The sequence below is a fragment of the Microbacterium sp. EST19A genome (genome assembly GCF_019969685.1).
Classification (GTDB): domain Bacteria; phylum Actinomycetota; class Actinomycetes; order Actinomycetales; family Microbacteriaceae; genus Microbacterium.
In genome coordinates this window covers 1,459,196-1,515,812 of sequence record NZ_JAHXYZ010000001.1, presented here as the reverse complement: position 1 = coordinate 1,515,812, position 56,617 = coordinate 1,459,196, and the positions used below count along the sequence as shown (strand labels likewise).

Annotated in this window: 55 protein-coding genes (2 of these 55 cut by a window edge); 28 read left to right on the top strand and 27 right to left on the bottom strand. The window is 69.4% G+C overall.

Going from position 1 to position 56,617, the window contains the following annotated elements:
- The 7 genes from LC452_RS07440 to LC452_RS07410 form a co-directional block, all read left to right on the top strand.
- Positions 1-1,094: the 3' portion of an ABC transporter permease gene (locus LC452_RS07440; protein ID WP_223623739.1), read on the top strand. The gene continues 529 nt to the left of window position 1, outside the view; the window shows 1,094 of its 1,623 coding nt (coding positions 530-1,623); its start codon lies off the left edge, out of view; it ends in the stop codon at positions 1,092-1,094.
- 3 nt (positions 1,095-1,097) lie between these two features.
- Positions 1,098-1,556, top strand: coding sequence for a GbsR/MarR family transcriptional regulator (locus tag LC452_RS07435; RefSeq protein WP_223623737.1), 459 nt, complete (start codon positions 1,098-1,100; stop codon positions 1,554-1,556).
- Positions 1,557-1,619: 63 nt separating this feature from the next.
- Entirely contained in the window at positions 1,620-2,009 is a 390-nt protein-coding gene (locus LC452_RS07430; protein ID WP_223623735.1) for a GntR family transcriptional regulator, read from the top strand.
- Positions 2,006-2,920: an ABC transporter ATP-binding protein gene (locus LC452_RS07425; RefSeq protein ID WP_223623733.1), complete on the top strand. Its 915-nt coding sequence runs from the start codon at positions 2,006-2,008 to the stop codon at positions 2,918-2,920. Before LC452_RS07430 ends, LC452_RS07425 begins: the two co-directional genes overlap by 4 nt.
- On the top strand, positions 2,920-3,606 hold the full coding sequence (locus LC452_RS07420) for a hypothetical protein (protein WP_223623731.1): 687 nt from the start codon (positions 2,920-2,922) through the stop codon (positions 3,604-3,606). Before LC452_RS07425 ends, LC452_RS07420 begins: the two co-directional genes overlap by 1 nt.
- Positions 3,607-3,835: 229 nt before the next feature.
- Positions 3,836-6,403 carry a PKD domain-containing protein gene (locus LC452_RS07415; protein ID WP_223623729.1) on the top strand — a complete coding sequence of 856 codons (2,568 nt, stop codon included), beginning with the start codon at positions 3,836-3,838 and terminating at the stop codon, positions 6,401-6,403.
- A gap of 81 nt (positions 6,404-6,484) precedes the next feature.
- Positions 6,485-7,570, top strand: coding sequence for an aromatic acid exporter family protein (locus tag LC452_RS07410; RefSeq protein ID WP_223623727.1), 1,086 nt, complete (start codon positions 6,485-6,487; stop codon positions 7,568-7,570).
- A 92-nt stretch (positions 7,571-7,662) separates the two neighbouring features.
- On the opposite strand, the gene LC452_RS07405 is transcribed toward LC452_RS07410, so the two are convergent.
- Positions 7,663-8,253 (bottom strand): transcriptional regulator, encoded by a 591-nt coding sequence (locus tag LC452_RS07405; RefSeq protein WP_223623725.1) that lies wholly within the window; start codon positions 8,251-8,253, stop codon positions 7,663-7,665.
- 74 nt (positions 8,254-8,327) lie between these two features.
- On the opposite strand from LC452_RS07405, the gene LC452_RS07400 reads away from it, so the two are divergent.
- Both LC452_RS07400 and LC452_RS07395 read left to right on the top strand, forming a co-directional pair.
- The gene (locus LC452_RS07400) at positions 8,328-9,626 is read left to right on the top strand and encodes an MFS transporter (RefSeq protein WP_223623723.1); all 1,299 of its coding nucleotides are present in this window, start codon (positions 8,328-8,330) and stop codon (positions 9,624-9,626) included.
- Between the two features lie 74 nt (positions 9,627-9,700).
- Positions 9,701-10,159 (top strand): GyrI-like domain-containing protein, encoded by a 459-nt coding sequence (locus LC452_RS07395; protein ID WP_223623720.1) that lies wholly within the window; start codon positions 9,701-9,703, stop codon positions 10,157-10,159.
- 24 nt (positions 10,160-10,183) lie between these two features.
- On the opposite strand, the gene LC452_RS07390 is transcribed toward LC452_RS07395, so the two are convergent.
- Positions 10,184-10,402 carry an SCO4848 family membrane protein gene (locus tag LC452_RS07390; RefSeq protein ID WP_223623718.1) on the bottom strand — a complete coding sequence of 73 codons (219 nt, stop codon included), beginning with the start codon at positions 10,400-10,402 and terminating at the stop codon, positions 10,184-10,186.
- Positions 10,403-10,459: 57 nt separating this feature from the next.
- Between LC452_RS07390 and LC452_RS07385 the strand changes: the two genes are divergently transcribed.
- The 6 genes from LC452_RS07385 to LC452_RS07360 all read left to right on the top strand — a co-directional run bounded on the left by LC452_RS07385 (position 10,460) and on the right by LC452_RS07360 (position 17,372).
- Complete coding sequence (locus LC452_RS07385) at positions 10,460-11,116, top strand: RNA polymerase sigma factor (RefSeq protein WP_223623716.1); 657 nt, start codon at positions 10,460-10,462, stop codon at positions 11,114-11,116.
- Positions 11,113-11,568, top strand: coding sequence for a hypothetical protein (locus tag LC452_RS07380; protein WP_223623714.1), 456 nt, complete (start codon positions 11,113-11,115; stop codon positions 11,566-11,568). Before LC452_RS07385 ends, LC452_RS07380 begins: the two co-directional genes overlap by 4 nt.
- A gap of 58 nt (positions 11,569-11,626) precedes the next feature.
- Positions 11,627-13,186, top strand: a complete 1,560-nt coding sequence (locus tag LC452_RS07375; protein ID WP_223623712.1) for a S8/S53 family peptidase — start codon at positions 11,627-11,629, stop codon at positions 13,184-13,186.
- Between the two features lie 105 nt (positions 13,187-13,291).
- Positions 13,292-15,823 (top strand): CHAT domain-containing protein, encoded by a 2,532-nt coding sequence (locus LC452_RS07370; RefSeq protein WP_223623710.1) that lies wholly within the window; start codon positions 13,292-13,294, stop codon positions 15,821-15,823.
- Between the two features lie 68 nt (positions 15,824-15,891).
- Positions 15,892-16,755 (top strand): NmrA family transcriptional regulator, encoded by an 864-nt coding sequence (locus LC452_RS07365; protein WP_223623708.1) that lies wholly within the window; start codon positions 15,892-15,894, stop codon positions 16,753-16,755.
- Positions 16,756-16,796: 41 nt separating this feature from the next.
- A complete protein-coding gene (locus tag LC452_RS07360; protein WP_223623706.1) occupies positions 16,797-17,372 on the top strand; it encodes an isochorismatase family protein in 576 nt (191 codons plus the stop codon).
- On the opposite strand, the gene LC452_RS07355 is transcribed toward LC452_RS07360, so the two are convergent.
- Both LC452_RS07355 and LC452_RS07350 read right to left on the bottom strand, forming a co-directional pair.
- A complete protein-coding gene (locus LC452_RS07355) occupies positions 17,362-19,389 on the bottom strand; it encodes an AAA family ATPase (protein ID WP_223623704.1) in 2,028 nt (675 codons plus the stop codon). The two genes, LC452_RS07360 and LC452_RS07355, sit on opposite strands and share 11 nt — an antisense overlap.
- Positions 19,390-19,864: 475 nt before the next feature.
- Positions 19,865-21,076, bottom strand: a complete 1,212-nt coding sequence (locus LC452_RS07350) for an FAD-dependent monooxygenase (protein ID WP_223623703.1) — start codon at positions 21,074-21,076, stop codon at positions 19,865-19,867.
- 68 nt (positions 21,077-21,144) lie between these two features.
- Between LC452_RS07350 and LC452_RS22050 the strand changes: the two genes are divergently transcribed.
- Both LC452_RS22050 and LC452_RS07340 read left to right on the top strand, forming a co-directional pair.
- Positions 21,145-22,056: a TetR/AcrR family transcriptional regulator C-terminal domain-containing protein gene (locus LC452_RS22050; RefSeq protein ID WP_223623701.1), complete on the top strand. Its 912-nt coding sequence runs from the start codon at positions 21,145-21,147 to the stop codon at positions 22,054-22,056.
- A gap of 139 nt (positions 22,057-22,195) precedes the next feature.
- Complete coding sequence (locus LC452_RS07340) at positions 22,196-22,924, top strand: CAP domain-containing protein (RefSeq protein ID WP_223623699.1); 729 nt, start codon at positions 22,196-22,198, stop codon at positions 22,922-22,924.
- Between the two features lie 81 nt (positions 22,925-23,005).
- On the opposite strand, the gene LC452_RS07335 is transcribed toward LC452_RS07340, so the two are convergent.
- The 5 genes from LC452_RS07335 to LC452_RS07315 are packed head-to-tail and all read right to left on the bottom strand — an operon-like array spanning position 23,006 to position 27,508.
- The gene (locus tag LC452_RS07335; RefSeq protein WP_223623697.1) at positions 23,006-23,782 is read right to left on the bottom strand and encodes a DeoR/GlpR family DNA-binding transcription regulator; all 777 of its coding nucleotides are present in this window, start codon (positions 23,780-23,782) and stop codon (positions 23,006-23,008) included.
- Complete coding sequence (locus LC452_RS07330; RefSeq protein ID WP_223623695.1) at positions 23,779-24,636, bottom strand: class II fructose-bisphosphate aldolase; 858 nt, start codon at positions 24,634-24,636, stop codon at positions 23,779-23,781. The genes LC452_RS07335 and LC452_RS07330 overlap by 4 nt, the downstream gene beginning before the upstream one ends.
- An 11-nt stretch (positions 24,637-24,647) precedes the next feature.
- The gene (locus LC452_RS07325) at positions 24,648-25,592 is read right to left on the bottom strand and encodes a 1-phosphofructokinase family hexose kinase (protein ID WP_223623693.1); all 945 of its coding nucleotides are present in this window, start codon (positions 25,590-25,592) and stop codon (positions 24,648-24,650) included.
- Entirely contained in the window at positions 25,589-26,596 is a 1,008-nt protein-coding gene (locus LC452_RS07320) for an ROK family protein (protein WP_223623691.1), read from the bottom strand. The genes LC452_RS07325 and LC452_RS07320 overlap by 4 nt, the downstream gene beginning before the upstream one ends.
- A 12-nt stretch (positions 26,597-26,608) precedes the next feature.
- Positions 26,609-27,508, bottom strand: coding sequence for an SIS domain-containing protein (locus tag LC452_RS07315; RefSeq protein WP_223623689.1), 900 nt, complete (start codon positions 27,506-27,508; stop codon positions 26,609-26,611).
- Between the two features lie 295 nt (positions 27,509-27,803).
- Between LC452_RS07315 and LC452_RS07310 the strand changes: the two genes are divergently transcribed.
- The 3 genes from LC452_RS07310 to LC452_RS07300 are packed head-to-tail and all read left to right on the top strand — an operon-like array spanning position 27,804 to position 30,974.
- A complete protein-coding gene (locus tag LC452_RS07310; RefSeq protein WP_223623687.1) occupies positions 27,804-29,048 on the top strand; it encodes an extracellular solute-binding protein in 1,245 nt (414 codons plus the stop codon).
- A 31-nt stretch (positions 29,049-29,079) separates the two neighbouring features.
- Positions 29,080-30,045 carry a carbohydrate ABC transporter permease gene (locus tag LC452_RS07305; RefSeq protein ID WP_223623685.1) on the top strand — a complete coding sequence of 322 codons (966 nt, stop codon included), beginning with the start codon at positions 29,080-29,082 and terminating at the stop codon, positions 30,043-30,045.
- 2 nt (positions 30,046-30,047) lie between these two features.
- Positions 30,048-30,974, top strand: a complete 927-nt coding sequence (locus LC452_RS07300; RefSeq protein WP_223623683.1) for a carbohydrate ABC transporter permease — start codon at positions 30,048-30,050, stop codon at positions 30,972-30,974.
- Positions 30,975-31,022: 48 nt separating this feature from the next.
- On the opposite strand, the gene LC452_RS07295 is transcribed toward LC452_RS07300, so the two are convergent.
- Positions 31,023-31,850 carry an AraC family transcriptional regulator gene (locus tag LC452_RS07295; RefSeq protein WP_223623681.1) on the bottom strand — a complete coding sequence of 276 codons (828 nt, stop codon included), beginning with the start codon at positions 31,848-31,850 and terminating at the stop codon, positions 31,023-31,025.
- A gap of 94 nt (positions 31,851-31,944) precedes the next feature.
- Here LC452_RS07295 and LC452_RS07290 point away from each other — a divergent pair, with 94 nt between their 5' ends.
- Positions 31,945-32,793, top strand: a complete 849-nt coding sequence (locus LC452_RS07290) for a phytanoyl-CoA dioxygenase family protein (RefSeq protein WP_223623679.1) — start codon at positions 31,945-31,947, stop codon at positions 32,791-32,793.
- A 144-nt stretch (positions 32,794-32,937) separates the two neighbouring features.
- Here LC452_RS07290 and LC452_RS07285 read toward each other — a convergent pair whose 3' ends face one another.
- Both LC452_RS07285 and LC452_RS07280 read right to left on the bottom strand, forming a co-directional pair.
- Positions 32,938-34,104 (bottom strand): ROK family protein, encoded by a 1,167-nt coding sequence (locus tag LC452_RS07285; RefSeq protein WP_223623677.1) that lies wholly within the window; start codon positions 34,102-34,104, stop codon positions 32,938-32,940.
- Between the two features lie 158 nt (positions 34,105-34,262).
- Complete coding sequence (locus tag LC452_RS07280; protein WP_223623675.1) at positions 34,263-34,562, bottom strand: chorismate mutase; 300 nt, start codon at positions 34,560-34,562, stop codon at positions 34,263-34,265.
- A gap of 62 nt (positions 34,563-34,624) precedes the next feature.
- On the opposite strand from LC452_RS07280, the gene LC452_RS07275 reads away from it, so the two are divergent.
- On the top strand, positions 34,625-35,800 hold the full coding sequence (locus LC452_RS07275; protein WP_223623673.1) for an AI-2E family transporter: 1,176 nt from the start codon (positions 34,625-34,627) through the stop codon (positions 35,798-35,800).
- A gap of 86 nt (positions 35,801-35,886) precedes the next feature.
- On the opposite strand, the gene LC452_RS07270 is transcribed toward LC452_RS07275, so the two are convergent.
- From LC452_RS07270 to LC452_RS07230, 9 genes are all read right to left on the bottom strand, one after another.
- Positions 35,887-36,810 (bottom strand): ABC transporter substrate-binding protein, encoded by a 924-nt coding sequence (locus tag LC452_RS07270; protein WP_223623672.1) that lies wholly within the window; start codon positions 36,808-36,810, stop codon positions 35,887-35,889.
- A 69-nt stretch (positions 36,811-36,879) separates the two neighbouring features.
- A complete protein-coding gene (locus LC452_RS07265; protein WP_223623671.1) occupies positions 36,880-37,620 on the bottom strand; it encodes an ABC transporter permease in 741 nt (246 codons plus the stop codon).
- Positions 37,617-38,297: an ABC transporter permease gene (locus tag LC452_RS07260; RefSeq protein ID WP_223623670.1), complete on the bottom strand. Its 681-nt coding sequence runs from the start codon at positions 38,295-38,297 to the stop codon at positions 37,617-37,619. Before LC452_RS07260 ends, LC452_RS07265 begins: the two co-directional genes overlap by 4 nt.
- Entirely contained in the window at positions 38,294-39,154 is an 861-nt protein-coding gene (locus LC452_RS07255; protein ID WP_223623669.1) for an ABC transporter ATP-binding protein, read from the bottom strand. Before LC452_RS07255 ends, LC452_RS07260 begins: the two co-directional genes overlap by 4 nt.
- 65 nt (positions 39,155-39,219) lie before the next feature.
- Positions 39,220-39,522, bottom strand: coding sequence for a DUF427 domain-containing protein (locus LC452_RS07250; RefSeq protein WP_136056095.1), 303 nt, complete (start codon positions 39,520-39,522; stop codon positions 39,220-39,222).
- Between the two features lie 149 nt (positions 39,523-39,671).
- Positions 39,672-41,108 (bottom strand): NAD(P)/FAD-dependent oxidoreductase, encoded by a 1,437-nt coding sequence (locus LC452_RS07245; RefSeq protein ID WP_223623668.1) that lies wholly within the window; start codon positions 41,106-41,108, stop codon positions 39,672-39,674.
- A gap of 201 nt (positions 41,109-41,309) precedes the next feature.
- The gene (locus tag LC452_RS07240) at positions 41,310-41,891 is read right to left on the bottom strand and encodes a biotin transporter BioY (protein ID WP_223623666.1); all 582 of its coding nucleotides are present in this window, start codon (positions 41,889-41,891) and stop codon (positions 41,310-41,312) included.
- Positions 41,892-41,965: 74 nt separating this feature from the next.
- Positions 41,966-42,997, bottom strand: coding sequence for an alcohol dehydrogenase catalytic domain-containing protein (locus LC452_RS07235; protein WP_223623664.1), 1,032 nt, complete (start codon positions 42,995-42,997; stop codon positions 41,966-41,968).
- Positions 42,994-44,397, bottom strand: a complete 1,404-nt coding sequence (locus LC452_RS07230) for an MFS transporter (protein WP_374197761.1) — start codon at positions 44,395-44,397, stop codon at positions 42,994-42,996. Before LC452_RS07230 ends, LC452_RS07235 begins: the two co-directional genes overlap by 4 nt.
- Positions 44,398-44,460: 63 nt before the next feature.
- On the opposite strand from LC452_RS07230, the gene soxR reads away from it, so the two are divergent.
- Positions 44,461-44,937 (top strand): redox-sensitive transcriptional activator SoxR, encoded by a 477-nt coding sequence (gene soxR, locus LC452_RS07225; protein WP_223623662.1) that lies wholly within the window; start codon positions 44,461-44,463, stop codon positions 44,935-44,937.
- 5 nt (positions 44,938-44,942) lie between these two features.
- Here soxR and LC452_RS07220 read toward each other — a convergent pair whose 3' ends face one another.
- The 4 genes from LC452_RS07220 to LC452_RS07205 form a co-directional block, all read right to left on the bottom strand.
- On the bottom strand, positions 44,943-46,055 hold the full coding sequence (locus LC452_RS07220; RefSeq protein ID WP_223623660.1) for a beta-propeller fold lactonase family protein: 1,113 nt from the start codon (positions 46,053-46,055) through the stop codon (positions 44,943-44,945).
- Between the two features lie 13 nt (positions 46,056-46,068).
- Positions 46,069-47,355, bottom strand: a complete 1,287-nt coding sequence (locus LC452_RS07215; protein ID WP_223623658.1) for an adenylosuccinate synthase — start codon at positions 47,353-47,355, stop codon at positions 46,069-46,071.
- Between the two features lie 68 nt (positions 47,356-47,423).
- Positions 47,424-48,026, bottom strand: coding sequence for a hypothetical protein (locus LC452_RS07210; protein ID WP_223623656.1), 603 nt, complete (start codon positions 48,024-48,026; stop codon positions 47,424-47,426).
- A gap of 206 nt (positions 48,027-48,232) precedes the next feature.
- Positions 48,233-48,610 carry a hypothetical protein gene (locus LC452_RS07205; RefSeq protein WP_223623655.1) on the bottom strand — a complete coding sequence of 126 codons (378 nt, stop codon included), beginning with the start codon at positions 48,608-48,610 and terminating at the stop codon, positions 48,233-48,235.
- Positions 48,611-48,761: 151 nt separating this feature from the next.
- Between LC452_RS07205 and LC452_RS07200 the strand changes: the two genes are divergently transcribed.
- Complete coding sequence (locus LC452_RS07200) at positions 48,762-49,715, top strand: DMT family transporter (RefSeq protein ID WP_223623653.1); 954 nt, start codon at positions 48,762-48,764, stop codon at positions 49,713-49,715.
- A gap of 157 nt (positions 49,716-49,872) precedes the next feature.
- Here the strand turns inward: LC452_RS07200 and LC452_RS07195 are convergent, their stop codons facing one another.
- Together LC452_RS07195 and LC452_RS07190 are read right to left on the bottom strand one after the other, a co-directional pair.
- Entirely contained in the window at positions 49,873-51,300 is a 1,428-nt protein-coding gene (locus LC452_RS07195; RefSeq protein WP_223623651.1) for a mechanosensitive ion channel domain-containing protein, read from the bottom strand.
- Positions 51,300-53,459 carry an adenylate/guanylate cyclase domain-containing protein gene (locus tag LC452_RS07190; RefSeq protein WP_223623649.1) on the bottom strand — a complete coding sequence of 720 codons (2,160 nt, stop codon included), beginning with the start codon at positions 53,457-53,459 and terminating at the stop codon, positions 51,300-51,302. Before LC452_RS07190 ends, LC452_RS07195 begins: the two co-directional genes overlap by 1 nt.
- Before the next feature lie 105 nt (positions 53,460-53,564).
- Here LC452_RS07190 and LC452_RS07185 point away from each other — a divergent pair, with 105 nt between their 5' ends.
- The 4 genes from LC452_RS07185 to LC452_RS07170 all read left to right on the top strand — a co-directional run.
- Positions 53,565-54,266, top strand: a complete 702-nt coding sequence (locus LC452_RS07185; protein WP_223623647.1) for a Pr6Pr family membrane protein — start codon at positions 53,565-53,567, stop codon at positions 54,264-54,266.
- Between the two features lie 281 nt (positions 54,267-54,547).
- Entirely contained in the window at positions 54,548-55,513 is a 966-nt protein-coding gene (locus tag LC452_RS07180; protein WP_223624708.1) for a MoxR family ATPase, read from the top strand.
- Between the two features lie 7 nt (positions 55,514-55,520).
- Positions 55,521-56,408 carry a DUF58 domain-containing protein gene (locus LC452_RS07175; protein ID WP_223623645.1) on the top strand — a complete coding sequence of 296 codons (888 nt, stop codon included), beginning with the start codon at positions 55,521-55,523 and terminating at the stop codon, positions 56,406-56,408.
- A protein-coding gene (locus tag LC452_RS07170) for a hypothetical protein (RefSeq protein ID WP_223623643.1) crosses the window boundary here: on the top strand, positions 56,395-56,617 show its start. Its footprint extends 269 nt past the window's final position; only the first 223 of its 492 coding nucleotides appear in the window; its start codon is at positions 56,395-56,397; the stop codon falls past the right edge of the window. The genes LC452_RS07175 and LC452_RS07170 overlap by 14 nt, the downstream gene beginning before the upstream one ends.

Below are 56,617 nucleotides of genomic sequence, written 5' to 3'. Positions count from 1 at the left end.
CGCAGCTGATGCGCACCTCGCGCGGCGCGAACTCCCTGACCGTGTGGGTGCTCGTCGCGACCTTCCTGATCCGCGGCATCGGCAACGCGGCCGGCACGCCCGACGACGACCTCTCCGGCATGACGAGCGCCTGGTTCGCGTGGATCTCGCCCTTCGCCTGGGCCGAGCAGACCCGCCCGTACGACGCGGACCTCGTGGGACCGGTGTTCCTCGGCCTCGGTCTCGGACTCGTGCTCGCTGCGGCATCCGTCGCTCTGCAGTCGCAGCGCGACATCGACGCGAGCTTCGTCGCCGAGCGGCCCGGCCGCGTGTCGGCGCGGCCTGCCCTCGCTTCGCCGCACGCCCTGGTCTGGCGGCTCACCTCGGGTTCGATCGTCGGATGGGCGGTCGGCGGCGCGGTCACCGGCATCCTCGCCACCACGCTGAGCGGTCTCGTCGACCAGATCTCCGGCGATAACCCGGCCGTCGCCGACATCCTCAAGAAGATCGGCGGCGCGACGGGCGGACTGGACGAGGTCGTCATCACGGTGTTCTTCACGCTGCTCGGCATCCTCGCGGCGTGCTGCGCGGTGCAGACGGTCGTACGCGCGCGGCAGGAGGAGGCGCGCGGCACCGCCGAGGCCGTGCTCGCGACGCCCGTCGGCCGCGTGCGCTGGCTCGCCGACTACGTGATCGTCGGGACCGTCGCGGTGCTGATCGTCGTCGCCGCAGCCGTGCTGGCCGGGTGGGCGGGGATCCGGTCGACGGATGCCGACGGCTCGCTGTACCGGATCGTCGCGGTCGCCGGTCTCGGACAGGTCGTCGCGGCCTCGGTGTTCACCGTGCTCACCGCGCTGGTGTTCGTGCTCGTGCCGCGCGCCACGATCGGACTGGCCTGGACCCTCGTGCTCGTCGCGACCATGCTCGGGATGTTCGGCCCCCTGTTCGGACTGCCCGAGTGGACAGCGAACATCTCGCCGTTCGCGGTGACCCCGGTGGTCGACGGCGACGGCGTCGACGTACGCGGACTGTGGTGGCTGGTGCTGGCCGTGGGCGCCGGCCTCGCGGGATCCCTCTCGCTCATGGGGCGCCGCGAACTCGCGACGGGCGGCTGAGACATGGGTGACCACCACCGCGCCGTCGAGCCCGCCGAGCAGGCGGCGGCGATGCTGACCGCCGCCGGGATGTCGCGCATGCCGGCGCGCGTGATGATGGCGCTGGTCGCCGCCCCCGACGGCGGCTACACGGCGGCCGAGATCGGCGACAGACTCGGCGTGTCGGCCGCGGCGGTGTCCGGGGCCGTCCGCTATCTGCAGCAGCTGCACTTCATCCAACGCCGCTCCTCGCCGGGCGATCGGCGCGACCGGTACGAGTTCGTGCACGACACCTTCGCGAGTTCGATGGCCGGGAACGTGCCCGTCTACACGAGCCTCGCCGGATACATCGACGACATCGCCGCCGAGCACGGCGACGATGCCGGTGCTCAGGCGCGGGCGCTCGAGCTCGCCGAGTTCTTCCGGTACCTCGCCGCGCGGATGCCGCAGATCGTCGAGGAGTGGCGCGCACAGAGGGGTTGACACTCTCCGAGGTTCTATGGTTAGTTACTCATGTAGGTAACCCATGAACCACCTGGAGGACTCGTGATCGAAGAAGGCAAGCCGCTCTTCCTCCAGATCGCCGAGCAGATCGAGGACTCGATCGTCGACGGCTCGCTCGCCGAGGAGGCACAGGCACCCTCGACGAACGAGCTCGCCTCGTTCTACCGGATCAACCCCGCCACCGCAGCCAAGGGAGTCGCCATGCTCACCGACAAGGGAGTGCTCTACAAGCGCCGAGGCATCGGCATGTTCGTCGCCGAAGGCGCCAGGGACATGCTCCTCGGCGAGCGCCGTTCGGCCTTCGCGGATCGCTACATCGATCCGCTCCTCGCCGAAGCCCGCACGCTGGGCCTCGGCCCCGAAGACCTCGCGGACCTGCTCCGGCAGCGCGCCGCGCAGACCACCATCGCAGAAGGGAAGACCCCCGCATGACCGCCGTCATCGAGGTGCAGAACCTCAGCAAGCGCTACAAGGAGAAGCGAGCGCTCGACAACGTGTCGCTCAGCATCGAGGGGAACGCCATCTACGGCCTGCTCGGCCGCAACGGCGCCGGCAAGACCACCCTCATGTCGATCCTCACCGCGCAGAACTTCGAATCGTCCGGAACCGTCAAGGTCTTCGGCGAGCACCCGTACGAGAACGCGCACGTGCTCAGCCGGATCTGCTTCGTCCGCGAGAGCCAGAAGTACCCCGACGACGCCTACCCGAAGCACGCGTTCAAGGCCGCGCGCCTGTTCTTCCCGAACTGGGACCAGACGCTCGCCGACGAACTCGTCGCCGAGTTCCAGCTGCCGATGAAGCAGACGATCAAGAAGCTCTCCCGCGGGCAGCTCTCCGCGGTCGGTGTGATCATCGGCCTCGCCTCCCGCGCGGAGATCACCTTCTTCGACGAGCCGTACCTCGGACTCGACGCCGTCGCCCGGCAGATCTTCTACGACCGCCTCGTCGAGGACTACGCCGAGCACCCGCGCACCATCATCCTGTCGTCTCATCTGATCGACGAGGTCTCCAACCTCATCGAGAAGGTCATCGTGATCGACAACGGTCAGATCCTCCTGAACGAGGACACGGATGCCGTACGCGAACGGGCCGTCACCGTCGTGGGCGACGCGGCCAAGGTCGACGCCTGGGTCGAGGGTCGCGAGGTCCTGCACCGTGAGGCTCTGGGACGCGTCGCATCCGTCACCGTGCTCGGCGCCCTGTCGGCGGCGGAGCGCGCCGAGGTCACGGCATCCGGTCTCGATCTGGCGCCGGTCTCGCTGCAGCAGCTCGTCGTCCGGCTCACCCAGAAGGCGGAGCACTCCGCCACGAGAGCGTCCGCCACGAAAGAGGAGGTCCGCTGATGCGACGCACCGTCAACGTCATCCGCCTGCAGCTGATCAACAAGGGCACCTTCGTCTGGTACCCGCTGATGATCCTCGGTGCGGCGACCGTGATCTCGATCCTCATCTACGCGATGATCCCGGTCGACACCCCGAAGTACGGCGGCGGCGGCCAGGCACCGCTCTGGTACTTCTTCGCCATCGGCCTGTCCGCGATGACGCTCACCTTCCCGTTCTCGCAGGCGATGAGCATCACCCGTCGCGAGTTCTTCTTCGGCACCATGCTCACCGCGATCATCGGCAGCGCCCTCATGGGCGTGCTGTTCCTGATCGGCGGCGGCATCGAGGTCGCGACGAACGGCTACGGGGTGAACGGGTACGTGTTCTACCTGCCGTGGCTGTGGGATGCCGGACCCCTCGGCGCCTTCGTCGTCTACTTCACCCTCGCCCTGTTCTTCTTCGTGATCGGGTTCACCGGCGCGACGATCTACAAGAGCTGGGGGCAGCTGGTGCTGCTGATCGTGGGCATCGGGCTCACGCTGCTGCTGGTCGGACTCGTGTTCCTGGCGACGCGGCTCGAGCTCTGGGGCAACGTCGGCGCGGCGATCAACGACCTCGGCGCCCTGGGTCTCGCGCTCTGGGGCCTGCTGATCACCGCGGTGCTCACGGGAGTCTCGTTCCTGGCCTTCCGGAGGGCGATCCCCTGATCCGCCGTTGATCCTTCGATGCCGGTCGTCCTTCCGGGCGACCGGCATCGTCGTGCGCCGGCGCCATCGACGACGGCACTCCGCCCCTGCCTTCACACGTGGCCGTCGATGTGTGAACGCGCCCCCGCTAGCATTCAAGCCGTAATGCGGCTCCGTTCTGGGGAGTTCGGGCCGCGGGGGACGACCGTGCATATCTGCGTGCACTGTGCTGATTTCTGGGGAGAACGACATGCATGTCACTGGGGAACGCCGCTGGGGAGCGGTGGACAGTCGCGGAATGCGCCGGCTGCGGAGGGCGACGCTCTGGGGAGCGGTCGCCACCGCGGTCGCTCTGGCCTTCGGCGGGATCGCGGTGCCGGTGGCATCCGCCGACACCGCCCCGGCGGCCGGCGCTCCCGAGACCTACGCGGCCGACGGGCTGCCGACTGTGCAGATCGACGGCGTGGTCTACGCACAGGAGGTCGTCGGCAACACGGTCTACGTCGGCGGAAGCTTCGCCCAGGCGCGCCCGGCCGGTTCGCCCGCCGGCTCGAACGAGACGCCGCGCGCGAACCTGCTCGCCTACGACCTGACGACGGGTGCGCTGATCAGCTCCTGGAATCCAGGCACGAACGGCACTGTCCTCGACATCAAGAAGTCGGCCGACGGCTCCCGCATCTACGTCGCGGGCATGTTCTCGCAGGCCGCCGGTGCGTGGCGCTACCGCGTCGCGGCGTTCGACACCGCCACCGGCGCACTCATCACCTCGTGGGCGCCGGAGGCGAACGGTCGCATCGACGGCATCGCCGTGACAGATTCCACGGTCTACCTCGCCGGCGAGTTCACCACGATCAACGGCACGCAACGCACCAAGGTCGCCGCGGTGTCCACGTCCACGGGCGCTCTGACCGGTTTCGCGGCCGATGTGCAGGGCGGCTACGGCGCGAAGGCGGTCGTCGTCTCGCCAGACAAGAGCAAAGTCGTGATCTCCGGTTCCTTCACCTCGGTCAACGGCTCGACCAATCCCGGCCGCGGGATCACCGCCCTGAACGCCGGCACCGGGGCGATCATGCCGTGGGCGATGAACAGCGTCATCCGCAACGGCGACGTCAAAGCCGTGATCTTCGGCCTGTCTTCCGACGGCGAGAGCGTCTACGGGACGGGGACCACGTATCAGACACACCCTGCGGGCACCCTCGAGGGCTCCTTCCGCGCGAACTGGAGCGATGGCAGCCTGCAGTGGATCGAGGACTGCGGCGGCGACACGTACGACGTCGCGCCCGTCGGCGACGCGATCTACGTGGTCGGCCATCCGTATGACTGCACCTCGGTCGGCGGGTTCCCGTATACGGGGCCGTTCAAGAACTCCCTCGCGTTCTCCAAGGCTCCGACCGCGAAACGCACCTTCGGCGGCGCTGCCGCGGCTCCCTCGCTCCTGCACTGGTTCCCCGACTGGGTGCCCGGCACCTATACGGGTCAGTCGCAGGGCCCGTGGCAGATCACCGCGGCCGGTGACTACCTGCTGGTCGGCGGCGAATTCCTCAAGGTGAACGGCGCGGCTCAGCAGGGCATCGTCCGGTTCGCGAAGAAGAGTGCCGCACCCAACAAGCAGGGGCCGCAGGTTCAGGGAGGCGCGTGGACGCTCACCACCGCGCCCACCAAGGACGGCAATCTCCTCTCCTGGAGCGCCAACTCCGACCGCGACAACCAGAGCTTGCACTACCAGGTCTTCCGGCAGGACAAGGGGATGACCACTCCCCTCTACGAGACCGACCAGCTCTCGAGCTTCTGGAACCGACCGGCGATGTCCTACCGCGACACCACGGCGGTGCCGGGCACCACCTACAACTACCGGGTCAAGGCGATCGATGCCTTCGGCAACAGCACGCAGGGCGACTGGACACCGGTCCGGACCGACCCCAAGGGCACCCCGCCGAATCAGGCGCCGACCGCGGCCTTCACTCCGACGCTCAACGGGCTCGCCGTCGCGGTCGACGGCTCCGCCTCGACCGACCCCGACGGAACGATCTCGTCGTACGCGTGGACCTTCGGCGACGGCAGCACCGCCACCGGCGCGAAGGCATCGCGCACTTACGCGACCGCCGGGACCTATACGGTCACGCTCACCGTGACGGACAACCGAGGAAGCGCGACGTCCGTCAGCAAGCAGGTCACCGTCGCGGCGCCGCCGACCGCCGGGCCCCTGGTGTCCGACACCTTCGCCCGTACGGTCGCAGCAGGCGGGTGGGGGTCCTCCGACATCGGCGGCGCCTGGACGCTCGGCGGCGGATCCACCGCGTTCTCCGTCGCGAACGGCAAGGGAAGCGTGGCGCTCACGCCGTCATCGACGCGGACCGCCCGACTGGGTCTGTCCACGACCGACGCCGCGATCCGCGTCTCGGTCGCCGCCGATCAGGTCGCGACCGGCGGCGCGGCGACCGCGACCGTCATCGGTCGTCAGGTCGGCGCGTCCACCTACTCGGCCCGGGTGCGGTTCGAAGTCGGCGGCGCTGTGCGGCTGTACCTCCTGCGCGATGAGGTCGCCCTGGGCTCGTACCTGATGCCCGGCGTCACGTACACGCCGGGCACCGTCCTCAACGTGGCGGTCTCCGTCACCGGCGCCAGCCCGACCACACTCGCGGCCAAGGTCTGGAGGTCCACCGACAGCGAGCCGGTGACATGGCAGGCCACCGCGACCGATACGACGGCCGCGATGCAGACGGCGGGGACGGTCGGGCTGACCAACACCGTGTCCGGGGCCTCGACCCTGCCGTCGATCACCTTCATCTGGGACGATCTCACCGTCGCCACACCCTGACGGCGCGGCACCGTTACCCGCCGCGGCCTCCGGAAGCAACCCGTTGGCCGCGGCGGATGCGCGCGACTACCGTCGCTGCACGTGAAGACCTCCCCCATCGGCACGCGCCGTTCGGGCATCGCCCGCAGCCTGGGCGAGGCCGTGCACCCGGCGCGACTGCTGCTCGTCGCGAAGACGACCCTGGCCGTCGGCCTCGCCTGGACCATCGCCCCGCACATGCCCGGTGTGACCGACGAGTACCCGTACTACGCACCCCTCGGCGCCCTGGTGAGCATGTACCCGACCCTCATGGGATCGGTGAGGTCGGGCCTGCAGACGCTGATCGGCCTCGTGACGGGGATCGGCCTCGCCACCCTGGTGGTGCTCACCGTCGGACCGACCTGGTGGACCGTCCCGCTCGTCATCGGCGTCGGAGTCCTGCTGTCGGGCACGGGCTGGTTCGGCGCCGGTCGCGAGTACGTGCCGATCGCGGCGCTGTTCGTCCTCGTCGTCGGAGGACAGGATGCCGACGACTACTCCCTCGGCTATCTCACGCAGATGGCGGTCGGCGTCGTAATCGGGCTGCTGGTCAACGTGCTGATCGCTCCGGCACCGCTCACCGGGGCCGCGGCCGCGCGCGTCGATGCGTTCCGCGCACAGCTCGGTGCGCACCTCCACGACATCGGCTCCGCGGTGTCGGAGTCGTGGCCGCCCGAGCACGAGCAGTGGGCGGATGATGCGGCATCGCTCGCCGACACGGCGGCGTCCCTGCGGGCCGCACTCGCCGAGGCCGACGAGAGCCGGCGCGGCAACCTGCGGGCATGGGGCCGCCGAGGCGAGACCGCGCACATCCACGGGCAGCTCGCCACGCTCGATCGCGTCGCCCACCTCATCCGCGATATCTCGGATGCCACGGCGGACACGATCTGGGAGCGCCCGGCCGCGCTGCCCCTCGACGCCGCCCTGCCCGAGCCGCTGTCAGAGGCGTGCCACGCGGTCGCCGACGTGATCGCGCAGGAGGACCCGTCATCGAGCGAGGGCCACCGGCAGCGGAGCGAGGCCGCGGGCGCAATCCGACGGCTGCTCGAGCTCGTCGACGACCGCACGCTCGATGTGCACCGATCGATGGGCCCGGGAGTGCTCACGGCCATGCACCTGCGCCGGATCCTCATCCTGAGTGGGGAGTGATCGGCGGGATCGTCGCAGAACAGCAGGGACTTCGCAGGGATCTGCCTGAAACCCTGCGAAGTTCGCGTCGTTCTGCGAGGTCGGTGCGCGGGTCAGATCGTGTCGTCGGCCGCGACGAGGTCGAGCTGCCAGAACCGGCCGGCCGGGTCGGCATCGTCATGCGCCTTCTCGGCTGCTTCGAGAACCTCGTTGAGCGCGGTCATGGCCGCGTCGAACTCGCTCTCCGTCAGCCGGATGGTGCGCTGCGTGAACGCGGCGTGCACATCGGCGGTGCGGCCGCTGACGTACTCGGGCGTCCAGGCGAGCACTCGGCGGACGAGATCCGCGTGGTCTTCGGCGAGCGCTCCGACGACGGCCGCCCCGAGAGTCTCGTCAGCGACGGGGTTCTCGGGTCCGCCGAGGTTGAGCGCGCCTTTCCTGGCCGTCCAGACCCGGTCACGGCGATCGCGCGCCTTCTCCGGGGCCTCCTCGATGAGGCCCGCATCCGCGAGCGTGCGCAGGTGGAAGCTGACACTGTTCGCAGGCACGCTCAACTCGGCGGCGACGTCGGCGGCGCGCAGGAATCCGCGTCGCGCGATCAGCCGCAGGATCTGGCGGCGCAACGGGTGGGAGTAGGCCTTGAGCATGGCCGACGTCATCCACACGGTGTCTTCGTTCGAACGACTCGCCTTCTTGTCCTCCATGCCCCGATCCTACCTGCACCGAAAGTTGCGCAATAAGACTTGCGCAACTGTTCTTGCGCATCTATGCTCGACCCATGACCATCGCGACCGCCCCGCACCGCCTCTGGCGGAATCGCCGTTACCTCACGTGGCTGGTGAGCGACACGAGCAAGGGCCTCGCGGCATCCCTCTTCGCCTTCGCCATCCCGCTGCTCGCGCTCATCGTCACGAACGACCCCGCTCAGGCGGGCATCATCGGCGGCGCGGGCATGGTCGCGCGTCTGCTCATGACCCTCGTCGGCGGCATCCTCGCCGATCGCCACCGCCGCATCCTGCTCATGCTGCTCGGCTCGCTCCTCGGCATCCTGCTCGCCGGGGCCTTCACGCTGCTCGCTCTCGCCGACGCGCTCACGTTCGGATCGCTGCTCGTGATCGACGTGCTGCTCGCCGCCCGCAGCGGGCTCTTCGACGTCGCCGGCGAGAGCGCGATCAAGGAGATCGTGCCGGATGAGGCGATGGGCCGCGCGCAGGCCGCGAACCAGGGAAGGGATGCCGCGCTGCAACTGGCCGGCGGCCCCATCGGCGGACTCCTGCTCGGGGTCGGCGGATGGCTCGTCGGCGTCGCGATGACCGTCTGCCACCTGGTCGCCGCCGTGACGGCCTGGATGCTGGGGCGCGAAGCGCGCCGCGCCGGAATCGTCGACGCCGGGGCGGAAGCCGACGACGCGGCGACCGCACCGGCAGCCGCACCCAACGCCTGGGCCGAGCTGCGCGAGGGCTTCACCTGGCTGATGTCGCGCCCCGACCTCGGCGGCGTGCTGCTCATCATCACGACCATCAACCTCGGATTCAACGCCGCCATCACGACCGTGATCTACGCGCTGCAGCAAGACGGCTACCCCGAGGTGCTGATCGGCGCGATGACCGCGGGAGTCGGGGCCGTGATGCTCGTCGGCGCCCTCTTCGCACCTCTGCTGGTGCCGCGGTTCGCCGCCGGGCGGCTGGCCGTCATCGGGCTGTCCATCGCCGCGATCGGGGCGATCGTCGTCTCGATGGTGACCGAGCCCTGGGCCATCGTCGCGGTGCTCGGCGTCGCCGTGCTGATGATCCCCGCGCTCAACGCCGCGATGATGGGCTACTTCATGGTCGCGACGCCCACCCAGCTGCTCGGTCGCGCGAACAGCGCCGCGGGCGTGCTCGGCATGGGTGCCCTGCCCCTCGCGCCGCTCATCGCCGGCTTCGGGCTCACCTGGATCGGCCGCGAGTGGACCCTCCTCGTCTGCGCCGGGCTCTGCGTCCTCGCCGTCGCCCTCGCTCTCGGCAACCGGGCGCTCCGCGCGCTGCCCGTGGAGTCGCGCTGGGCGGAGCACGCGAAGCAGTACGAATCGGTCTGACGCGTGTCGGGCCCGGCCCGTATGATCGGCGGCACACCTCGCGACCCACCGACCCCGACCCGCAGGAGACCACCGTGGCCGAACCGACCATCACCGAGAAGCCCCTCCCGTCCGTGCGTCTCGGCGCGCTGAGCGAATCCGTCGCCTCGCAGCCCGAGGTCGCCCCGGTCGTCGGCCCGCTGTTCGACCGGGTCGCCGAGACGCTCATCGCCTCGGGAGCCGAGCTCGGCGTGCCCGTCGCCGTGTACGAGATGGACGAGTCCGGGGTGCGCATCACCGTCGGCTTCGTCTACGACGGACCGCAGGTCGACGGTATCGACATCGTGGAGTTGCCGGCCGCGGCATCCGCTCTCACCGCCGTGCACCACGGCGTCATGGCGACGATCGACCAGAGCTGGGATGCCGTCTTCACGGCCATCGGCGATCGTGGGCTGCGCGCCGAAGGCCCGTGCCGCGAGGTGTATCTGACGTCGGAGTCGGACGACCAGATCGACTGGGTCACCGAGCTGCAGCAGCCGGTCACCGCACCATAATCGCCGCGGTCCCCGACGGCGCGGTCAGAGCGCGCCGGTGAGTGCCGCGATGCCGAGGATCACCGAGACGAGGGCCAGCACGAGCGCGATCGAGATCAGCACCACGTGCACGCGGAGGAACGCCGTCGCCTTGCCGTTCTCGTCGCGTGCACGCGGATCGTTCGCGACGCGCGTGTAGAACCGGGGCCAGACGATCGCGTTGAAGGCAGCGTTGAGGAAGAGCACGATGGCGAGGGGAATCACCCCTCCACGGTAGCCGCCGAATTCTTGGACCCGAACATGTATCAGGATGCTCTTGCCGTGCTCCTGGTAGATGTGATCACAATGGGCTTCATGATCGACGGTGCACCCGGCGCCGCTCTCGATCCTGCTTCGGGCGGGGGCCCGGCGCGCTGGCAGCGAGCCGCAGACCTCTTCGACGCATGGCGCGAGGGTGACGGTCGCGCGATGGACGAGCTCGTACGTCTGATGACGCCCGTGCTGTGGCACGTCGTGCGCGCCTACGGCCTCGAGCGCACGCTCGCCGAAGACGTCGTGCAGACGACGTGGCTGCAACTGGTGCGGGGGCACGCGGCGATCTCGGATCCGCGGGCCGTGTCGGCCTGGCTCACGACCACGGCACGTCGCGAGGCGTGGAAGATCGGCAAGGCGCACGGCCGCATCGACACGACGGATGCCGACGACCTCGACGCCCTGCTCCCCGAGCAGGCGTCCGCCGAGGAGCACGCGGCCATCGGCGACGAGAACCGCCGGCTGTGGCAAGCGGTGCAGCGGCTGGCCGAACGGTGCCAGCGCCTGCTGCGCGTCATCGCCTTCGAGGACCGTCCCGATTACGCGCGCCTCGCCGCGGACCTCGGGATGCCGGTGGGCAGCATCGGACCGACCCGGAATCGCTGCCTCGCCAAACTGCGCGCCCTGCTGGACGCGCCGACGCCGCGGACGGAGGGGCTGTCATGACCGCACACGACGACGCCGAGGTGTTCGCCCGGCTCCGCACGCTGTGGCGCGAGATCGATCCGGTGCCGGCGGGGCTGATCGACCGCATGGTCGCCGCGGTCGCCACCGACGACCTCACCCACGAGTACGCGCTGCTCACTCTCGTCGAGGGCGAGCTCGGCGCGGTGCGCGGCGACGCGGATGCGCTCACCCTGCAGTTCAGCGACGGCACCACCAGCATCCTCCTGCACGTCACGACGACGGCATCCGGACGCCGCCGGGTCGACGGCTGGGTCGACACCGCGACGGCGGAGATCCTGCTGACCCAGGGCGAGCGCACGATCTCGACATCCCCGGCGGAGACCGGTCGGTTCGTGTTCGACGAGGTTCCGCACGGTCTCACGCACGTGCGCCTGACCACGGGTGACGGCGACGACGCGCGGACACTCGCGACCCCGCAGTTCGAGTTGTGATCGCGGGCGCTGCCCGTCGATGATGCCGCGGGGCGACCCGCAAGGGAGAGGATGATCCATGGAGCAGCCCAAGGGATGGACCTGGCAGGACCGCGCGGAGGGCTCGATCCGCCGTGGCACGGCCCTCGATCCGAGTCTGGAGCCGGTCGACGGCATCCGCGCCTTCCCCACCGCCTACCTGCCGCAGCGTCTGCTGATCACCCGCACCGAAGACGATCAGGAAGAGTTCGACCGGGAGATCCGGACGCTGCGCGACGCCGCAGACTCGTTCGGATGGCAGCTCGAGATCGAATCGGGCGCACGTGTGGCGCGGACGGTCATCCCCGGAGTGCCGGGGTTCCTGCGCGCGCTCCTCACGACGCCGGATGAGCCGGGACGCGGTGAGGCGCCGATCGCTCCGGACGCCTGGCGCGTGCTGCAGCGGGCCCGCCGCATGTCGCATTCGACGATGCCGCGCACGAGCCTCGAGCACGTGCTGTCGATCGACCCCGTCGGACTCAATCCGTTCACCCGCACGAACCCGTTCACCCGCACCAACCCCTTCACACGCACCAACCCGATCCGCGGGGCCGGAGCGGGCGGCAGCGACGACTACCTCGAACCCGGTCGCGGCGCGCGGCAGCCCGTGAGCTGGCTCGGCCCGGCGCCGCAGCGCGGACCCGCCCCGAAGCGCGGGCGACGGCCGGTCGTCGCGGTGCTCGACACCGGATGCGGGGAGCATTCCTGGCTGCCCGCCGACATCGTCACCCGCCACGTCGAGCTCGACGGCGTGCCAGTCGGTCTGACCGACGACGCCGATCCGGAACGCTATCCCGACCTCTACGGGCAGCTCGACGGCGAGATCGACGCGGTGTCCGGGCACGGCACGTTCATCGCGGGCATCGTGCGGCAGGCGGCTCCGGATGCCGACATCCTCTCGGTCCGCGTCGCCGGCGCACTCGGCATCATCGACGAGAGCTCCCTGCTGGAGGCGGTCACCCAGATCGTGGAGCTGCTGCGTCGTCATCGGGAGAATCCGAAGACCGGCTTCCCCATCGATGTGCTGAACCTCTCGCTCGGCTACTACCACGAGACCCCCACCGACGGCCTGTTCAGCCTGACGCTGTTCGGGTTGCTCGCGAAGGCGCGCGAGCTCGGCTGCGTCGTCGTCTGCTCGGCGGGCAACGACGCGATCGACCGTCCGTCCTTCCCCGCGTCGCTCTGGCCGTGGCCGGGTGCCGACAACGGCATCCCGGCGGACAAGGGCGCCCCTCTCGTGTCGGTCGGGGCGCTCAACCCGTCGGCGCAGTCGGTCGCCCTGTTCTCGAACGTCGGGCCGTGGGTGCAGACCTATGCGCCGGGGGCGGCCGTCGTGAGCACGTCGCCCGCGTTCGTCGGCGGAGAGCAGGCGACGACCAGGGCCGATGTCGACGGGCTGCGCCGCGAGACACTCGACCCCGACGACTACCGCGGAGGGTTCGCGGTGTGGAGCGGCACGTCGTTCGCCGCCCCGTATGTCGCCGGACGCATCGCCGCGCAGCTCGGGACGGTGCCTGCGGAAGGAGTGAAGCCGGATGCCGCGGCCAAGGCCGTCGCGGCGGTGCTGAAGACCCTGCCGGTCCCGGTGGATCGGGGCTGACGCGTCGGCCGCCCCGGCATCCGGCATCCGGCGAGATCCGGATGCCGGGAACGGATGCCGTTCCGCGCTCTTCCGCGCGGCCCCGCCGCACGGCATCCTGGACGGATGCCCCTGTCCGCGAGCGAGCTGCACCGGCGCGGCGTCGAAGCGGCGAACGCGCGAAGGTTCACGCAGGCGCGGCGCGCGCTCGACGCGGCATCCGCCCGCACCGACGATCCTGATCTGCGTGCGCGCATCGACGGGACCGCGGCGTACGTGCTCGCCCAGACCGGGGAGCCGGCCGCGGCGGAGCAGCTGTGTCGTGCGGCGCTCGCCCGGTCGGGTCTCGGCGCCGAGACGATCACGGTGCTCAGCGGCCAGCTCGGCACCCTGCTCATGCACGGCGGGCGGTTGGACGAGGCCGAGACGATGCTCACGCAGGCGATCGACACGTTCACGGAGATCGGCGTGGAGTCGGTCGAGCTCGCGAACTGCCTGATGAACCGTTCGGTGATGCGGATGCAGCGGCACGAGCTCGATGCCTGCACCACGGACCTGCGTCGTGCGGTCGCCGTGTACGAGGCGACGGGCGACGAGGAACCGCTCGCCGAGGCCCGGCACAACCTCGGCTACGCGGCGCTGCTCGGCGGCGACCTCGTCACCGCGCTCACTCTGATGACCCGCTCGCGCCCGACGCTCGCGGCGACCAGCGACCTCGCCGCAGCGATCAGCGACCTGGACCGCGCCGAGGTTCTGCGCGATGCGGGACTGACCACCGAGGCCGAGGCACTGCTCAGCCGGGTCGCTCGGGAGTTCGGAGCGCAGCGCATGCGGCAGGCTCGTGGGGAAGCGGAGTTCCATCTCTCTCGATCGCTGCTGCGTCATGATCCGCCGGCTGCCGAGCGGGCCGCACGCACCGCCGCCCGCCGCTTCCGCTCGCTCGACAACGCCGCCTGGGCGGCCCGTGCCGACGCGGTGCGGCTGGAGGCGCAGCAGCGCGCCCGACCGCAGCGCGCCATCGCCTCGACGGAGTTCGCCCGCACCGCCGCTGCGCTCGAGCGCAGCGGGTTCCGCACCGAGGCCGCGGGGCTCCGGCTCAGTGCGCGAAGAGACGGGACCGGACGGATGCCGCGGGTCGACCCCGCGGCTCCGACGCCGCTGCGCCTCCGCGCTCAGGAGGTGCGTGCGGCTCGGGCCTCCGCCGCGGGTCGTCCCCGCGATGCCCTGCGCGCCGCGGCCGACGGACTCGATCTGCTCACCGCGTGGCAGCGATCGTTCGGCGCGCTCGACCTGCAGGCGTCGGTCGCGATGCACGGCAGCGACCTGATGTTCGCCGGGCTCTCCGCGGCGGCTCACCTCGGCGATCCCGAGATCCTCTTCGAGTGGTCGGAGCGTGCCCGGCATTTGAGCCAGCAGGTCGCGCCGGTGCGGCCACCGCACGACGCCGCTCTCGCGGAGGATCTGGCGGAGCTGCGGATGCTGCGCGCCGAACTGGCCGGCCAGGACTGGACGACCGACGCCCGGGTGCGCGGCCTGCGCGACCGCGTGCGCGAGCGGCAATGGGCGTCGACGGGGTCGGGCGGCACCCGCGACCGTCTCGGACTGGCCGGGGTGACGTCGTCGCTCTCGGCGGACATCGCGGTTCTCGCCTACGTGTTCACCGGCACCGCGCTGCACGCCGTCGTGGTGACGGCATCCGGTGCGACGATCGTGGGTTTGTCGTGGCCGCGGGTGCGCTCGGCGCTGGATGGGCTCCGCGCCGACCTCGACATGGCCGCGCTCACGCGCGGCGGCGTGATGGGGGCGGTGACCGAGCGCGCGCTCACCTCTCGGTTGCAGGCTCTCGACGAGGAGCTCGTCCTCCCCGTTCGGCGGGCCGCGCCGGGTGCGGAGCAACTCGTGATCACGGTGCCCGGCGCCCTCGGCGGAGTCCCCTGGGCGATGCTGCCGGGCATGGTCGGCACGCCGTTCACCCTCGCGACCTCGGTGTCGCGCTGGCTGGCCGTGCACAATTCAGGAAGAACGCGCGTTCCGACCCCGCAATCCGCCCCGACCGAGGGGATCGGGGCGGATCTTGCTGAGTTACGAACGCTCGAACGCGGTGACGGTTCGCCGCGCGCCGGGTTCACCGCAGGGCCGAGGGTGCCACGCGCCGACGAAGAGGTGCGCCTCGCGGCCGCTGCCTGGACCCGCAGCGACCACGAGCCGCAGACACTCGACGGGACCGCCGCGACGGTCGCCGCGGTGACCGCCCTCGCCGCCGCGGTCGACGTGCTGCACATCGCCGCACACGGACGGCATGCGGTGGACAACCCGCTGTTCTCCGGCTTCGAGCTGACCGACGGCACGCTCTTCGGCTACGACGTCGATCTCATCCCACAGGTCCCGGCGACCGTGATCCTCTCGGCGTGCGAGCTCGGCCGCTCGTCGGTCCGCTGGGGCGAAGAGGCGCTCGGGATGACGCGGGTGTGGTTGCACGCCGGCGCGGACTGCGTGATCGCCGCGCCGGTCGCGGTGCCCGACGACGACGCGTGCGAGCTGCTGAGCGCGGTGCACACCGGCCTGGCGCGGGGCGTCTCTCCGGCGGTCGCGCTGGCCGCGGCATCCGAGTCGACCGGCATCCGGGCCCCGTTCCAATGCCACGGGAACGGATTCTGAGACGCTCGCGTATGCCATCGCGCCGCCTGGCCATTCTGCGTCTTCATCAGCGCGACTTAACTGGACGCATGACCTCCACGAAACCTTCCCCCGCTCCCCTTCCCGACTCCTTCACCACCGCGCCGACCGTCGTCCTCGGCGGAACCGGCAAGACCGGTGCCCGCGTCGCCGAACGCTTGCGTGCTGCCGGCAGCCCGGTCCGGCCGGTCGGCCGTCGCACGCCCATCCCGTTCGACTGGGCGGACCGCGATACCTGGGACGCGGCGATCGCCGGTTCCGAGCGCGCCTACGTCGCCTATGCGCCCGACCTCGCCGTCCCTGGCGCACTCGACGATGTGCGGGCCCTCACCGATCGACTGATCACCGGCGGGGTGCAGCGCATCGTGCTGCTCTCCGGGCGCGGTGAACCCGAGGCCGCGGATGCCGAGGACATCGTGATCGCCTCGGGCGTCGAGTGGGGCGTGGTCCGATGCTCGTGGTTCTTCCAGAACTTCACGGAGAGCTACCTGCGCGATCCGCTCGTGCAGGGGGCGCTGCACCTCCCCGCAGGGGGCGTGTCCGAGCCCTTCGTGGATGTCGACGACGTCGCCGACGTGGCCGCCGCGACGCTGATGGATGCGAGCCTCACCGGCCGCGTCCACGAACTCACCGGACCCGAGCTGCTCACGTTCGGCCAGATCACCGAGATCGTCGCCCGCTGCACCGGCCGCACCATCGACTACATCCCGGTGTCCGCCGAGGAGTACGCGCAGGCGGCTCTCGCCGAGGGCGTCCCCGCCGAGGTCGTGACCCTCCTCCGCTACCTGTTCGGCGTCGTGCTCGACGGCCGCAACGAGAGCGTGACCGACGGCGTCGAACGTGCTCTGGGCCGCGCACCGCGTTCGTTCGAGTCCTTCGCTGCGGCATCCGCTGCTGCCGGCCTGTGGAAATGACGGAGCCGTTGACCACCACATTCGACCCGAGGAAGATCAACATGAGCACGAAGGAGAACAACATGTCTGCATCCGGTGATCGTCCAGGAGACGCCCTCCTGGTGATCGACGCACAGAACGGCGTCTTCGCGAATGCCCATGAGCGGGATGCCGTCGTCGCCAGGATCGCGTCCCTCGTCGAGCACGCCCGCACGGCGTCGGTGCCGGTCGTCTGGGTGCAGCACTCCTCAGACGACCTCGTGATCGACAGCGAAGCCTGGCGGATCGTTCCCGAACTCGAGCCTCGCGACGATGAGGCCGTCATCCGCAAGGTGCACGGCGACTCGTTCGAGGACACCGCCCTCGAAGAGGTCCTGACGAAGATCGACGCCGGCCACCTCCTCATCAGCGGCGGCCAGACCGACGCCTGCGTGAGATCGACCCTGCACGGGGGCTTCGCTCGCGGCTACCACGTCACCCTCGTCTCGGACGCGCACACCACAGAGGACCTCAGCGCCTGGGGAGCACCTCCCCCCGAGCAGGTGATCGCGCACACGAACCTCTACTGGGGTTTCCAGACCGCCGCCGGACGCACCGGCAAGGTCGTGCCGGTCGCCGAGGTCGACTTCATCCGTTAGCCACCTGCAGGATGACGAGGCGTTTGGTCGGGCGGGTCTGCGCGACGTAGAGATCGCGCAGACCCGCGTCGCCGGCCGAGCGGATGCCATCCGGGTCGATGATGACGACCGTGTCGAACTCGAGACCGCGCGCGTCGGGAGCGGCGATGACCGTGGCGGCGGTCTCGTCGATCCTTTCCGCCAGGCCGCCGGTGCGTTCCCCGGACGCCACGACGCCGATCAGCTCACCCGGATGCTCGTCGCGGGTTTGCGCGATGACGTCGTCGAGAACCTGATCGATGTCATCCTCCGAGGCGATCACGGTGGCCGGGAGCTCGCCCTGGCGGAGGGAGCGGGAGAGCCGCTGGTCAGGGGCGATGAGCGCCAGCAGGGGTTCGGTGGCCGCCAGGATCTGCTCCGTGGTGCGGTAGTTCACGGTCAGCGTGTGATGAGCGAACCGGTCGCCGACGAAGGGGTCCAGCGCTTCTTCCCACCGCCGGATCGTCGTCGCAGGGCCCGCCTGGGCGAGATCGCCGACGACGGTCATCGATCGCTGCGGACACCGCCGCAGCAGCATCCGCCATTGCATCTCGGTGAGCTGCTGCGCTTCGTCGACGACAATGTGACCGTAGGTGGTCTCCGGCGGGCCGTCGATGAGGGCCCGGGCTTCGTCGAGCAGTGCGAGGTCGGCGCTGCTCCATCCGGTCGCTTCCGCATCGATGTCGACGACGCCGCGGACGGCGTCCTCAGCGCGGAGCCTCGGCCAGACCCGCTCGATGGTCCGGTCCACGCCGGGATCGTCGAGGAGTTCGTCCCTCACCCGATCCCAGCCAATGTCGAGGTCACCGGCGGATGCCGAGCCGTGCGAGGTGCCGGTCTGGACGTGCTCTCCCGCGAACATGCGCTCGAGGTCGATCCCCACCACGTCCTTCAGCTCGGACTCGAATTCGGAGTCCTCCCGCGCCATCTGCTGCTCGAGCTCGTTCACCAGCTCTTCGACGATGTGCTCGAGGAAGCGTTCGCGTGCCGGGTTGTGTCCGATCCCGCCCTGTTGTGCGCTGCGCCGGGCGGCATCGACCACATCTGAGCCAAGCAGCACCGTCCCGTGTGCGGTGCGCAGCGTGAGCGGCATCCCGAGCGGCTGTCGTACCTGCACCCATTGCGCGAGTCGATCGGCGAACTCCGCGCGCCCCTTGAGACGTGCGACGTCGTCGGGCTCGGTCGTCGTCGGCTCGATGCCGACCACATCGGACAGCGTCGCCAGCTGCACGTCGTTCTCCCCGAGCGAGGGCAGCACATCGGAGATGTAACGGAGGAACCGCCGGTTCGGGCCGTACACGAGGACTCCTCGATCGGCGATCGCGGGGAACGCGTAGAGCACGTACGCCGCCCGATGCAGCGCGACGATGGTCTTGCCGGTGCCCGGCCCGCCGTCGACGACCATGACACCGCGATGCGGCGACCGGACGATGTCGTCCTGCTCCTTCTGCAGCGTCGACGCCGCCTCACGCATCCGCCCGGTCCTGGCACCGCTCAAGGCCGAGACGAGCGGGCCGTCGCCGATGACATCACCCTCCGTCGGCTCCGTGCCGTCGAGGATCTCGTCGCTGACCTCGACGACATCTCGATCTTCGAGGCGCAGGTGCCGACGACGGCGCAACCCCAGAGGCGCGGCCGCGGTCGCCGTGTAGAACGGTCGCGCCGCTTCGGACCTCCAGTCCACGAGCAGCGCGTCTCCCTCGGCCGTGCGCAGCCCGATGCGGCCGACGTACAGCGTCTCTCTGTCGACTGCGTCGATGCGGCCGAAGCACAGCCCTCGCTCTGCCGACCGCCACCGGCGGATGTCGTCGGCGACGCGCAAGAGCTCCGCATCCCGCGCGAACAGGTCGCCCGCGCCATCGACGGGCGCGGACTCCGCCCGGGAGCGGGCGGAGAAGCTTCGGCCCAGCTCGGCGTCGAGCCGCGCGTACATCACATCGATCGCCTCCTGCTCCTGTGCGATCTGCTTCGCCTTGCCGGCACCTGCACTCATCTGCATCCCACTCCTCATCCGGCGTCAACTATGCGGGGCGGATCCGTCGAGTACAACGTTGACTTCGTCACGCTCTCGTGGCCTCCACGCACCCTCATCTCCGTCGTCGGGAGATGGGCGCAGGCAACGCTAGCCGCGGGAGTGACCGACCGGATCGTCTTCTCTGAAGTCTCGGCATACCCCCGGCGCACTCATATCCGCGTGCTATCTGACGATTCGATGAAGAGTTTCTCCATTCGATGTATCAGAACGGATGCCGCGCGCTCCTGTCTTTCAGAAGGTGCCAATGCGAAGGACCTCGAAGGTGGAGGTGCGAGGAGGCGCAGTCGATCGGGGACATCCGCTCGCTGGGGAGCGCGGATGCGACACGGACACCCTCTGCTCCGAGTGTGCCGCGGCTGGGAGGCCGCGGCACACTTTCAGGGCCTCGGCGATCTGGGGACGCCGAGGCCCTTCGGGTGCCCGGACCACGCTCGCGACGCTATGCCGTCGCGACCACCGTCCCCTCGTAATCGGGGAGTGCGATCGCCTCGGACTTGTCGAGCATCCGGGCGACGATCTGACGCATCGGCCAGTGATGCATGAGCCGTGCCGAGAGGACGCGCATCCGGAGCATGAGCCGTCCTCGCGGCAGGAAGCCGTCGACGCCGCCGGGAGGCAGCGTGTGCGCGGCCGTGACGTACGGCCGCATGATCTGCTCGTAGCGCCGGAAGGCCGCGGCATGATCGCCGCGGGCACGGCCCAGCTCGCCCGCCAGCACGTACGCGCCGACCAGCGCCAGGCTTGTTCCCATCCCGGTGAGCGGTGACCCGCAGTACCCGGCATCGCCGAGCAGGGCCACGCGGCGGCGGGTCCACTCGTCCATGTGCACCTGGCTGACCGTGTCGAGGTGGAAGTCGTCATCGGCGTCGGCCGCTTTCAGCAGCTCCTCGGAACGCCAGCCCATGCCGGCGAAGACCTCGCGCAGGAGGCGCTTCTGGCTGGCCACGTCGCGCCGATCGACATCGACGCCGGTGTCGGCGAACGCGAGCATCGCCTTCGCCGATCCGTCGCGCTCGGGCCGGAGCCCCAGCATCCTGCCCGGCTCGTTGTACATGTCGAACCACGAGTCGAGCGGGCCCGCGTCGGGGACCGTGCAGTACCCCAGGTATGCGCCGAGATGCACGACGAAGTCGGATTCCGGTCCGAAGGCGAGTGCCCGCACACCGGAGTGGATGCCGTCGGCTCCCACGACCAGGTCGAAGGTGCGCACGAGCCCGCTGCGGAAGGTGACGGTTATGCCCTCCGCATTCTCCGACAGCGCGGTGATGCGGTCATCGAAGATGATCTCGGTGTGGTCTTGGATGAGTTCGTGCAGGATGACCGTGAGGTCGCCCTTCATGATCTCGATCTCGGTCACCGGGCTGCCGTCCCCGACGAAGAGGTCGGCCCGCATCGTGGCGAGTTCGCGGCCCGCGCTGTCGACGTAGCGGAGCCCCTTCTCGTGCACGATTCGGTCGCGCACGCGGGGCATGATGCCCATGCGCTCGGCGACGACCTCACCGAGCCCGCGCAGGTCGACGGCCTGTCCGCCGACGCGGAGATCGGGTGCCTGCTCGACGATCGTGGAGCGGATGCCCTGTCGGTGCAGCCAGTGGGCCAGGGCGGGTCCTGCGATCCCTGCGCCGGAGATGAGTACGCTGTATTCGTTCATGTCGTGCACGCTATCCCAGGCATGTACAGTGTACAAGTGTTCTATTTTTAAGGTGGTGTACTAGTACAGTGCGAGCGACTTCACAGAGCATCGCGACCGAGATCGCCGAGCGGATCTCCTCCGGCGAGCTGGGCCCCGGCGACCGCGTGCCCTCCGCGCGCGGCATCACCACCGAGTGGGGCGTCGCGATCGCCACCGCGACCAAGGCGCTCGCGCAGCTGCAGCAGCAGGGACTCGTCGTGTCCACACCCGGCATCGGGAGCGTGGTCGCCTCGACGACGGCCCCGACGCCTGTGCGCCTGTCGACGGCGACGATCGTCGCGACCGCGGTCGCGATGGCCGATGCCGAGGGCATCGACGCCATCTCGATGCGGCGGATCGCCGCCGAGCTCGGCGTGCCGACGATGTCGCTGTACCGGCACGTCGAGAGCAAGGACGGACTGGTCGTGCTCATGATCGATGCCGTGCTCGGGGAGGATTCCTTCCCCCCGCCGTCGGACGCGGATTGGCGCGCCGATTTGGAGGTGTCGGCCCGGCTGCAGTGGGCGGGTTTCCTGCGGCATCCGTGGCTGGCCCGAGTGATGTCGGTCACGCGGCCGCAGCTCGTGCCGAACGGCTTCCGCTACACCGAATGGTGCCTGCGAGCCCTCTCCCCGCTCGGCCTGAGCATGGAGTCGATGATGCACATCAGCGTGCTCGTCTTCAGCCACGTGAAGGGATTGGCGATCGACATCGCGTCCGAGGCTGAACAACGGCAGGACACCGGTCTCACGGCCGACGAGTACATGACGACGAGGGCGACGGACATCGCTGCGATGATCTCGCCGACCGACCTGCCGATCCTCGCGACCCTCGTGCGGTCCGACGACTTCGACCTCGACATGGACGCCCTGTTCGAGTTCGGCCTCCAGCGGCTGCTCGACGGGATCGAGACCTGGCTGGCAGCGAGCCTTCCGCCTCAGACGAGCAGCACCGCGTAGCCGGCGTCGAAGCCCCGAGGTCGCACCTCGTCGATTGTTGCACCTAGGGTGAAAAGGTCGGTGCACCCCGGACGAATATCCCCTCCAACGTCCACACGTCGAGCGCCGGCATGGAGGTTCCATGTTTTTCTCGCAACTGATGGATCATGCTCGTCGGCACAGAACCTGGTGGAGCGTCGTCAGCGCCCTCCTCGTCACCGCGACGTTCTGCGGCCACTACTCCCTCACCCAGAACGTGGTGAAGCCCGCGCCGGCGTACTCCGCTGAGCCCACGGCGACACCCACGCCCGAGCCCACGCGCACTCCGGAGACCGCCCCGGCGCCCCGGCCCACCTCGACACCCGAGCCGACCGCGGCACCGGAGCCCGCACCTGCCCCCGAGCCGGCTCCGGCTCCGGCACCCGCACCTGAACCGGCGCCGGCACCTGAACCGGCGCCGGCACCTGCACCGGCACCGGCACCCGCACCGGCCCCGACGAACGACGATGCCGCGGCCGCCGCAGAGGTACTGCGCCTGGTCAACGTCGAGCGCGTGGCCGCCGGCTGCGCGGCCGTCACGGTCAACCCCGTCCTCGCCGAGGTCGCACGCGCGCACAGCCAGGACATGGCGGACCAGGCGTACTTCAGTCACACGTCGCTCGATGGGCGCTCGCCCTGGGATCGTCTGGCGGCCGCGGGGTACTCCGCCGGCAGCGGTGAGAACATCGCGGCGGGTCAGGGCACTGCTCAGGCCGTGATGTCGAGCTGGATGAACAGCTCAGGTCACCGCTCCAACATCCTCAACTGCAGCAGCACGACGATGGGAATCGGCATCGGCCACGGAGGCCCCTACGGCATCTACTGGACGCAGGTGTTCGGCCGCTCCTGACGGTCGACGCTCTTCTGAGTAGTCCGTGACGAGGGTCCGGGGCCGTTCGGCCTCGGACCCTCGTCATGAGAAGTCGACACGTCAGGCGACCAGCACCTCGTAGCCGGCGCCGCGGAGAGCGCTGATGGCATCGGCATCCGCTCCGGCATCCGTGATCACGGTGGGGAAGAGATCCGCAGCGCCCACGGCGGCGAAGGCCACGACGCCGAGCTTGCTGCCGTCGGTGACGACCACCGCGCGGCGAGCGCGCTCCGCCATCATCCGGTTCACGGCTGCCTCGCGCTCGTCCTGCGTCGTGGCACCGGCGACGGCATCCATCCCGTTCACGCCGATGAACGCCATGTCCAGCCGGATGCCGCGCAGCAGCTGCTCGACGAACGGCCCGACGAGCTCGTAACTGCGCGAATGGATGACCCCGCCGGTGACGACGACCTTGATGTCGGGTCGGGTGGCGAGCTGAGCGGCGATGTTCACGGCGTTCGTGACGACGGTGATGCCGCCGTTCGCGGCGAGGTCGTCGCGGGCGGCGAGAGCGGCGGCGATCGAGGTGGTGGTGGTGCCGCCCGACAGACCGACGACCATGCCCGGTGCGACGAGAGCGGCGGCCGTCTGGGCGATGCTCTCCTTCTCGTGAGTGCGCAGGTGGCTCTTGTAGCGGATGGGCAGCTCGTAGGCCACGGTCTGCGCGACCGCGCCGCCGTGCGTGCGGGTGAGCAGCCGCTGCTCGGCGAGACTGTCGAGGTCGCGGCGCGTGGTCGCCGCCGATGCCTCGAAGCGGTCGACGAGTTCGTCGATCGTGACCTCTCCCGCTTCGGCGAGGAGGTCGAGGATCGCGTTGAGTCGCGCTGCCCGTTTCATCTCGCCACCGTATCGGCCCCGACGAGAGCGAACAGGCGCAGCATCCGAGCGGCTTCGTCGGCCAGGGCGTCACGGGCCGGCGCGAGGTACTTGCGCGAGTCGACCAGCCGTTCGTCGGCGGCGAGCCTCTCGCGGATAGCCCGGGTGAAGAAGCCGTTGAGGTGCGTCGAGACGTTGACCTTCGTCATGCCCGCCCGCACGGCGTCGGCGATCACCGCATCGGCCACACCGGAGGATCCGTGCAGCACCAGCGGCACCGGGAGCGCGCGGCGCAGCCGGGCGATGAGGTCGAGGTCGAGCGACGCTGTGCGGTCGGTCATCGCGTGCGAGGATCCGACGGCGACGGCCAGCGCATCGACGCCGGTCGCGGCCACGAAGGCCTGCGCCTCGTCGGGGTCGGTGCGCACGCCGGGGGCGTGGGCTCCGTCCTTGCCGCCGACCTCGCCGAGCTCGCCCTCGACGTAGACGCCGGCCGCATGCGCACGCGCGGCGACCTCGGCCGTGAGCGCGACGTTGTCGTCGTAGGGGAGCGCGCCGCCGTCGAACATGACCGAGCCGAATCCGAGCGCGATCGCCTCGTCGACCAACTCGGGACGCTCGGCGTGGTCGAGGTGCACGGCGACAGGCGTCTGCGCCCGACGGGCCAGCGCGAGGGTGGCGAGGGCGATCGGCTCGAGACCGCCGTGGTAGTCGGCGCAGTTCTGGGAGATCTGCAGGATCACCGGCAGCTGCGCGAGCGCCGACGCGCGCACCAGCCCCTCGGCGGTCTCGAGATGGATCACGTTGAACGCGCCGATCCCGGTGCCGGCAGCGGATGCCGCGGAGACGAGTTCGCGGGCGGAGACGAGGGTCACGAGAGGTCCTTTCAGGACGAGACGGGCCGGAACGACGCAGGATCGGGTCGCGAGACGCGGAGCTGCTGCTCGAGCTCGGTCCAGCGCGGGGAGATGTCGCCGGCGAGGGGCATGAGCACGGCGGCGGCCGACCATGCCGTGGCTCGGCGGAGGATGAGCTCGGGGTCGCGGACGCCCTCGGCGTACAGCACCGCGCAGGCGGCGACTCCCGCATCGCCGGCGCCGGTCGGGTTGCCGGCGAGCGGCTCGTCGAGCCGGGCGTGGACGAGGTCGGATGCCGAGACGGCCAGCATCCCGTCGGCTCCGAGCGACAGCAGCACCAGCTCGGCGCCGCGGGCGATCAGCGACCGGGCGCCCTCGACCGGATCCGCGATGCCGGTCGCCTCGGCGAGCTCGGCCGCGTTCGGTTTGAGGACGGTCGCACCGGCATCCGCCGCACGCAGCAGCGCAGGGCCCGAGGTGTCGGCGATCACCGGCACGGCGGCATCCTTCCCGACGGCGATGAGCATGGGCAGCAGCGCATCGGGCGCGCCCGGCGGCAGGCTGCCCGAGATCACGAGGACGCGCGCGCTCGGCAGCCGCTCGACGACCTCGGCGAGGAGCACGGCCCATTCGACGTCGCTCGGGTTCACGCCGCGCTCGTTGATGATCGTCGTGTCGCCGAGGGTCTCGTCGACGAGGGCGATGCTGCGCCGCGTCTCGGCGGCCACCGGAACCAGGGCGTGCGGGACGCCGCTCGCGCCCAGCTCGGCGGCGAACTCCTCGCCGACGCGTCCGCCGCTCGTGGTGACCGCGAGCACCGCGGCGCCCTCGGCATGGGCGACCCGCGCCACGTTGAGCCCCTTGCCTCCCGCGCGGCCGACGCCGGCATCCGCGCGGTGCGTGCCGCCCTCGACAAGCCGGTCGACGCGCCAGGTGAGGTCGAGTGCCGGGTTCGCGGTGACCGTGAGGATCACGTGAGCTCCCGTGCCCGCAGCGCCGCTCCGAGCAGACCCGCGTTGCCGGAGAGCTCGGCGGGAACCAGTACGGGAAGGCGGTGGAAGCTGAGGCGCTCCGCGAGGCGCGTGCGCAGCTCGTCGAAGAGGGCGCCCCCGGCACGGGAGAGCCCGCCGCCGATGACCACGGCCTCGGGTGCGACGACCGCGGTCAGCTGCGCGAGAGACAGGGTGAGGGCGTCGAGCGCGGAGTTCCAGATCTCGCCGGCGACCTCGTCTCCGGCGGCCGCCCGGGCGATGACGTCTTTCGCCCCATCCGGTGTGATGCCGGTGGCGTCGCGGTAGCGGCGCGCGATCGCTCCGGCGGAGGCGACCGCCTCGAGGCAGCCCCGGGCACCGCACGCACAGACGGGGCCGTCGGCGATCGGCGAGTGGCCGATCTCGCCCGCGTAGCCGCCCGCGGTGTACGGGACGCCGCCGACGAGCAGTGCCCCGGCGATCCCCGTGCCGATGACGAGCACGACCGCGTCGGCGTAATCACGGGCCCCACCCAGTCGACGCTCGGCCCAACTGGCCGCGCGGACGTCGTGGTCGAAGGCGACCGGCAGACCGAGACGCGCACTGGACAGGTCGCGCAGCGGAGCGTCGTGCCACCCGAGGTTGCTCGCGAACACGCCGAGGCCGGCATCCGCATCGACGATGCCGGGCACGACGAGGCCGGCGGCCTGCGGGATCACGTCGGGGTGCGCGGCGCGGAGTTCGCCGGCGAGCACCTCCAGACGGTCCATCAGCACGCTCGTGCGGTCTCCGTCGGCCACCGGAGTCGGGCTGCGGCGAAGCCCGAGAACATTGCCCTCGGCGTCGAACAGCGCCGACTTGATGTCGGTGCCGCCCACGTCGAAAGCCAGCACGGGCGCGCCCGCACCCAGGGCGCGCACGGCGGCGAGCTTCTCACCCGCAGCGTCGCGTTCGACGTCGCTTCCGACGACCGAGCGCTCGGATGCCGCGCCGTCAGGCCTGGTCATGGGAGGTTCCGCTCATGCATCCAGGATGACGGATCGCGTGAGGTTACGGGGCTGATCGGGGTCGAGCCCGCGGGCGAGAGACCGGTCGAGGGCGATCCGGTGCAGGCGCGCGAGGTCGGCCAGCGGGTCGATCGCACGGTGCTCGAACCGCGCGCCGGTCGCCTGGACCTGCGCACCCAGGCCCTCGGGGGCTTCGCCGAAGTGCCAGGTCACGCGCCCGGGGGCGGCGATCGCGATCGGACCGTGGCGGTAGTCCATCGAGGGGTACGACTCGGTCCACGACTGCGACGACTCGCGCATCTTCAGCGCGGCCTCGTGCGCGAGACCGGTCGCCCAGCCGCGGCCGAGGAACGTGTACTGCTCGGCGTCGCGGAGTTCGTCGTCGTCGGCGGACTCGGTGAGCACGGCCCTCGCGTCGGCGATCGCTCCGCTGAGGTCCTCACCGAGAGAGGCGCGGAAGAGCGCGAGAGCCGTCGTCGCGAATCGCGTCTGCACGACGGACTGCTCGTCGGCGAAGGGGAGCAGCACCGCCTCGTCCACCAGCGAGACGAGGGGCGAGTCGGGGTCGCCGATGACGCCGATCGTCGGGACGCGGCCCTTGACGCGGTCGACGAGCTCGAGCACCTCGGTGGTGGTGCCGGAACGGGTCAGCGCGACGACGGCGTCATAGCCGCGGTCGACGAATGCCTCGGATGCCGCGAACGCATCGGTCTCGCCCTGGCCGGACGATTCGCGCAGTGCGGCATACGACTGAGCCATGAACCAGGAGGTGCCGCAGCCGACCACGGCGATGCGGGCCCCGGACGCCGGCAGCAGCGCCTGCGCATCGCGGAGATCGGCGGCGATCGCCCACGTCTCGGGCTGCGAGTGGAGCTCTTCGCGCATGTGCGCGCCGGGCAGCTGATCGGTCATTTCGACGTCCTCCAGAATGAGAAGTTGCATACTTGTGATTGTTTGAAGCTTGATTCGATCATAGTATGTCGACAACAAAGGTCAATGAGGGAACAGGCTTGATTTGTTTGTTCCCTTGACAAATAATCATACGAGTTCCATCCCGAGCCCACCCGGCTTGATCGATCGCAGCTGCCGTCCGGCGAAGCGATCACCACGCACTGTCGCGTGATCGTGCTTGCGACTGTGCACCACACCCCTTCCGGAGACGGACCCGTTCCCGGAACGGACACTCACAGTGAGGAATGCAATACACATGAAGAAGTCACTGCGGTTCGGCGCCGCCGCCATTGCGGCCGTCGCCACGCTCTCGCTCGCTTCGTGCGGGTTCGGCGGTTCGGCCGGAGACGGCGGCGACGCGGACGGATCGACCACGCTCGACCTCCTCGTCCCCAGCTACTCGGACGGCACCAAGGCGAACTGGGAGACCGTCATCGACGGTTTCGAGAAGGCCAATCCCGACATCAAGGTCAAGCTCGAGGTGCAGTCGTGGGACAACCTCGAGAAGGTCGTCTCCACCAAGATCCAGGCCGGCGAGGCACCCGACATCTACAACGGCGGACCGTTCGCCGGCTTCGTGGGCGATGAGCTGCTCTACCCGGTGAAGGACGTGGTGTCGGAAGACACCTTCGCGGACTTCCAGGACTCGTTCATCAAGAACGCCGAGGTCGACGGCGAGGCGTACGCACTCCCGCTCATCGCCTCGGCTCGTGCCCTGTTCGTGAACAACGCACTGCTCGACCAGGCGGGCGTCGAAGCGCCCACCGACTGGGACTCCCTGCTGGATGCCGCGACCAAGGTGTCCGCGCTCGGTGGCGGCGTCGCCGGCTACGGCATGCCGCTCGGGTCTGAAGAGGCGCAGGCCGAGGCGGCTGTGTGGCTCTGGGGCGGCGGCGGATCGTTCGGCGACGCGTCCGAGATCACCATCGACACCCCCGAGAACCTGGCCGGTGCCGAGCAGATCAAGAAGATGATCGACGCGGGTGCGACGCAGGCCGACCCCGGTTCGACGCAGCGTTCGCCGCTGATGGACATCTTCATCCAGGGCAAGATCGGCATGCAGGTAGGCCTCCCGCCGACGGTCGGCCAGATCGCCGAGGGCAACCCCGACCTGGACTACTCGATCGTTCCGATCCCGACGAAGGACGGCTCGCCGTTCACCCTCGGCGTCATGGACCAGCTGATGGCGTTCCAGAACGACGACGACAAGAAGGAAGCGATCACCAAGTTCTTCGACTACTACTACTCGGCCGACGTGTACGTGCCGTGGGTGCAGGCCGAGGGCTTCCTTCCGGTCACGAAGTCGGGCTCTGAGGCACTCGCCGGCGAAAAGGCGCTCAAGCCGTTCCTCGACGTGCTGCCCGACGCGCAGTTCTACCCGTCGACGAACCCGAAGTGGTCCGCCGCCGACGGTGCCTTCAAGTCGCTGTTCGGTCAGCTGCAGACGCTCCCGGCGGCTGACGTGCTGACGCAGATCCAGGCGCAGGTCGACGCGGGCTGAGCCCGCTGGACGGAGAGGTTCGGGTATTCCCATGAGCCAGACAACAGAGTCCTCGAACCTCGCGGGGGCGGCCACCGGCCGCCCCCGCACTCCGGACGCCATCCCGCGGCGCAAGTCAGGCGGCAAGGACCTCCTCCAGGCGCTGCCCTGGATCGCGCCCGCCCTGCTGCTCATCATCGGAGTGGTGTTCTTCCCCGCCGGTGTCATGTTCTTCAACTCCACGCGCGACATCTCGCTCTCGGGCCTCGACAAGGGCTCGGTCGGATTCGACAACTTCGCCACCGTGTTCGCGTTCGCGGAGTTCTGGCCGATCCTCGGCCGCACGGTCATCTGGGTCGTGTCGGTCGTCGCGTTCACGGTCGTCATCTCACTGGGGCTAGCACAGATCCTCAACAAGGCGTTCCCCGGCCGGCAGATCGTGCGCATGGCCGTCATCGTTCCGTGGGCCGCATCCGTCGTCATGACGACGATGGTGTTCTACTACAGCCTCGAGCCGTACTTCGGGGTGTTCAACAAGTTCCTCTACGACATCGGCCTGAGTGACGACGCGGTCGGATACGGCTGGACGAAGAATCCGGCGACCGCCTTCGCATGGTCGATCGTCATCGCGATCTTCGTGTCGCTCCCGTTCACGACGTACACGATCCTCGCCGGGCTCCAGTCGGTGCCCGCCGACGCGATCGAGGCGGCGAAGATGGACGGCGCCGGCCCCGCGCGCACCTACTGGTCGATCATCCTCCCGCAGTTGCGCAGCGCCCTCGCCGTCGCCGTCCTGATCAACATCATCAACGTGTTCAACTCGCTGCCGATCCTCAAGGTCATGACCGGCTCGATCCCCGGCTACGGTGCCGACACGATCATGACGATGATCTTCAAGTACATCGAGCTGCAGAAGAAGGTCGACGTGGCCAGCGCCCTGTCCGTCGTCGCGTTCCTCATCGTCATCGTGATCGTCGCGATCTACGTCAAGACCGTCAAGCCCATGAAGGAGGTCTGATCATGACCGTGACCGAGACCGAACTCGTCACCACCACGGGTCGCGGCGGGCGCAGCCTCCCTCCGCTGAACGGCCGCAAGCGCCGCTACACCGAAGATCAGGTCACGCTGCCGCGGGTCATCCTGCGCACCGCCGCCGGCTTCCTCGTGCTCGCGATCTTCGTGCTGCCGTACCTGATCATGTTCTTCGGCTCCGTGAAGACGAAGCCGCAGATCCGCTCGGTCGACCCGACGTACTTCCCCACCGAGTGGCACTGGGAGAACTACATCACGATGTGGTCGACCCCCGAGACGCCGCTGCCGTACAACCTGATCTCGACGATCATCATCGCGGTGTTCGCGACGCTGCTCGTGCTGGTCGTCTCGCTGCCCGCGGCGTACTACACGGCACGGTTCAAGTTCCCCGGCCGCATGGTGTTCCTGTTCCTGGTGATCGTCACCCAGATGCTGCAGCCGGCGGTGCTGACCTCGGGCCTGTTCCGTCAGTTCACGACTCTCGGGCTCGGCGACACGTGGGCGGCGATGATCTTCATCAACGCCGCGTTCAACCTCTCGTTCGCGGTGTGGATCATGCACTCCTTCTTCGCCGGCATCCCCAAAGAGGTCGACGAAGCCGCGCAGATCGACGGCGCCGGACGCTTCACCGTCCTGTTCAAGATCAACCTGCCGCTCGTCTGGCCGGGCATCGTCACCGCGATCGTGTTCACGTTCGTCGCCTGCTGGAACGAGTTCGCGGCATCCCTCGTCATCCTGTCGACCGACAAGAACCAGCCGCTCTCGGTCGCACTCACCAAGTTCGTCGGCCAGTACGAGACGAGCTGGCAGTACGTGTTCGGCGTCTCGATCGTCGCGATCCTGCCCGTCGTCATCCTCTTCATGCTCATCGAGAAGCGCCTGGTCGGCGGCTTGACCGCCGGCAGCGTGAAGTAGGTCCGTCGCACTCCCCGGCATCCGCGATCGACGGCGGATGCCGGGGCGTCAGGCGTCGGCCAGACTCGGCATGCGGCGCTGTTCGCGGCGGAACCGGCTCGGCGAACTGCCGAGGCGCTGCGTGAACTGGCGCGAGAAGTACGAGGGATCGTCGAACCCGACCTGCTGGGCGATGATGCTCACCTCGAGGTCGGTCTCGACGAGCAGCGACTGCGCGCGGGCGAGACGCGACTCGATGAGCACTTGGAGCGGTGTCAGCCCGGTCGCCGACACCGTCGCCGACCGCAGCTGGGGAACGCTCATCCCGAGCTCGTGGGCGCGGGTCTCCATCGAGACCTGACGGGTGGCACCCCGGGTGAGCGCGTCGATGAGGTCGGGGGCCGAGTCCGGCATGGTCATCGCGGCGAGGTCGGCGATCCAGCCGTAGCTCGCCGCCGACGCACGGAGCGCGCCGACCGAGCTGCCGTCCGCCAGATGCTCATGCAGGCGCTCGAAGGTCGTCGGCAGGGATTCCGGCATCCGATCGAGCGACACGACCGGTGCGGCGCGCCGCCACGCCCCGAGTTCGTCGAGCGCACCGGTCGCCGCACCCGAGAACAGGACCCAGTGCTCCGTCCACCCTGCGCGGTGCGGCCCGTATCCGTGAGCCACGCCCGGGAACAGCCAGAGGAGCGCCGGTGCCTCTACTCTGATCTCTCCCGTGAGGGGACTGGAATACCACCCGCTCCCCTCGCTGATGACGACCACGGCGTGGGAACGCAGCTTGCGGCCCCGGAATCCCTCATGACTGCCACGGTATTCCCCCGCACCCAGGCAGGCGATGGTGACATCGGTGAGCGCGCGTGCGGGATTCGCGTAGATCGCCCAGTTGTCCATGATCGTCCAAGTCTGGTCCGTCAGCCCCGAAAATACAAGAGTTCTCGAGGGAAATCCATGGACGAATAGTCCTATCGCGGTCGAGGCTGGAGGAATGATCACGTCCAACGGCTATGTGCTCGAAGAGCGGCCCGAGCGACTCGGTCGGCTCGAGCCCGTACCGACATCGCTGCGAGCCGACAGGGATGCACTGTGGGACCGCCTGCGTCGAGACGGCTATCTCTATCTCAGCGACCATCTCGATCCTGCCCTGGTCCGCGACTTCCGTACCTATTATTTCGACATGCTCGCACCGACGGGCCTCGTGGAGCCGGGAGGCGCCGACGAGGGCATCGACTCGAATGCCGACATCGACCTGGCCCTGACCCGTCGCGTGCTCTTCGACGATGTCGTACCGGGCGACCGCTACGCCGCCCTGACGTCTCACCCGTCGATCCGCGGATGGTTCCAGTGGTTCCTGGGCGACGACGTGCACCTCCACAAGCGCCGCATCATCCGGCACACCCGTCCGGGCGAGACCGGGATCGGCACCGCCACGCAGGCCCACTACGACCTCGTGTACCTGCGCGAGGGCACCGACCGCGTGCTGTCGATGTGGATCCCCCTCGGCGACTGCGCCGTCGAGACGGGCGGACTCGCCTACCTGGAGGGGAGCCACCACCGCGTGATGGCGCAGGAGCGCGCCGGCACCCTCACGATGCCGGCCGCGTCGATCACCGCCGACCTGCCCGGACTGGCCGACGAGTACGACTCCCGCTGGCTCATCAACGACTACCGGGCGGGCGACGTCATGGTGCACTCCGCGCACATCGTGCACGCCTCGACCGACAACGTCGATCCGCATCGTCGCATCCGCCTGTCCACCGACATCCGCTACCAGCGCGTCTCCGACCCGATCGACTGGCGATGGCAGGAGCATTGGTTCGAGGGCGACGGGCTCTGAGCCGAGACGGCTGGCGCGTCAGGCGAGCCGGATCGCGAACTTCTGCGGCCATGTCCAACTTCTGCGGCCCATTCCGAGCGAGCTGGCCGCAAAAGGTGCGATCGACCGCTGAAGTCGAGGACCGACGCAGCCCTGACGTGCGCGTCAGGCGTCGGAGGCGGATGCTGCGAGCAGCTGCTCGGCGCTCCACCGCACCCCGAGTGCCGAGGTGAGCGCGGCCTGCGCGGCGCCGGCCGAGAGCGCGACGCGGGGATCGGCGTAGCGGACCGGAACCTGCGAGGTCCCCCGTGAGGCGTAGCCGGTCTCACTGCGGAGACTCTCGAGGAACCGCGGCCCGAGCACGGTCGCCGGTCCGCCGATGACCACTTCGGCGGGGTCGAGGAGGGCGCTGATGAGCTTCACGGCGCGGGCGAGTGCGCGGGCACCGTCGTCGAGCTGGCCGGGATCGGCACGGGCGGCGAGCACCGCGAGTTCTGCGGCATCCATCGCGTCGGAGAACTCCGCGCCGAGCATCGCTCCCATGGCGGATGCCGATTCCAGGCATCCGCGCCGGCCGCAGCTGCAGTCCCTGGCCGCGTCGCCGAACACCACCTGCACGTGTCCGATCTCGCCGGCACGGTCGCGCGGTCCTGGAGCGAGCTCGCCGTCGAGCGTCACCGCCGCACCGATGCCGCCGCCGATGTGGATGAAGAGTCGGTAGCCCGCGGGCGACTCGTCGCGCCCGGCCTCGGCGATGGCCTCGGCGTCGACGTCGTTGATGAGCAGGACCGGCGCGTGCAGCAGTCGCTCGAATCGCTCGGCGAGCGGCACGTTCTCCCACTTCAGCTGCACGCTCTCCAGCACGGAACGGCCATCCGTCGTGCCGGGGAGCTGCACCCCGGCAGCAAGCAGACGGCCGCCGACGTCGGCGGCCACTGCGGCGACCGCGGAGTCGAGCACCTTGTCGCGGTCATCCGCGGAGTAGGTGACCCGCCGTACCTCGAGCTCGGCGCCGTCGAGCGCGACGAGTGCGAGGTGCGCGTGCCGTGGTTGGATGACGACGACGAGGATCAGGTGGTGTTCGGCGTCGATGCTGAGGGTCGTCGCCCTCTTGCCGCCCGTGCTGGCGGCCTGCTCGCCCTCGACGACCAGCCGGTTCTCGATCAGTTCCGCGACGAGCGACGACGCCGTGGCCGCGGTGAGACCCGTCGCCCTCGCGATGCCGGCACGCGTCTGAGCGCCCGGGCTGCGGAAAACCAGCTGCAGGGCCCGCCGGAGGTTCGCACGCCGGACTGATGCCTGCGTGTCGAGGGCGTCATCGGTGTTCAGCATGGGGTCCGTTCGGGCGCTCGGGTGCGAGCTGTTGACAGATCGTGCAGTGATCCGTAGTCTCTCCGTAAGTTTATTCATTGAACTTAGTTGGCCGTGAGGCCTCTCACAACTCCGGACGGGCGAGTGCTGCACACACCGTCGCCCGTCCGGCACTTCTCTCAGCGGCCTTCTGCCGCTTCGGTGTGATGGCGGATGACCTCGGCTACCACGAAGTTGAACCACTTCTCGGCGAACTCGGGGTCCAGGTGCGCCTCCTCGGCGAGAGCGCGAAGGCGGGCGACCTGCTGCTCCTCGCGATTCGGGTCGGATGCCGGCATCTCGTGCTCGGCCTTGAGATGCCCGACCTGCTGGGTCGCGCGAAAGCGCTCGGCCAGCATGAAGATCAGCGCGGCGTCGATGTTGTCGATGCTGGCGCGAAGTCGGAGCAGTTCGGCCCTCGGGTCCTCAGCGGCTGTCATGCCCCTACTCTAGAGCCGCAGAACGCCCGTGTTCCGACGACCCTCAGCGCTATCGTGAGCACATGAGCAACGAAGAGTCGCCGGCCTCCGCGCCCACCGACGACACGGCATCCGTCCCCCCGCTCGATGCCCCGGAAACCGTCGTCGCACCGCGTGCCGTCGTCGAGCCGATGACGCCCCGGGGCTCGTTCTGGACCCGCATCGATCGCCCCTTCGTGTTCGGATTCCTGGTCACGCTCGGCGGCCTCGGCGCCATCGTGCTCGGCCTCGCGCTCACGAGCCTGTCGACCGTGCTCATCTACATCGCCCTCGCGCTGTTCGCCGCTCTCGGTCTCGACCCCGCCGTGCGATTCCTCGAGCGCCGAGGACTCTCGCGCGCGATCTCGGTGCTCTTCGTCATCCTCGGACTCGTCATCGTGTTCGCGCTGCTGCTGTGGATGGTCATCCCGATCGTGATCGACCAGATCTCCAGCTTCGTGACCTCCGTGCCGAGCATGGTCCGCGAATTCACCAAGACCGATCTCTACGCCACGCTCGCGGCGCAGTTCGGCGAGCAGTTCCAGGACCTGGTCGTCGAGGTGCAGAAGTTCCTCTCCGACTTCGGCAACCTCGCGACCATCGGCGGCGGAGCCCTGAAGGTCGGCGCGTCGATCGCATCCTTCATCTCCGGCACGATCATCGTGCTCGTGCTGACCCTGTACTTCCTCGCGAGCCTCACCGGGATCAAGAACAGCCTGCTGCGTCTCGCCCCCGCCCGCGACCGCGCACGGGCGAGCGACATCACCGACCAGATCACCGACTCCGTCGGCGGCTACGTGATGGGGATGGTCGTGCTGGCGTTCTGCAACGCGCTGCTCGCCTTCCTGCTCTACTTCTTCCTCGGCCTGCCGTTCCCGCCGCTGATGGCGACCGTGGCCTTCTGCATCACCCTGATCCCGCTCGTCGGCTCCGTGCTGTTCTGGGTCATCGGCACCGGCATCGCGCTGTTCACGAACCCGATCGGCGCCCTGATCTTCGCGATCGTCTACCTGATCTACATGCAGATCGAGGCCTACGTCATCACCCCGCGCGTGATGAACCGTGCGATCTCGATCCCCGGTTCGCTCGTCGTGATCGGCGCCCTTGCCGGCGGCACACTGCTCGGACTGCTCGGCGCGCTCGTCGCCGTGCCGGTCACGGCATCCATCCTCATCATCATCAAGCAGGTCTGGGTGCCGCGGCAGGACGCCCGGGTCTAGCGGGCGCCCGTCCCCCGGACGCAGAAGTGCCCGGACCCGCTGCATGAAATCAGCAACGGGCCCGGGCACCTCTTCAGGACGCGAACTCAGACGAGGTCGTTGTCCTCGAGCCACTTCTTGGCGATGTCGGCCGACGACTGCTGGTCGACCGTGCTGAGCACGTTGAGCGACACGAGCTCCTCGGCGGTGAGCTTCGCGCTGATGGCGTTCAGCACATCGGACACCTGGTCGGCGATGTCGCTCGACACGATCGGCACCACGTTCGACGAGATGATCAGGTTCTCCGGGTCTTCGAGAGCGACGATGTCTTCGGTCTCGAAGGCCGGGTCGGCCGTGTAGATGTCGGCGACCTGGATCTCACCGGCGAGCAGCGACTCGAGCGTGGTCGGGCCGGTGGCCGAGAACGTCAGGTCGACGCCGTAGACCTCCTTGGCCTTGGCCGGGCTGTACGGGCGCTCCTCGAACTCCGGCGCGGCACCGATCGTGACCGGGGTGGTCACGTTCTTCAAGTCGCCGATCGTCTTGAGGTCGTTCTCCTCGGCGAAGCTCTTGAGCACGGTGTACGTGTCCTGGTCGGACGCCTCGGCGAAGTCGAGAGCGGTCAGGCCGTCGGGCAGCACGTCCTGCAGTGCGGCGTAGACGTCATCCGGAGCGGTCACATCGACGCCGTCCTTCGAGAGGTACTCCAGCAGGCTGCCGGTGTACTCGGGGAAGACGTTGATCTCGCCGGACTCGACCTCGGGCATGTACGCGTCGCGCTGGCCGATGTTGAGCTTCTTCTCGACCGTGAACCCGGCGCCTTCGAGCGCCTGGGCGTAGATCTCGGCGATGATCTCGTTGGAGTAGTACCCCTGCGAGCCGACGACGATCGTGTCGGAGCTGCCCGAACCGGAACCGGCGTCGTCGGATGGCTCTTCGAGCGGGTTGCCGCCGCAGGCGGTCAGGGCGAGTGCGGCTGCGGCCACCAGGCCGACGGCCAGGACGGAGCGCTTGCCTCGTGCTGTGAACATGGACTTCCTCTTCTCTGGGACTTACTCAGTGCTGTGAGTGCGGGTGTAACGAATGCGGGAACGATGCGGTCAGGCGGCGGCGGTGGCGGTGGACGGCTGCGCGGCGGGTGCGAGCGGCCGGGAGCGGCGCCGACTCTGGCGCCCGGTGCGCACTCCTCGGGGAACGGCGGCATGCTGCGCCACCGCGAGCAGGAGGTCGACGAGCAGAGCCAGGACGGCGACGATCAGTGCGCCGCCGAGAACCTGATCGAAGCGTCGCAACGGGATCCCCTGGATGATCGGGTACCCGAGCCCGCCGAGGTTGACGTAGGCCGCGATGGTGACGGTCGCGATGACCTGCAGCAGAGCGGAGCGGATACCGCCGACCAGCAGCGAGAGCCCGAGAGGCACCTCGACCTTCCAGAACACCTGCCACTCGGTCATGCCCATGGCCCGCGCAGAATCGAGCACCCGGCGGTCGATGGCCTCGAGACCCGTGTACGCACCGGCCAGGAGCGACGGGATGGCGAGCAGCACGAAGGTGATGATCGCCGCCTCGGGGATGCGCAGCACGCCGAGCAGCAGCACGAGCAGCACCATGAGGCCGAAGGCGGGGATGGCGCGAGCGGCACCCGAGACGGCCACGGCGATCTCCCGCCCTCGTCCGGTGTGGCCGATCAGCCAGCCGGTCGGCAGAGCGATGACAGCGGCGATCAGCACCGAGATCGCGGTCAGGGCGAGATGCTGCCCCAGCAGCACGGGCAGGGCATACGGGCCCTCCCACTGCTTCGGGGCGAGGATCCAGGCGATGGCGTCGGCGAAGAGATTCATGCGGCAGCCCTCACGGGGACGGCACGGCTGGCGGAGACGCGGCTGGTGGCCGTGGTCCACGGCATCAGCGCTCGTCCGATCAGCAGCAGGATGAGGTCGATGACCAGGGCGATGACGACCACCGCGACGACGCCGGCGAGCACCTCCGCGATGATCCGACGCTCGAGGCCGTTGGTGAACAGATAGCCCAGGTTGGTGACGCCGATGAGGATGCCGACGGTCGCGAGTGAGATCGTGCTCACGGCCGCGACGCGGAGTCCGGCGAGGATCACGGGACCCGCGAGCGGGAATTCGACGGCCCAGAAGCGCCGGAACGGCGCGAAGCCGGTGGCCGTCGCGGCCTGCCGCACGCCGTCGTCGACCGAGTCGAGACCGTCGGCGACGGATCGGACGAGGATCGCGACCGCGTAGATCGTCAGCGCGATCACGAGGTTGGTCTCGCTGATGGCCGAGTAGCCGAGAGTCGCCGGCAGCAGGATCAGCAGCGCGAGCGACGGGATCGTGTAGAGAAGCCCGGTGAGCACGATGATCGGTCCGCGCACGAGTCGGTAGCGCCAGGCCACCCAGCCGAGCGGCAGGGAGATCACGAACCCGATCACGATCGGCACGATGCTCTGACGCAGGTGCACCAGCGTCAGTTCGAGGATCAGTCCCAGGTTGTCGGTGACCCAGTTCACGGAGCACCCTCTGCCCCGGCATCCGGTGCGCCGATGCTCTCCGGCTCGGCCACGATCGCGCCCTGCGTGCGTCCCTCGGAATCGACTACGACGGTGCCGTTCGGCGTCTGCTTGAGGCGCAGCGCGCGGCGGCCGCGGTCGGCGCCGATGAACGCGGCGACGAAATCGTCGGCCGGGTTCTCGATGATCTCGCTCGGGCTGCCGACCTGCACGATGCGCGCGCCCTTGTCGAGGATGACGACCTGGTCGCCGAGCAGGAACGCCTCGTCGATGTCGTGCGTGACGAAGACCACCGTCTTGTCGAGTTCGTGCTGCAGCCGGAGTGTCTCCTGCTGCAGGTCGGCGCGAACGATGGGGTCGACCGCGCCGAAAGGCTCGTCCATGAGCAGGATGTTGGGGTCGGCGGCAAGGCCGCGGGCCACTCCGACGCGCTGCTGCTGGCCACCGGAGAGCTGGCTCGGGTAGCGCTCCGCGAGCGCCTGATCGAGGCCGACGGTGTCGAGCAGCGCGCGGGCCCTCTTGTGCGCCTCGGGCTTCTTGACACCCGTGAGCCGCAGCACGGTGGCGACGTTGTCGATCACGGAGAAGTGCGGCATGAGACCGGAGTTCTGCATGACGTAGCCGATACGACGGCGCAGCTGCACCGGATCGCCGACGAGCACGTTCTCACCGTCGATCTCGATGTCGCCCGAGGTCGGCTCGACCATGCGGTTGATCATGCGCAGCAGGGTGGTCTTGCCGCACCCGGACGAGCCGACGAACACGGTGGTCTTTCGCGACGGCAGCACCAGGCTGAAGTCGTCGACCGCCACGGTGCCGTCAGGGAACTGCTTGGTGACGTTGCGGAACTCGATCATGGGTCACTTTCCAGTCGGTCGGTCGACGAGGCGCGCATCGGCGCCCCGGCGACGGCATACGGAAGTCATGCGCTGATCTGCACGCGCGGGTCGAAGGCGACGTAGCCGGAGAAGTCCTTGCCGACGCGGTCGAATGCGGAGGGGTACGGGGTCGGGTAGGACCACGCGTAATCGGTGTGCAGCTCGTCTCCGGTCTTCACCGAGAAGTACTGGGCTGCGCCCTTCCACGGGCAGGTGTAGGGCGTGGGGCTCTCGACGAGCGCTCCGGGCGCGATGGACGCCGGCGGGAAGTACCAGTTCCCTTCGATGCGGACGAGATCGCTCTCGTCTGCCTCGGCGATGACGGTTCCTGCGATGACAGCCTTCATGGTCCTGCCTCCTCGGATGTGTGTTCGAGCGTATAAGACGGCTGGGACATCCGGGCGGGGGGTTGCGGGGAAGCCGTCAATGTGAGAAATATTCGGATGCTGTTCGATGCGGCCCCGGGAACGGATTGCCGGCCGCCGAACGGCGGTCGTCAGGCCGAGTCGCGCCCATACCCCTCGAGCAGGCGGAGCCAGATCTCGCTGATCGTCGGATACGCCGGAACGGCGTGCCAGAGGCGGGCGATCGGGACCTCGCCGACGATGGCGATCGTCGCGGCCTGGATGAGTTCGGCGACCTCGGGACCGACGAACGTCGCGCCGATCACGATGTCGCGCTCGGTGTCGATCACCAGGCGGGCCTGCCCCTCGAAGCCGTCCTCGTAGACGCTGGCTCCGGCGACCCAGCCCAGGTCGTAGTCGATCACCGTCACGTCGTGCCCCGCTTCCCGAGCGGCGGCTTCGGTGAGTCCGACGGAAGCGACCTCCGGGAACGAGAAGGTCACCTGCGGCACCGCCGCGTGATCGGCGGTGGCGACGTGCCGGCCCCACGGGCCATCGTCGACGTCGTCGCCCTTCGCGCGCGCGGCGATCGCGTCTCCGGCGGCGCGCGCCTGGTACTTGCCCTGGTGCGTGAGGAGCACGCGTCCGTTGACGTCGCCCACGGCGTAGAGCCAGTCGATGCCGGGCACGCGCAGCGTGTCATCCGTCTCGATCCACTTCCCCGGTTCGAGGCCGACCGTCTCGAGGCCGATGTCGCGGTTGTGCGCCGACCGTCCGGTCGCGACGAGCACCTCGCTCGCCGAGATCTCCTCGCCGCCGTCGAGGGTGATCGTCACACCCTCATCGCCGCGGTGGACGGAGGTCGTGCCGGTCGAGGTGCGTACGTCGACGCCCAGCTCCTTCAGCCCCGCGGCGACGCGCTCTCCGGCGAAGGGCTCCATCGACGCGAGAAGTTCGCCGCGCGCGATGATCGTGACCTTCGAGCCGAGCGAGGCGTAGACCGTCGCCATCTCGACGGCGACGACGCCGCCGCCGATCACGGCCAGGCTCTCCGGCAGCTCCTCGGCACTGGTCGCCTCGCGACTGGTCCACGGCGCCGCCTCGCGCAGTCCGTCGATCGGCGGGATCACGGCCTCGGATCCGGTGCTGATCGCGACCGCGTGCCGGGCGCGCAGCACGCGGGTGCCGCCGTCGGCATCCGTCACGGTGACCTCGCGCTCGCCCGTGAGCCGGCCGAAGCCCCGGGCGAGGTCGATGCCCGCCGAGTCGAGCCATTTCACCTGACCGTCGTCGGACCAGTTGCTCGTGAACGAATCGCGCCGGTCGAACACCGCACGCACGTCGAGCTTTCCGGTCACGGCCTGCGACGCTCCGCCCACGTGCTGCGCCGCGCGCAGCGCCTGCGCCGGACGCAGCAGCGCCTTCGAGGGCATGCACGCCCAGTACGAGCACTCGCCTCCGACCAGCTCGCTCTCCACGATGATCGTCGTGAGACCGCCCTGCACGGCGCGGTCCGCGACGTTCTCGCCGACAGCTCCTGCGCCCAGGACGATCAGGTCGTATTCATCCGTCTTCGCTGCAGCATCCATGTGTCGCACCTCTCCGTCGCCCAGTCTCGCTCAAGAGCAACGCCGAGTCACGGGTGAGTGTTCCGCGCGCGGCGATTCCCGCGGCATCCGGCGGCATCCGGCTTCCATCCGCAGGTTCAGATCACGGATGCAGGCGCGAAACGCGGCGTGTCGACCTGCGCGTGTGATCTGGACCTGCGGATGCACGCCGCGCGGCCGTCCTCAGGCCGCGACCGCCTCCCGCGGCGCGCGACGGGTGGCGAATGCCCGCGGGTACGCCCGCTGCAGCGCGACGACGACGAGCGTCGCCGCCGCAACCTTGATGAGGTCTCCGGGGAGGAAGGCGAGGCTCGACAGCGCGGTGGGGACGAGCGGGACGCCCGTCACGAGCGCCTGGACGGGGATGCCGAAGGCGTAGACGACGAGCACGCCGCCGATGAGGGATGCCGCGGCGGCACGCCACCACGTGACCCGCCCGGTGCGCATCAGCAGGCCGATCACGATCACGCCGGCGATCCAACCGACGAGGTAGCCGGCCGTCGGGCCGACGAACACGCCGAGGCCTCCGCGGCCGCCGGCGAGCACGGGAATCCCCACCGCCGCGAGCACCAGCACGAGAATGATCGAGAGCGGCGCGATCCGCGGACCGAGCACGAGTCCGGCCAGCATGACGCCGAGCGTCTGGGCGGTGATCGGCACTCCGCCCGGCAGCGGCACGACGACCGTGCCGAGCACGATGATGAGGGCGGCGAACACGGCCACGCGGCCGAGGGTCGCGCTGGTGTCACGGGTCGAGGGTGCCATCGGGATTCCTTCCTGAACGGTGTTCACCTGAACACTGTTCAGCACAGTACTCACCGAAGGACCTCGCCCGCAAATCAGGTCCTCGTCGGCACCAGCACGACCTTCCCCCGCTGGCGACGCTGCTCGATCGCGTCGTGCGCCGCGGCGGCATCCTCGAGACGGTACTCGTCGACGGGCGGGGCGGTGCGTCCCTCCGCCACGGCGGCGAGCGCTCGGGTCTCGAGCTCCCGCAGATCGGGAAGAGCCCGACCCAGCGGCACCGCGACCGTGAGCGAGCGCGCGACGATGTCGGTGGAGTCGAGCCGCACGATCTCGCCGCTCGACCAGCCGATGATCACGACCCTCGCTCCACGACCGAGGCTCTCGACCGCCGCACGTCCGGTCGCGCCGCCGACGCCGTCGATCAGCACCGACGGCTGTGCGCCGTCGAGGAGCTCGGCCATCTGCTCCGGCCAGGTGTCGTCGGTCGCATCCAGCGCGTGGAGACGGCCGGCCGTTCGCCGCCCGCCGTGCGCCAGCTGCTCGACCACCGCTCGCTTCGCCTCACCGCCGTAAAGCGCGACGACCGTGGCACCCTCCGACAACGCGAGCTGCACGAGCTGGCTTCCGAGGCCGCCCGAGGCTCCGGGGATGATCACGACGTCGTCAGGCCGGAACTCGACCGACTCGAGCACGAGCTGCGCCGTCCGGCCGGTGCCGATCGCGGCGACGGCCTGGGCGAACGGCATCCCAGCGGGAACGGTGTGCAGCGCTGCGGCCGGAGCGATCGCCGACTCCGCATAGCCGCCGCTGCGGAAACCGACGTGCGCGACCACGCGCGTGCCCAGGAGAGCCGTGTCGACGTCGGGACCCACGGCCTCGACGGTGCCGGCCACCTCGCGCCCCGGCGTCATCGGCAGCGCCGGCTTCGGCATCGACGGCGGACCGTCGCCTCGGCGGATGTCGGTGTCGACCGCGTGCACTCCGGCGGCGGCGACGCGCACGAGCACCTCGCCCTCGCCGGGCTCGGGTACCGCGGCCTCCTCGACCCTCAGCACTGCCGACGAACCGAACTCCCGCTGCACGATCGCCCGCATGGTGCGCTCCTTCTCCACCGTGACGCTCATGCGCCCTCCTCCTGCACGGTCGCGCCGCGCCCGGCATCCGTCCGTATCCGCGGCGCGATCAGCGCGGCAGCCAGGGCGATCACGGCCGCCAGGATGAACACGCCCGTGAACGGGTCGGCGACCGCCACCAGCGCCGTGAAAAGGCTGCCCGTCACGGCGAGCGCCAGTGCACTGCCGAACGAGTCGGCGACCGTCATGGCGCCGCTGTTGAATCCTTGGTTCTCGGGGGTCGACATCGCGAGCGTCAGGGCGCTCGAGCGCGGGCTCATCAGCCCCATGCCGACTCCCGCGATGACCCAGGCGCCGGCGACGAGCAGGGCGTCCCAGCGGAACGCCGCCACAGCGACCGTCAGCACGATGCCGACCAGCACCAGGACCGTACCCACGCGCACCGCGGTGACGCTGGAGAGCCGGACACCCATGCGTCCCTGAACCGTCGCGGCAGCGGACCACGCGAGGGCCCCTCCGGTCAGCGACAGCCCGGCGAGCGTCGGCGAGAGCTCGTAGGGGTCGGTCAGCAGGTACGGCAGGTACACCTGCGCACCGAAGAACGCGGCACCGGCGAGCCCGCGGACGAGGATGACCGAGGGCAGCCCGCGGCGCGCGCGCAGCGTCCCTCGCGGAACGAGCGGGCGTACGGCGATGAGCGCCACGACGATCGCGACCACGGCGAGCACGGGACCCACCGCGGGGATGTCGCCGACCAGGTTCAACGCGAGCACCGCGACGGCCGCCAGCACCGACCAGCCGAGCCGGCCGAACGCCCATGGTGCGGTCGCGTCTCCGTCGTTCGCGAGGCCGCGCAGGGCGGGGATCACCATCACCAGCGCGACGAGCACCAGGATCACGACGCCGAGGAACACCCAGTGCCAGCTCCAGAGCTCGGTCACGGCGCCGGCGACCGTCGGCCCGATGAGGGAGGGGATCACCCAGGCCGCCGCGAAGCCGGCGAAGATCGCGGGGTGGAGCTCCTGCGGGTAGACCCGGGCGACCACGACGTACAGCGCGACCATCAGGCCGCCGCTGCCGAGTCCCTGGGCGAAGCGCCCGGCGACGAGCACCTCCATGCTCGGCGCGAGTCCGGCGATGAGGAGGCCGATGACGAACATGGCGACGGCCGTGTACAGCGGAGCGACGGGTCCGCGACGATCCGCCCAGTTCCCGGCGACCACCATGCCGATCACGCTCGTCGCCAGCGGACCGGCGAAGGCGAGCGCGTAGAGCCGCTCTCCACCGAGGTCGGCGCTGACCGTCGGCATCACCGTCGTCACCGCCAGCGACTCGAAGGCCCCGAGGAACACGAGCGCGCACGCACCGATCGTGATCCATAGATACTCGCCGCCCATGATGCGCGGTGCGGCGGCACTCGGCGTCGCGTCCACTCCTGTTTCCGTTGTCATGATGACGACGCTAGGACTTCAACTAAGGTTGAGGTCAAGCCGAGCACGTGAGGAGAAGCGATCATGCCGCAATTGGACGGCGACAAGGACCGAAGACTCACGATCGGAGAGGTCTCCGGACGCAGCGGCGTCGCCGCATCCGCCCTCCACTTCTACGAACGCAACGGCCTGATCGTCTCGGAGCGCACCTCCGGCAATCAGCGTCGCTACGGCCGCGACACCCTGCGCCGTGTCGCCTTCATCCGGGTCTCGCAACGCGTCGGCATCCCCCTCAAGGACATCCGCATCGCCCTCGAATCCCTCCCCGAGGGCCGGACGCCCACCAGGAAGGACTGGGCGCGCCTGTCGCAGACCTGGCGCGACGAACTCGATGCGCGCATCCGTCAGCTCGAGCATCTTCGCGGCGACCTCGACGGATGCATCGGCTGCGGCTGCCTCAGCCTCACATCATGCGCGCTGCAGAACCCCGAGGATGTTCTCGGGCGCAAGGGCGCGGGCCCGATCCGCTGGCTCGCGAAGGGCATCCCCGCAGACGAGTGAGTCGGCTAGCGCACGAGCAGGAAGTGCGTCGGCGCCGGGACCTGTGCCTCATGACGGATGCCGAGGGGCGCGCCCGTTCGTTCGTCGAGGTCGAGCAGGGTGACCGTGTCGGACCGCTGACCGGCGACGAGGAGCTTGCCCTCGTGGACCAGGTGATGACGCGGCCAGTCGACGCCCGAGTCGGCGAGCGCGACGGACTCGAGGGAGTCGCCGTCGCCACGGACGCGCAGCGCCGCGATCGTGTTGCTGCCGCGGAGGGCGGTGTACAGGAACTGGCCGTCGCGGGTGCGGGCGAGCTCGGCCGGGAAGTCGAAGCCGACCTGCGCGATCGGACTCGACAGGGTCGACGACACGACGCGCCAGGTGCCGTCGACGCCGGCGGCGAGCGTGAACACCTCGCAGGAGTACTCGGTCACGACATGCAGGTGACCGCTGGGGTGCACGACCATGTGACGCGGACCGGTTCCGAGCGGGAGCACGACCTCCTGGTCGAGGACGAGGCCGTTCGCACTCTGCTTCCAGAACCGCACGAGGTCGAAGCCGAGGTCGGTGGTGGCGATCCGGCCGTCGGGCAGGAAGGCCGCGGCATGGGCGTGCGAGACCCGCTCCGCGCTCGATCCGTACGGGTCGGTCGCGGCGACGCCGTCGCCGGGAGGAGTCGCCGCCGGAGCATCCGGATCCTCGTCGCCGAAGAGGGCTGCGCGCAGCGCCGCCGCGGCATCCGTCTTCGCGTGCGCCGGCACCAGACGGCCGGCGGCATCCAGACCGATCCGCACCACGCGTCCGTCGCCGTAGCAGCTCGCGATCAGGAACGCGCCGTTCGGTGCGACGGCCAGGTGGCAGACGTTCTCGCCCACGCGAACCGGGTCGCCCAGCGGGGACAGCGCCGATTCTCCGGTGCGGGCGAAGGCCTGCACCTGGGCGTCATCCTCCAGCGCCGCGTAGACGACATCGAGGGACGGATGCCGCGCCAGCCACGACGGCGACGGCGTCTCGACGACAGCGCCGCGGTAGGCGAGCGTCGTGGCCTCGCGACCCTCGTCGCCCGCGAGCAGGCCGATGCCGTCGGCCGAGCCCTCCATGGCGGAGCCGTAGCCCCCGAGCCAGAACCGCGTCACGCGCTCGCCCCGTTCAGTCGACGAGATCGTGGCGGACGATGACCTGGTCGCGCTCCGGGCCGACACCGATCACCGAGATGCGCGTGTTGCTCATCTTCTCGAGTGCCAGCACGTAGTCCTGCGCGTTCTGCGGCAGGTCCTCGAACGTGCGAGCCGTGGAGATGTCTTCGCTCCAACCGGGGAAGTACTCCAGCACCGGCTTCGCGTGATGGAAGTCGGTCTGGTTGACCGGCACCTCGTCGAAGTGCACGCCGTCGACGTCGTAAGCCACGCAGACCGGCACCTGCTCGAGACCGGTGAGGATGTCGAGCTTCGTCAGCACGAGGTCGGTGATGCCGTTGATGCGGGTCGCGTAGCGCGTGATGGGCGCGTCGTACCAGCCCACCCGGCGCGGACGCCCCGTCGTCGTGCCGAACTCGAAGCCCTGCTTGCGCAGCCACTCGCCCTGCTCGTCGAACAGCTCGGTCGGGAACGGGCCCGAGCCGACGCGGGTCGTGTACGCCTTGACGATGCCGACGATGCGGTCGAGGGCACCGGGGCCGACGCCGGATCCGGTCGCTGCACCCCCGGCGGTCGCGGATGACGAGGTGACGAACGGGTAGGTGCCGTGGTCGATGTCGAGCATCGTCGCCTGGCCGCCCTCGAAGACCACGACCTCGCCGCGGTCGAGCGCCTCGGCGATCAGGTAGCCGGTGTCGGCGACCATCGGGCGCAGACGGTCGGCGTACGACAGCAGGTCTTCGACGACCTCGTCTGCGGTGATCGCGCGGCGGTTGAAGATCTTGACCAGCAGGTGGTTCTTCTGGTCGAGAGCACCCTCGACCTTCTGCCGCAGGATGTTCTCGTCGAAGATGTCCTGGATACGGATGCCCACACGGTTGATCTTGTCGGCGTAGGCCGGACCGATGCCGCGGCCCGTCGTGCCGATCATGCGCTTGCCGAGGAAGCGCTCGGTGACCTTGTCGAGCGTGCGGTGGTACTGCGTGATGATGTGCGCGTTCGCGCTCACCTTGAGCCGGGAGATGTCGATGCCGCGGGCGGCGAGCGCCTCGAGCTCGAAGAACAGCACCTCGAGGTCGACGACCACACCGTTGCCGATGACCGGCGTCACGCCGGGAGAGAGGATGCCGGACGGCAGAAGGTGCAGCGCGTACTTCTCGTCGCCGACGACCACGGTGTGCCCGGCGTTGTTGCCGCCGTTGAACTTCACCACCCAGTCGGTGCGCTCACCGAGAAGATCGGTGGCCTTGCCCTTTCCTTCGTCGCCCCACTGCACGCCGACGATCACGATTCCTGGCATGGGTGTCCCCCCTGCTTTCGCCGGGTTTGCACCGGCCGATGAGCTGGCCCTCTTCGGGCGGTCCCATCCTATCGGGAGGGGGTTTCCGGGCTGTTTCGGGAGTAGTGCGCCTCGATGCGTCGCCACTCCGGAGAACCCTGCACCGGCGCCCGCAGCGACTCGGGCATGACGAACGCCTGCTCATGGGGCCGTCGAGTGCTGCCGGGGTTCGGGGCCGGGAGCAGTTCGTACGGCACCCACGGATCGTCGAGGAGCCACGAGCGGATCTCGGCGGCCTCCGCCGGCTCCTCGGTCCAGCGATGGAACCAGCCCTCCACGTGCTTCGTGGTCTCGCCTGCAGACAGATGCGGTGCCACCAGCTCTGCGTACTCCGGGGAGAACCAGGAGAGCCACTGCGGCTGAAGCGGCAGCCCTGCCCACGCGCCGCGAACGGCAGGAACCTGGGCTGTCTCGAACATGGTGTCATTCAGCTCCGCTGAGGCGAAGAAGCTTCCCGATCTGCGCGCGACCTCGACGAAGAACTCCTCGAAGGACGCTTGCGTGCCCGCGCGTTCCCAGGCCGCGAAGTCGAACCTCAGGGCGATCTGCTGGTATCGGGACTCGAGGTCGTTCGTCCACCCGGAGATGGTGCCGTGCGGGAAGTGCTTGCCCGTGAGAATCAGAGGGGACACGTCACACTCTTCGCGATACATGTGATCGAAGGTCGAGGCGTCGTCGCGCGGGAACCTTCCCTGCATCGGTTCGTGCGTTCCGAAGCGGGAGGGCACCGCAGCCGGGCACAGCTCGGTCGCGACGTCGAGGTAGATCCGGGCCAGGTCGCGGGAATCGTCTCTCAGGCGGAACCAGTTCAGGTGGAGATACAGGTTCTCGCTGAATGTCATGCCTGAAGGTCCACGACGAGCCCATCGAGCCGGTCAGCCAGCCGCGACGCAAACCCGAGTGCTGCCGAGAGCTGTCTCGGATCCGCTTCGAAGGAGAAGCCTGCCGAGGTATCAACGAGGTACGGCACCTGGATGCTGTAGAACATGGTCGGAGGGGTGTTCCCCCTCCATTCGTCGGGGACCTCGTCCGGGTCCACTTCCATCGGGCCGTCGACGTGGAAGCAGTGCTCGCCCGAGCACTTCCACCCGACTTCACCGACTCCGCCGGTCGCGCGATCACCCTTCGCCGTCAGTTCTCTGTCGGCCTTGACCGTCTTCACGAGTTCACGCGCTGTCATCGCTCGCTGCCCATACACTTCCACGTCGTACGACATCTCTCCCCATCCTCCGGTTGCCCCCGCCACGCTACCGACGAACCGACGTCACGGGGGAGATATCGCGTCCGCGGCACGCTGGCGGGAAAGCGAGGGATGCTGTCGCTCCAGGGCCTCGCTCGATGTCGGAGGCCCCTGACAGGATCGGGGGATGCCTGAAGCCGTGTCCGGCGATCCCGGAGCCCGCACGAGTACCGCCGCGCCCGGCAAGCAGACCGCGCCCAAGAAGCAGGGCGCACTCGTCCTCGTCGCCGCGTTGGTGACCGTGGTGCTCTGGGCCTCGGCGTTCATCGGCATCCGCGGCGCCGGCCCGCACTACGACCCCGGGGCCCTCGCTCTGCTGAGGATGGCCGTCGGCACGGTCGTGCTGACGATCATCGCCGTGCGGCACGGCATCCGTCTTCCCGAGCGTCGGCACTGGTGGCTGATCGCGGTGTGGGGCGTCGGCTGGTTCTGCGTCTACAACCTCGCGCTCAACAGCGCCGAGCGCACCCTCGACGCCGGCACTGCCGCGATGGTGGTGAACCTCGCACCGCTCATGGTCGTCATCTTCAGCGGACTGTTCCTGCGCGAGGGCTTCCCGAAGCCGCTCGTGATCGGGGCGCCGATCGCGTTCCTCGGGGTCGTGCTGATCGGCATGAACTCGTCGACGAAGGAAGGCCCCGACATCACGGGTCTCCTCCTCGCCCTTCTCGCCGCGGTGATGTACGCCGGGTGCACGCTCGTGCAGAAGCGTCTCCTCACCGCCGGGACCGATGCGACGACGCTCACGTGGCTCGGAGCGATCGCCGGCACCGTCGCGCTGCTGCCCTGGATCGGCGGTCTCATCGATGCCCTGCAGTCCGCGCCGCTCGACTCGACGCTGTGGGTCGTCTACCTCGGCATCTTCCCCACGGCCGTCGCCTTCACCACCTGGGCGTACGTACTGCAGCGCAGCACCGCCGGCCAGACCTCGGCGACCACCTACGTCGTGCCGGCGATCGCGATCCTCATGTCGTGGGCGATCCTCGGCGAGGTGCCGACACCGCTGATGTTCCTCGGCGGCGCGCTGTGCCTGCTCGGCGTGCTCGTCACGCGCATGCGCGGGCGGCGCCGCGCGGCCTGACGCCCTGATTCGGGTCGCACTTTCTGCCGGCCGCGTTCGTTCCGGTCGCACTTTCTGCCGCGCCTGCGCATCCGCAACGGCAGGAACTGCGACCGGAACGCCCCGCAGCAGCACGAACTGCGACCGGAACGACCCGGAGCAGCCACCCGTCCTCGCCTCAGCGCTCGCCGATCACGTTCCGCGCGATGCCGAGTTCGGCGAGCCGGGCGGCAGCGAGCGTGCGCTTCAACTCCAGTGCCTCACCGATCTCTCCCGCCAGCCGCGGACGGCTCTGGATCAGCGCGTCAACCGTCGACAGCGGCAGCACCACGACGGTGAGGATCTCGCCGGCGATCGTCGCCGCCTGCGTGCGCTCCCGGGTGAGCGCGGTGTGCCCGACGATGTCGCCCTTCTCCGCGCTCGCGAACTCGATGCGTCCGCCATCGGCCTCGACCGCGAGCACCGCTCGGCCCGACACGACGACACGCACCTCATCGGGCACGATGCCGCTGGGAAGCACGAGCTCGCCGACGCCGTACCGCTCCAGGCGCGCACCCGCGGTCACGGCCTCGATGTCATCGTCGCGCAGATGCAGCGTCGGCGCGATCGCCGTGATCGCCTCGACCAGGCGCTGCGGTTCAGCGAGCGGATCGGTCGAATCGCCGTCGAGGGCGAAGCCCCGGCGCCGTGCCGCGTACCAGAGCCACGACAGGTACATCGAGAGGGCGCGCGAGGCGTCAGCGGGTCCGGCCACTGGAATCGACACCCCGTACGCGCCGGCGCCCGAGTAGTTCACCGTGACATGCTCGCGCGGCAGCTTCATCGGCAGCGCCTCGGCCACAGAACGCAGCAGCGACATGACCTCGTGCGGCGGATCGTCGGTCGAGAACTTCACCGGGGTCTCGGCGGAGTGCGGCCCCTCCGGCTCGCTCAGGTTCGTGAAAGACGCCCCGGAGAGCGTCGAGTTCGGCACGATCTGGATGCCGGCGCCGGTCTCGATGTGCACCGCGCGCCAGTTCACCTCGACGACCCGGCCCTTGACGCCCGCGGCATCCAGCCAGTCCCCGATCTTGAAGGGCTGCTCGAAGAGCAGGAGCAGACCCGAGATCACCCCGCCGACGGCGTTCTGCAGGGCGAGGCCGATGACGATCGACCCGACGCCGAGCGCCGTGAAGATGCCGCCGACGTCGGCATCCCACACCCAGGAGAAGAGCAGCGCGAGACCGACGCCCACGAGCACGAGCCGGCCGATCTCGACGAAGATCGTCGGGATGCGCCCGCGCCAGGAGTCCTTCTGCGCATTCGCGAAGAGCGCGACGTTGAAGGCGGAGAGAACGAGCAGGATCACGAGGAAGCCGAACACCGTCGCGACGACCCGCGTCCACACCTGATCGGCGGGCGACTGGATCGCGAAGGCGAGCAGCGCGAACAGGGCGCCGACGGGGATGACCCCGTTGCGCAGCATCCGCAACGGCTTGGCCACCGGATTGCCGCGACGCGTCAGCGCCCCGATCATCTCGGTGAGCACGACGAGGAGCACCGGCACCCCGACGGCGAGCGCGATCACCCACCACGCCCATCCGTCCGCGAACGCCTCGTCGAGCATCAGACCACCTTCCAGACGGTCTCGGTCCTGCCCTGCGTCTCCACCGTCCCCGCTTCGACGTAGTTCACCAGCTCCTGCGTGCGGTCGCGCACGGTCTGACTGACGTAGATGCCCGGTTCGCCGGTGACCGAGCGCACGCGGTACGCGAGGTTCACGGCGTCGCCCCACAGGTCGTAGGCGAGGGTGGTGCGGGCGACGAGACCGCTCGTGACGGTGCCCGTGTCGACGCCGGCGCGGAGCGCGATCTGCGTGCCGTTCTGGGCGTTGAAGCGCTCGAGCACGCCGAGCAGATTCCGTGCGAACTCGACGCTGCGGCGGATGTTGTCCACCCGCGGCACGATCAACCCGGACGAAGCCAGATATCCCCCGCGGAGCGTGCGGACCTTCTCGACGCCGGCCTTCTCGGCCGCCTCGTCGAAGCCGCGCATGAGGGTGTTGAGGAGCGCGATCTCCTCTTCGGCGCTCTGACCGCGGACCGCGTCGTCGAAGCCGACCAACTCCGCGAAGACCACCGAGACGTTCTCATGCGCCTCGGAGATCGCCTCATCGCCCTGCTTGTACTTCGCCGCGACACTCTCGGGCATGAGGGTGTGCAGCAGCTTCTCGTTCTCCTTCTGCTGCTCCTCGATGAGGTCCTGTTTGATGCGCAGGCTCGAGGCCATGTCGTTGAACGCGCTGCCGAGGTCGCCGAACTCGTCGCGCGAACCCTGCGGCACCTGCACGTCGAGATCTCCCTCGGCGACCCGGTGCACGGCTCCGACCAGGCGGTGGATCGGGCGGGTGAAGACCTGCGCGAGCAGCAGCGACAGCAGCGAGACGCCGAGCAGGATGCCGAGCAGCGACAGCAGCACATTGCGCGTGAACACGTTCACGGGTTCGAACGCCTCAGCCGTGTCGATGCGCGCCACGATGACCCAGTCGAGCCCCTCGATCTCCAGCGGGGCATAGGTGGTGACACTGTCGCCGCCGATGTAGTCACGGCCGACGACGGTGCCGCTGCGCCCGGCCTGCGCCTCGGCCACGGCGAACGTGTTGACCGGCTGCAGCAGCACAGTGCCCTTGACCTCGCCGATGCGGTTCGCGATCGTGGGCGCGATCCCTCCGCTGATGAGCCGCTTGACGTACTCCTCGGGGTTCTCCTCCAGGCGCCGCGAGGTGCTGCGCATGAGGTCGTCGCGCCCCACCAGGTAGACCTCGCCGGTGTCGCCGAGGCCCTGCTCCTTCCACTGCTTCCCGCCGGTCATCACGTCGTTGATCTGGTCGACCGGAACCTGGAGAGCCATGGCGCCGGTGATCCTGCTGTCGTTGCCGACCGGGGAGATGATCCACATCGTCGGCACGTTCAGCGAGGGGATCCAGCGCTCGAAGTCGGTGAGACCGATGGCGTCCACCGAGTTGGTCGCGATCGTGTCGCGGTAGGTCTGCGCGAACACGGTGTCGCGATACGGCCCGGTGTTCAGGTTGGTTCCCAGTTCGACGCCCTTGTAGGCGGAGAACACGACGTCGCCGTCGAGGTTGAGCAGCAGGGCGTCCTCGTAGCCGGCCTGCTGGATCAGACGCGTGAAGTAGTCGCCGTATCGCTCCGCTCCGGCCGAGTAGCTCGTGCCGTCGCCGCTGTCGTTGCCGACGAGCAGCTTGTCGTAATCGGTGTCGAAGTCCTGGTTCTTCGTCGTGTACTGCAGCTGCAGGTAGCGGCCGGCGTCGGATTCCGGGATGAACGCCTCGGAGCCGTACTCCTCGCCCGCGCGGGCCTCGAGTTCGGGGATGAAGGTGTCGGCGTAGTAGCCCTCGAGCTGCGCGAACTGCTCGTCGGTGACCTCCTGCCCCTGCAGATCGTCCCAGGCCGCGTTCATCGTGTTCGAGAGCGTCTGCGCGCTCAGGTTCCGCGATTGCAGAGAGGCGTCGCGCTTGACGTCCTCGATCGCCTCGGTGATCTCCGCAGCGCGCAGGGAGCGGATGGTGATGAGCTGATCGACGGCCGCATCGTGCAGCGAGTCCCGACCGTTGATGAACCCGATCGCGCCGACGACCACGGACGAGATCAGGCTCACCGCGAGCAGCATGATCAGGAGCTTCGACTGGATGCTCAGCCCGGCGCGGCCGCGCCAGGACCTTCGCGCTGTGACCGCCGTCGCCGAATCCGTGCCGCTGTCGCTCATGAGCCCCTCCGCCGTCGCGCCTGCTGCGTCCGAGTCCGAACATATCGATATATCGGTCCCGCGGTCTACGGTGCGATTCCGCTACAGTGACCGGCGGAGGCGAATATGACGACCTGGTGGCCCTACGCGCGACTCGCAGCAGCAGTCCTCGCCGTCGCGGCGATCGTCGCCCAGCTCGCTCGATCGATCGAGGTCGCCGGGAGCGCCGACACGGACTACGGCCGGCACATGCCGACGGTCATCGCGAACTTCTTCAGCTTCTTCACCATCGAGTCGAACGTCCTGGCCGCCGTCACCCTCGCGATCGGCGGCATCTGGGCACTGCGGCAGAAGGACGCGAAGCTCGTCGAACCGCGGTGGTTCGCCGTGCTGCTCGTGTGCGCGAGCACCTACATGATCGTGACCGGCGTCGTCTACAACACCCTGCTCCGCGGCATCCCCCTTCCCCAGGGATCCACGGTCCCCTGGTCGAACGAAGTGCTGCACGTCGTCATCCCCCTCGTCATGCTCCTCGACGTGCTGTTCGCCCCGCGGCGCCGCGCTCTCGGCTGGGGAACCGTCGGCATCGCCGCGATCTTCCCGATCGTCTGGACGGTCTTCACCCTGATCCGCGCGAATCTCGTCACCGCTCCCGCTACAGGCAACCCGTACTGGTACCCCTACCCGTTCCTCGACCCGCACCAGTCGGGCGGGTACGTCGCCGTGGGCCTCTATGTGCTGCTGATCGCCGCGATCATCATCGGCGCCGCAGCCCTCGTGGTCTGGGTCGGCCGGCGGCGCGGCGTCCGCTCCCCCGCCTCCGCCTGATCCGGGCACTCCTGCCCGCCGGTCACGCCGCCGGATGCGGTTACGCTGGTCCGCGGGGGATGGCTGCGACGAGTGTCCCCGTGTGACTGAGGGAGCCACCCATGAACGAGCCCTACGCGCAGGACCCGCAGGCGAGCTCTGCGCCCCCGCCTCCTCCTGCTCCGAGCTACCCGCCCGCGCCCCCGGCGCCTTCCGCGGGCTCGGTGACGCACGAGGCACCGAGCTCGGCGACGCAGGGCGTCTCGGGCTCGAAGAACCAGGGGGCGCCGACCGACGCGGAGATGTCGCGCGCGGCCGCCGTGCTCACGGTGATCTCGGACTCCTACTCCGCGAAGATGGTCGGCCAGGACCGCCTGCGGATGAGCCTGCTCGTGTCGCTCATCGCCGGCGGACACATCCTGCTGGAGAGCGTGCCGGGTCTCGCCAAGACGACCGCCGCCAGCACGCTCGCCGACACCGTGAAGGCGCAGTTCAAGCGCATCCAGTGCACGCCCGACCTGCTCCCCAGCGACATCACCGGCAGCCAGATCTACGAGTCGGCGACCGGCTCGTTCCGCACGGTCCTCGGTCCGGTGCACGCCAACTTCGTGCTGCTCGACGAGATCAACCGCTCCAGCGCCAAGACCCAGAGCGCCATGCTCGAGGCGATGCAGGAGCACCAGACGACGATCGGCGGCGAGATCCACCCCCTGCCGAAGCCGTTCCTCGTGATCGCCACGCAGAACCCCATCGAGCAGGAGGGCACGTACGAGCTGCCTGAGGCGCAGATGGACCGGTTCCTGCTCAAGGAGATCGTCGAATACCCGAGCCCGGCCGAGGAGTTCGAGATCCTGGGCCGCATCGACTCCGGCGTGCTCGACCCCGACCGGCACGTGACGAGCGCGGTCACCCTCGACGACGTGCACCTGCTGCAGGATGTCGCCAGCCGCATCTACGTCGACCCGGCGATCCGCAACTACATCGTCTCGATCGCCTACGTCACCCGGAACCCGGCGCCGTACATCGGCGACGAGCGCGCTCGCCTCATCAAGTACGGCGCGAGCCCGCGTGCGAGCATCGCGTTCCTGCAGGCCTCTCGCGCCCTGGCACTGCTGAACGGCCGCGCGCACGTGCTCCCCGAGGACATCCGCGCCCTCCGCCATCTGGTGCTGCGCCACCGCCTGCTGCTGACGTTCGAGGCCGACGCCGAGGGCATCCGCAGCGAGGAGATCATCGACGAGATCTTCGCCGCGGTGCCGACCCCCTGACCCGCCCATGCCCAGCCTGATCACCCAGGTGAAGAGCAAGCTCTTCATCCACTCGTCGCGCAAGTCGCTGCACGCCCTCGACGGCGCGTACGCGTCGCTGCTGCACGGGCGCAGCCTCGACTTCGAGGATCTGCGCAAGTACGAGTACGGCGATCAGGTGCGCGACATCGACTGGCGCGCCACCGCACGTCTGGGTGCCCCGCTGGTCAAGCGCCACCGCGCGATGCGCATGCACACGATCATGTTCGTCGTCGACACGGGCCGCTCGATGACGGCGCTCGCGCACGACGAGAAGGCGAAGAAGGATCTCGCGATCCTCGCGGCCGGCGTGCTCGGAGTGCTCGCGCTCCGCCACGGCGACGACTTCTCCACGGTCTACGGCGACGCCGACCGGGTGCGCCGCCGCGCTCCCGGCCGCAGCGAGGGTGCGCTCGAGCACGCCCTGCGGACGATCGACAAGGCCATCGACGAGAGCACCGCCCCGAGCGACCGCGACGCCCTGCTGTCGTACGTCACGCGCACCGTCTCCCGGCGCATGATCGTCGTCGTGATCACCGATGAGGCGCCGATCACCGACGAGACCGAGCGGATGCTGCGCCGCCTGCGCGTGCAGCACGATGTGCTCTGGCTCACGGTGCGCGACGCCGATCCCGTGCTCGATCACACCACGCGCACGATCCGCAGCGATGTGGACAGCCGGTGGGACGTGCCCGACTTCGTGCAGGGCGACCTCGGCATCGTCGGCGAGCTCACCGCCCAGACCGAGGCCGATGCCGCGCACCTCGCCGAGACGCTCAAGCGCATGGAGATCAGTCACGCCGTGCTCGACGGGCAGGACGACGCCGTGTCGCAGCTGCTGCAGCTGCTGAACCGGAGGTCTCATGCCGGGATCTGACGAGCTCTACCCTCCGGCCCAGTACGGCTGGGGATGGATGCTGCTCGCGATCGGCATCCTCGCCCTGCTGGTGCTCGGCGCCTGGCTGCTGATCGTGCTGACCCGTCCGCGACGCGCGCTCGCCACCGCGGGAGATGCCGGTGGGCAGTCGCTGCTCACCGGCGACGTTCTCTCCCAGCTGCGCACCGAGTACCTCGAGCGCATCCAGA

Bases quoted from the DNA above. Each gene is read 5' to 3' on its own strand.
- LC452_RS07315 (WP_223623689.1), bottom strand. From the start codon at position 27,508: ATGACCGATCAGCTGCCCGGCGCGCACATGCGCGAAGAGCTCCACTCG.
- LC452_RS07200 (WP_223623653.1), top strand. From the start codon at position 48,762: ATGCCTGAAGCCGTGTCCGGCGATCCCGGAGCCCGCACGAGTACCGCC.
- LC452_RS07195 (WP_223623651.1), bottom strand. From the start codon at position 51,300: ATGCTCGACGAGGCGTTCGCGGACGGATGGGCGTGGTGGGTGATCGCG.
- LC452_RS07235 (WP_223623664.1), bottom strand. From the start codon at position 42,997: ATGAGCGTCACGGTGGAGAAGGAGCGCACCATGCGGGCGATCGTGCAG.
- LC452_RS07400 (WP_223623723.1), top strand. From the start codon at position 8,328: ATGACCATCGCGACCGCCCCGCACCGCCTCTGGCGGAATCGCCGTTAC.
- LC452_RS07185 (WP_223623647.1), top strand. From the start codon at position 53,565: ATGACGACCTGGTGGCCCTACGCGCGACTCGCAGCAGCAGTCCTCGCC.
- LC452_RS07360 (WP_223623706.1), top strand. From the start codon at position 16,797: ATGAGCACGAAGGAGAACAACATGTCTGCATCCGGTGATCGTCCAGGA.
- LC452_RS07355 (WP_223623704.1), bottom strand. From the start codon at position 19,389: ATGCAGATGAGTGCAGGTGCCGGCAAGGCGAAGCAGATCGCACAGGAG.
- LC452_RS07300 (WP_223623683.1), top strand. From the start codon at position 30,048: ATGACCGTGACCGAGACCGAACTCGTCACCACCACGGGTCGCGGCGGG.
- LC452_RS07365 (WP_223623708.1), top strand. From the start codon at position 15,892: ATGACCTCCACGAAACCTTCCCCCGCTCCCCTTCCCGACTCCTTCACC.
- LC452_RS07350 (WP_223623703.1), bottom strand. From the start codon at position 21,076: ATGAACGAATACAGCGTACTCATCTCCGGCGCAGGGATCGCAGGACCC.
- LC452_RS07425 (WP_223623733.1), top strand. From the start codon at position 2,006: ATGACCGCCGTCATCGAGGTGCAGAACCTCAGCAAGCGCTACAAGGAG.
- soxR (WP_223623662.1), top strand. From the start codon at position 44,461: ATGCCGCAATTGGACGGCGACAAGGACCGAAGACTCACGATCGGAGAG.
- LC452_RS07340 (WP_223623699.1), top strand. From the start codon at position 22,196: ATGGATCATGCTCGTCGGCACAGAACCTGGTGGAGCGTCGTCAGCGCC.
- LC452_RS07190 (WP_223623649.1), bottom strand. From the start codon at position 53,459: ATGAGCGACAGCGGCACGGATTCGGCGACGGCGGTCACAGCGCGAAGG.
- LC452_RS07280 (WP_223623675.1), bottom strand. From the start codon at position 34,562: ATGACAGCCGCTGAGGACCCGAGGGCCGAACTGCTCCGACTTCGCGCC.
- LC452_RS07250 (WP_136056095.1), bottom strand. From the start codon at position 39,522: ATGAAGGCTGTCATCGCAGGAACCGTCATCGCCGAGGCAGACGAGAGC.
- LC452_RS07245 (WP_223623668.1), bottom strand. From the start codon at position 41,108: ATGGATGCTGCAGCGAAGACGGATGAATACGACCTGATCGTCCTGGGC.
- LC452_RS07335 (WP_223623697.1), bottom strand. From the start codon at position 23,782: ATGAAACGGGCAGCGCGACTCAACGCGATCCTCGACCTCCTCGCCGAA.
- LC452_RS07215 (WP_223623658.1), bottom strand. From the start codon at position 47,355: ATGCCAGGAATCGTGATCGTCGGCGTGCAGTGGGGCGACGAAGGAAAG.
- LC452_RS07375 (WP_223623712.1), top strand. From the start codon at position 11,627: ATGGAGCAGCCCAAGGGATGGACCTGGCAGGACCGCGCGGAGGGCTCG.
- LC452_RS07435 (WP_223623737.1), top strand. From the start codon at position 1,098: ATGGGTGACCACCACCGCGCCGTCGAGCCCGCCGAGCAGGCGGCGGCG.
- LC452_RS07275 (WP_223623673.1), top strand. From the start codon at position 34,625: ATGAGCAACGAAGAGTCGCCGGCCTCCGCGCCCACCGACGACACGGCA.
- LC452_RS07370 (WP_223623710.1), top strand. From the start codon at position 13,292: ATGCCCCTGTCCGCGAGCGAGCTGCACCGGCGCGGCGTCGAAGCGGCG.
- LC452_RS07310 (WP_223623687.1), top strand. From the start codon at position 27,804: ATGAAGAAGTCACTGCGGTTCGGCGCCGCCGCCATTGCGGCCGTCGCC.
- LC452_RS07270 (WP_223623672.1), bottom strand. From the start codon at position 36,810: ATGTTCACAGCACGAGGCAAGCGCTCCGTCCTGGCCGTCGGCCTGGTG.
- LC452_RS07180 (WP_223624708.1), top strand. From the start codon at position 54,548: ATGTCGCGCGCGGCCGCCGTGCTCACGGTGATCTCGGACTCCTACTCC.
- LC452_RS07420 (WP_223623731.1), top strand. From the start codon at position 2,920: ATGCGACGCACCGTCAACGTCATCCGCCTGCAGCTGATCAACAAGGGC.
- LC452_RS07320 (WP_223623691.1), bottom strand. From the start codon at position 26,596: ATGACCAGGCCTGACGGCGCGGCATCCGAGCGCTCGGTCGTCGGAAGC.
- LC452_RS07255 (WP_223623669.1), bottom strand. From the start codon at position 39,154: ATGATCGAGTTCCGCAACGTCACCAAGCAGTTCCCTGACGGCACCGTG.
- LC452_RS07295 (WP_223623681.1), bottom strand. From the start codon at position 31,850: ATGGACAACTGGGCGATCTACGCGAATCCCGCACGCGCGCTCACCGAT.
- LC452_RS07290 (WP_223623679.1), top strand. From the start codon at position 31,945: ATGATCACGTCCAACGGCTATGTGCTCGAAGAGCGGCCCGAGCGACTC.
- LC452_RS07305 (WP_223623685.1), top strand. From the start codon at position 29,080: ATGAGCCAGACAACAGAGTCCTCGAACCTCGCGGGGGCGGCCACCGGC.
- LC452_RS07285 (WP_223623677.1), bottom strand. From the start codon at position 34,104: ATGCTGAACACCGATGACGCCCTCGACACGCAGGCATCAGTCCGGCGT.
- LC452_RS07415 (WP_223623729.1), top strand. From the start codon at position 3,836: ATGCATGTCACTGGGGAACGCCGCTGGGGAGCGGTGGACAGTCGCGGA.
- LC452_RS07175 (WP_223623645.1), top strand. From the start codon at position 55,521: ATGCCCAGCCTGATCACCCAGGTGAAGAGCAAGCTCTTCATCCACTCG.
- LC452_RS07240 (WP_223623666.1), bottom strand. From the start codon at position 41,891: ATGGCACCCTCGACCCGTGACACCAGCGCGACCCTCGGCCGCGTGGCC.
- LC452_RS07265 (WP_223623671.1), bottom strand. From the start codon at position 37,620: ATGAATCTCTTCGCCGACGCCATCGCCTGGATCCTCGCCCCGAAGCAG.
- LC452_RS07405 (WP_223623725.1), bottom strand. From the start codon at position 8,253: ATGGAGGACAAGAAGGCGAGTCGTTCGAACGAAGACACCGTGTGGATG.
- LC452_RS07205 (WP_223623655.1), bottom strand. From the start codon at position 48,610: ATGTCGTACGACGTGGAAGTGTATGGGCAGCGAGCGATGACAGCGCGT.
- LC452_RS07230 (WP_374197761.1), bottom strand. From the start codon at position 44,397: ATGACAACGGAAACAGGAGTGGACGCGACGCCGAGTGCCGCCGCACCG.
- LC452_RS07380 (WP_223623714.1), top strand. From the start codon at position 11,113: ATGACCGCACACGACGACGCCGAGGTGTTCGCCCGGCTCCGCACGCTG.